The following is a 54,135-nucleotide window of genomic DNA, read 5'->3' on the forward strand; positions in this document are numbered from 1 at the left end:
CGGGGCGGCCCTCGCACAAGCGCGCGGCGTGAACCGGCGCCTCCATGTCGCCGCCCTGATCTCTCTCGCCCTGGCCGCCTGCGCCGGGGCGGCGGCGACCTCCCATCCCTGGACGCCCGGGGCGACAGCCGACGGCTGGTCGCCCGCAGGCGGTTCGACCCGGCAGGTCGGTCTGGGTTGGCCGGGCGGCGCCAGGCTGGCCAAGGGCGTGCGCTATGCGGGCGGGGTGCAGTTGATCGCAGCGCCCGCCTCCACCCTGCACGGCCTGTCGGACCTGAAGCTGACGGGCGACGGCGGTTTCGTCGCCGTGTCCGACACCGGCGACCTGGTGCGCGGGCGGCTGGAGCTAGATGCAGACGGCAAGCTGGCCGGGCTGCATGACCTGCGAGTGCGGCGCCTGACGCTGACCGACGGCGAGCAGATCGCCGAAAAGCGCATGGGCGACGCCGAAGGGCTGGCCCTGACCGACGACGGCGAGGTGCTGGTCAGCTTCGAACGCGAACACCGCATCTGGAGCTACGGCCCTCTGGACGCCCTGCACGCCCGACCGCAGGCGCAGCCGCACCCGGCAGCGGACTTTTCCCTGAACGAAGGCATGGAGGGGCTGGCGGCCGCCCCCGGCGGCTGGCGCGTCGGGGGCGAAGGCGGCGGCGTGTGGGACTGCTCGACGCAAGGCTGTCGCGTCGTGACCCGGCCGAGCCCGCCCGCCGATAGCTGGCGGTTGACGGGACTGGATCGCGATCCGGGCGGAGACGGCTGGTTCACGGTCCAGCGGTCGTGGCGGCCGCCCTTCGACGTACGCGCCCGCGTGCGCCGTATGGATGCGGACGGGACGCTGGGGCCGGTGCTGATCGAGCTGAAGCTGCCGGGGCTGACGGACAATTTCGAGGGCGTCGCCGCCGAGGCGAGGGGCGAAAACGTGCGCCTCTACATCCTGTCCGACGACAACGCCAACCCGGCGCAGAAGACGCTGCTGCTGGCCTTCGACGTCGACTGAAGCTCAGGCGTCGGAGATCCATTCGCTTCTGACGTCATCGTCGGTCTCGTTCGCTAGGCGCGCCGCGTGCTCGATCGCGAACCGCTCGGGCGCGAGTTGCGACAGCGCCCAGATCGCCGCGCCGCGCACCACGGGGGCGGGATCGTCCAGCAGGGCCTCGACCGGCGCGATCAGCAGGGCGTCCCCGGAATTGCCCGCCGCATAGAGGGCGTTGCGGATGAAGCGGTCGCGGCCGATGCGCTTGACCGGGCTCTTGGTGAACAGGGCGCGGAACGCGGGGTCGTCCAGCGCCAGCAGGTCCGTCAGCGGCGGCGACTTCAGCGCATCGCGCGCCTGAAGCCGGGCCTCCGACGCGCTTTGAGCAAACTTGTTCCACGGACAGGCGGCCAGACAGTCGTCGCAGCCGTAGATGCGGTTGCCCGTGGCGATGCGGAACTCGCGCGGCCAGGCGCCCGCATACTCAATAGTCAGATAGGAGATGCAGCGTCGGGCGTCGATCTGGAACGGCGCCGGAAAAGCCTTGGTCGGACAGGCGTCCAGACAGGCGGTGCAGCGGCCGCAGTGCTCGGTCTCGGTCTCGTCCGGCTCGATTTCGGCGGCGGTCAGGATCGTGCCCAGAAACAGCCAGTTTCCGTGGGTGCGGCTGAGCAGGTTGGTGTGCTTGCCCTGCCAGCCCAGGCCTGCGCGCTGGGCCAGCGGCTTCTCCATCAGGGGGGCTGTGTCGACGAAGACCTTGACCTCCTGCTTGAGCCGCGCGGCGATCTGACCGGCCAGGATCTTCAGCCGCCCCTTGATCACCTCATGATAGTCGTCGCCGCGCGCATAGACGGAGATATAGCCCGCTGACGCCTGCTCCAGCTCAGGCCGGGGGTCTGCGTCGGGGCCGTAGTTCATGCCCAGAACGATGGCCGTTTTCGCTCCGTCCCACATGGCGGTGGGGTGGGCGCGGCGCTCCAGCGTCGTCTCCATCCAGCCCATGTCGCCGTGGCGGCCGGCATCGACGAAATAGGCCAGCCGCTCGCCGGCGCTCCACGGATCGCTGGCCGAGGCGAAGCGGCACACGCCGAAGCCCAGTTCGGCGGCGCGCTGTCGGATGAAGATGCGAGGATCGGCCGCCATGACGCGGCTTTAGCCTTGCGCGCCCTCAGAAGTCGAGGTCGGCGTACCAGGGCGCCGGATGCACGCCGGGGAAGCGGTCGCCCAGCAGGGGGCGGAAACAGGGGCGCGACTTCAGCTTGGAGTACCACAGCTTCAGCGAGGGCCAGGACGCCCAGGCGATCTCGCCGAAATAGTCCAGCACCGACAGATGGCCCGCCGCGATCAGGTCGGCCTGACTGAGACGGCGACCCGCCAGCCATTCGCGACCGGCCGCCAGCGGCTCCAGAACCGTCAGGTGGCCCTTCAGGAATTCGCGGCCCTCGCGCAGCATCCGGGCGTCGGGCGGCCCCATGCGCAGCAGCGGCTTCTCCATCCGCTCATGCAGCAGGACGGCGTCGACCTCATCAGTGAAACGGCGGCTGAACCAGGTCGCCAGACGGCGCGCCTCGGCCCGCTCAGCCATGTCGGACGGCAGCAGGAAATCGCCCTTGGCGCGGTCTTCCAGCCAGCCGAGGATGGCGTCCTGTTCGCACAGGGTCAGGCCCCTGCCCTTCTCGGTCACGCTCAGGACCGGCGGCATGCCCGACGGATTCAGCTCGAACAGCGGGCAGTCGCCCTCCCACGGCCGGACCGGCTCCTCGGCGTACTCGACCTTGGCCTCGCCCAGCGCCAGCCGCGCCGTGCGCGAAGCCGGATGAAAGGCGAAATGATACAGGACGGCGGGCGTGGACATCGTCCGCCTTCAATGCGCCCGCGCCCGTTAAGGCTCCGTTTACCGCGCGCGATTGCCGCAGGGCCTCAGGACCAGGGACCGACCCGGTTAGAGGGTGCGTCCGGGGCGTCGCGCTGATCCGGTTGGGGGGCGTTGGGTTCAGCCTTGACCGGCCCAGGTCCCGTCGGCCGCGCCGAGGCCAAGGGGCCGCCGTGCGGTTCGGCGGCGCCGCGCGGATCGGCGTGGATCATGATGTCGGCGTGAGGAAACGCCTTCAGCACCCGTTTCTCCGCGTCCAGGGTGATATCGTGCGCGGCCTTCAGGCTGAGATCAGGGTCCAGGTCGACGTGCATCTGCACCATCAATGCCTGTCCGGTCATGCGGGTGCGCAGTTGGTGGACGTTGGCGATGCGGGCGTCCTCGGTCACCGCCGCGACGATGGCGGCGCGGTCCTCGTCCGAAGCGGCGCGGTCCAGCAGGTGATCGGCTGCGCCCCTCAACAGATTCAGCGCCCCCCACGCCAGCCAGACCGCGACCACCAGACCCGCCGCCGCGTCCAGTCCGGGCGCCTTGAGCAGGGAGCCGGAGACGACGCCGATCAGCACCACGACGTTGGAGGCCAGGTCGGCGGCGTAATGGGCGCGATCGCCCGCCACCGCCAGGGAGCCGGTCTTCTTCACCGCCTGCGTCTGCATCCACACCAGGGCGGACGTTATGGCGATGGACAGGACGACCACGCCGATCGCCCAGCCGCCCGAGGTGACGGGGCGCGGGTCGAAGATGCGCTGCACCGCCTCCCAGCCGATGAAGACGCTGGACGCCAGCACCATGCCCGCCTGCACCAGAGAGGCCAGCCCCTCCGCCTTGCCGTGGCCATAGCGGTGCGCGTCGTCCGGCGGCAGGGCCGCCCAGCGCACGGCGAAGAAGGTCGCCAGCGACGCGATCAGGTCCAGCGTCGAATCCGCCAGACTGGCCAGGATGGAGACCGAGCCGGACGCCCCCAGGGCGAAGGCCTTCATGACGATCAGCAGAACCGCCGTCGCCACCGACAAGGTGGTGATCCGGCGGGTGGTCTCATTTGCGGCGTCGAGGGGGGAGACGGTCATTTCCTCGCCCTTGTCGCCCAAAACCGCGCCCGCGCCAATGGCGGCGAGCAGGCCGGGGCGCTATGGAAGGGCGGACGCGACGCCGCAGGGCGCGGCGCGCCTGACCCCCGGACCTGAAAACCGAGACGGAGCATTCATGGCGGACTGGCTGACGGCGATCCTTCTGGGTCTGGTCGAAGGATTGACCGAGTTCATTCCGGTGTCTTCCACCGGTCATCTGCTGCTGCTGGGGCATTTCCTCGGCTTTGAAAGCACGGGCAAGACGTTTGAAATCGTCATCCAGCTGGGCGCCCTGCTGGCCATCATCAGCATCTATTTCAAACGGCTGTGGACGCTGGCGACGCGCTGGCCGTTCGATGCCGAGGCGCGACGCTTTCTGATCGGCCTGCTGGTCGCCTTCCTTCCCGCCGTGGTGATCGGCTTTCTGGCCTATGGCTTCATCAAGACGGTGCTGTTCGAGACGCCGCTGATCATCTGCATCGCCCTGATCGTCGGCGGGGTGCTGCTGCTGTGGCTGGACCGGATGAACAAGATCCCGGCCTATCTGGACGCGGATCGCTATCCGTTCCGGGTCTATTTCCTGATCGGCCTGTTCCAGTGTCTGGCCATGATCCCCGGCGTCTCGCGCTCGGGCGCCACCATCGCCGGGGGGCTGTTGCTGGGGACGGACAAGCGGTCGGCGGCCGAGTTCAGCTTCTTCCTGGCCCTGCCGACGATGGGGGCGGCGGTGGCCTATGACCTGTTCAAGAACCGCGACGTTCTGGACTTCAGCGATCTGGGCCTGATCGCCATCGGCTTCGTCGCCGCCTTCATCTCGGCCCTGGCCGTGGTGCGTTTCCTGCTCGACTTCGTGTCCAAGCGCGGCTTCGGCCCCTTCGCCTGGTGGCGGATCGCGGTCGGCGTGGTCGGCATCATCGGCCTGGCGGCGACGGGGGCGCTGTAAGGCCATCGCCCAGCGCACAGCAAAAACCCCTCGGGACGCCGGTCCCGAGGGGTTTTTCTTGAGCCGTCCCTGAGATCAGGCGGCGGGATTTTCAGCGTATTGGCCGCCAGCGCGATAGCGCCACAGATAGGCCGGGGCGATGGCCTCGAGGCCCGAAGCCTCGACGCCCAGGTCGGCCAGACCCTTGGCGCCCGCCGCCACGACGTTGTCGCTCTCCAGCAGCACGACCTGATCCTTGGTCAGGGCCGGCGCCAGGCCGATCATGGCCGGGATCTGGGCCAGCGAGCCGATCAGGCGCGCGACCGGGAAGGGCAGCGGCAGCAGGATGTTCTGGCGGTTGGTCTCGCGCAGGATGAACTTCAGGATGTCCTCGAAGGTCCAGACCGACGGACCGCCCAGCTCATAGGTCTCGCCTTCAGCCTCGGGGGCAACGGTGGCGCGGGCGATGGCCTCGGCGGCGTCGGCGACATAGACCGGCTGGAACTTGGTCTGGCCGCCGCCGATCAGCGGCAGGACCGGCGACCAGCTGGCCATGGCGGCGAAGCGGTTCAGGAACTGGTCGCCCGAGCCGAAGACGATCGACGGGCGCACGATCACAGCGCCGGGGAAGGCGGCGCGCACGGCGACCTCGGCCTCGCCCTTGGTGCGGGCGTAGTCAGCCTTGCCGTGCCCATCGGCGCCGAGGGCCGAGATATGGGTCAGGCGCTGGACGCCCGCCGCCGCCGCAGCCTCGGCGACGTTGGTCGCGCCCTCGACGTGCAGGGTCTGGAACTTGCGGCCGCCGGTCTCGAACAGGATGCCCACCAGATTGATGACGGCGTCGGCGCCGCGCACGGCCTCGGCGACGGCCGCCTTGTCGGTGATGTCGCAGCGGACGACCTGAACCTGGCCGACGTCGCCGGCCATGTGCAGCACGGGCGCGCTCTTGGCGTTGCGCGCCGCGACGCGCACGCGCCAGCCGCGACGGGCCAGGGCGCGCACGACCTGGGTCCCGATGAAGCCCGAGCCTCCGAATACAGTGACCAGACCGGGGGCGAAATCAGCCATCTCAGACGCTCCAACGCCAAGCCCCGGCCGCAACCGACGGCCGGAGACGAAATCCTATGCGCGGGGCTTAACCGAAGCGGCCCCCGCCCGCAACGAGAAGGGGCGGGATTCCGTCTGATCCGTCCGCCTCTCAGTCAGCGCCCTCAGTCGGCCCGGTGGACGATCTGTCCGTCGACCACCGTCAGCACGGCTCGGCCCTTGGGAATGTCGGCGGCGGGGACGGTCATCAGGTCGATGTCGAAGGCGGTGAAGTCGCCGCGCTTGCCGACCTCGATGGTGCCCAGCTCATTCTCGCGGAAGCTGGCCCAGGCGGGCCACAGGGTGAACATCTTCAGCGCCGTCGCCCGGTCCACCGCTTCGTCCGGCCGCCAGTCCGGCCCCTGAAAGCCGTTCAGGTCGCGCCGCGCCACGGCGGCGTAGAACTCGATCAGCGGGTCGCCGCGCTCGACCGGCGCGTCCGAGCCGCCGACCACGATCACGCCGCGTTCCACCAGCGTATGCCAGGCGTAGGCCCCGTCCAGCCGCGCGTCGCCCAGACGCTCGGCGGCGAAATGCAGGTCGCCGATGGCATGGCTGGGCTGCATGGAGGCGATGATCGGCAGGTCGTTGAAATAGTGATAGTCGCGCGGCCGGATGATCTGGGCGTGCTCGATGCGCCAGCGCGGGTCGGCAAGCTTCCACTCGGCCTTGGGCGTCGAGCGCAGGGCCTCTTCATACCAGGCGGCGACGTCGTGATTGCCCTGATCGCCGATGGCGTGGGTGGCGATCTGGATGCCGGTCCGCAGCGCCTCCTGATACAGCGGCATGACCTCTTCGCGCGAAGCCAGCATCAGGCCGGACGTATCGGGCCGGTCTGAATAGGGCTCGAACAGCTTGGCCCCGCGCGAGCCCAGGGCGCCGTCGGCGTAGAATTTGATCGCCCGGGTGATGATGCGCCCGTCGCCCGCGTCGCGCGGCCCGCCCGCCATCAGGGCGCGCGCGTCGCCCATGTCGATGCTGTTGTAGACCCGCAGGGGCGCCTCGCCCGCCTCGGCCATCGCCTCCAGCAGCGGCACGTCCTTCCACGGCGCGCTCATGAAGTGGACGCCCGTCCAGCCGTAGCGGGCGTAGACGTTGAACCCGGCGCGATAGGCTTCGCGCGTCGCCGTTGCATCGGCCTCGGGAGCCAGACCTTCGAGCAGGGCCATCGCGCCGTCGACCAGCAGGCCGGTCGGCTGTCCATCCGCGCCTTTAAGGATTTCACCGCCCGAGGGGGTCGGCGTCGTCGCATCGATCCCGGCCGCGGCCAGGGCCGCGCTGGACACCGCCCGCGCATGGCCGTCAGCCCGGCTCAGCACCACCACCCGCCCCGGCGCGGCGGCGTCCAGATCGGCGGCGGTCAGGAAACGCTTCTCGGGCCAGTGGGTCTCGATCCAGCCGCGCCCGACGATCACGCCCTCGGGGTGGGCCTCGGACCAGGCGCTGAGTCTCTGCATGGCCTCGACGACCGAGGCCGAGCCTTCCAGGTTCAGCGTCATCTCGCGCCAGCCGATGCCGTCCAGATGGGCGTGGCCGTCGGTGAAACCGGGGAACAGCGTCGCGCCCTTCAGGTCCACAACCTCCAGCCCCCCGGCCGACGGCGCGCCGTCCGCTGGACCGACATAGGCGATGCGCCCGTCGCGCACGACCACGACCTCGGCGGTCGGCTGAGCCTCAACGCCGGTATGGATGGTCCCGCCCCGGATCAACAGGTTCTGGGCATAGGCTGCGGGCGCTGCGGCCAGCAACAGCACAACCGCCAGCGGCAGGGTCGTCTTCAGGGTTCGGATCATCAGCGCCTCCAGTCGCGGCGCAGGGGAGCCTCAGCCGAGCTTGGCGTCAAGCGATCCAGTGTTGCCTCCGTCATCCTGCGGCGGAGCGAAGCGACGACCGGAGGATGACGAAAGCAGGAGGCCTCTTACGGCCGCCCCACCACCTGATCGACGGAGTTGCTCGTCACCGGGTGATACAGCGGTCGCGCTTCGGCGTAGATGCGCGTGGCGATGGGGCGGCCCCAGTCGCCTTCGGCCCACAGGGTCTGGAACAGCGGCAGGACGAATTTGCGCCGCCCCTGACTGGTCAGGAAGCGCTCGGCCGTCGCCACCGCGGGCTCATAACGGTTGGCCAGCGCCGCCTGCAGCCAGGCGAAGGTCAGTTCGGCGTTGCCTTCGCTGTCCAGCTTCAGCGTGCTTTCCAGATCGGCCAACTGCGCCGGGGTCAGCCAGTCGGCGCCCGCCGCCAGCCCCTGCGGACGCCATGACAGGAAGCGCAGGCGCTGCTGGGTGTTCCAGTCCTTCCACGGCGCGGCCGAGGCCGGGCCCTTGGCGACGTAGAAGGCCTCTGCGGCCGCATCCACGGCTTCGAAGGCGTGCGACACCGGCGCCTGGGCGTTGGACGGCAGGCCCGGCTGATAGATCCAGTTCTCCAGCTGAAGCTCGGCTTCCAGCGCTGCGTCGCCCTTGACCAGATTCTCGCGGATGTCCTTCAGGAAGCCCACATCGGTCATGGGCTGGAAGGCGTGGCGGTCGAAATAGCCGCGCAACCAGGCGTCGAACGTCTCGCGCCCGACAATGCGTTCGATGGTGCGCAGGAAGGCCGCGCCCTTGTCATAGGGAATGCCTGACAGGCCGTCGTCCGGGTCGCGCCCGGTCAGGTCCAGATGCAGGCGAGTGTCTGCCGGATCGGTGGCGGCGATCTCGGCGACCAGATCGTTCCAGGCCAGGGCCTGTTCCTGCAGGGCGCGTTCGCGGCCGTACAGCGCCTCCATGATGCGGTTCTCGAAATAGGTGGTCGTACCCTCGTTCAGCCAGATGTCGGCCCAGGTGGCGTTCGTCACCAGATTGCCGGACCAGGAGTGCGCCAGTTCGTGCGCCACCAGCGACACCAGCGACCGATCGCCGGCGATGATGGTCGGGGTGGCGAAGGTCAGGCGCGGGTTCTCCATCCCGCCGAAGGGGAAGCTGGGCGGCAGGACCAGCAGGTCATACCGGCCCCAGCGATAGGGGCCGTACAGGGCCTCGGCCGCATCGACCATCTTGGCCGTCGGCTCCAGCTCCCATTGCGCGGCCTGCAATCGGCTCGGCTCGGTCCAGACGCCGGTGCGTCCGTCGAAGGGGGCGAAGGCGAGGTCGCCTGCGCCGATGGCGATCAGATAGGGCGGGATGGGCTGATCCAGCTTGAAGCGCCAGGCCTTTAGCCTTTCGCCCGCCGCCTCGCCGTTCGGGGTCAGATGCTCGGCGGACATGACCACGGTCAGGTCTGACGGCGCCACGATGCGCGCGCTGTAGGTCTGACGGATGCCGGGGCTGTCCTGGGTCGGGATCCAGGTGCGGGTCAGGATCGCCTGCCCCTGGCTGAACAGATAGGGTTTCTGGCCGCCCGCCGTCTGCTGCGGGCTGAGCCATTGCAGGGCCGAGGCGTCGGGGCGGGTGGCATAGGCGACGACGATCTTCTGCCCCTCATCGCCCTGGAAGGCGGGGAGGCGCACGCTGAGAGGCTGTCCCTTGATCGGGTCCGCGGCGCCCAGGCTCCATTCCAGCGGACGGCCTTGAGCGTCGGTCACGCCCTTGATGTCCAGCATCTTGGCGTCCAGCACCACCTCGGTCGCGCCGTGGCGGCCGCTCACGTCCAGCGTCGCCTTGCCCGACAGGGTCTTGGCGGCGAAATCGGCGGTCAGGTCCAGGTCGACGTGCGTCACCCGCGCCTCGGTCGGGCGGGCCCAGGAGTGCGGGTCGTTGACGTAAGCGGTCGCCGGGACCGCTGCAGAGACGGGGGCGGCGGGAACCAGAGGCGTCATCGGCACGGCGTCTCCGGTCGTGGCGCAGGCGCCCAGGGATGTGGCGAGGGCGGCGGCTATAGCGAGGGCGGAAACCCGCCCGACCAGCTTCAGGGTCATCGAACGCTCCGTATTCAGATGCGCCCGAAGAGGCTCCCTCGCGCTCGAAAGATCAAGTCTCGGCTGCAACCGGCGGCAGATGGCGGGCCTTGAACAGCCGCCCCTGCTCGGCCGCCAGAACCAGCGCCAGAGCCGCCACGCCCAGCAGGGCGAAGCCGACCGTCATCGGCACCGTCGTGCCATCGAACTGCTGACCGATGGCGAAGCCCAGCAGGGCGCCGCCGATGGAGGAGATGAAGCCCTGGGCCGAGGAGGCCGTGCCGGCGATATGGCCCATCGGCTCCATCGCCATCGCGCCGAAATTGCCGGCGATGAAGCCGAAGCAGAACATCTTGCAGGCCTGCATGACGGCGAACATCCACAGGCTGTCATAGCCCAGCCAGGCGATGAGGGCGTGCAGGGCGCTGAAGCCGATGAAGCCGAACAGGGCGGCGTGGGCGATCAGGCGCGAGCCCAGCTTCTCGACCAGACGCGCGTTCAGGATCGAGGCCACGGCGATGCCCGCCGCCACCAGGGCGAAGACCACCGGGAACAGGCCGGGCGCCTTGAACACGTCGAAGAAGATCTGCTGCGAGGAGTTGATGAAGCCGAACAGCGCCCCGCTGATGACCGTCATGGCCAGGGTGTAACCCATGCCCTGACGGCTGGTGAAAGCGAAGCGGAAGGCGGCGGCGATCCGGCTGACGTCGATCGGCATCCGGTCTTCGGCGTGCAGGGTCTCGGGCAGACGCAGGGCCGCCCAGACCAGGAAGGCCCCGCCCGACAGGGCGAAGACGCCGAAGATCCACGGCCAGGGCGCCACCAGCATGACGAGTTGCCCCATCGCGGGCGCAATGATCGGCACGCCCAGAAAGACCAGAAAGCTGAGCGACATGACGCGCGCCATCGTCCGTCCGACATAGCGGTCGCGCACGATGGAAACCGCCAGCACCCGCGTCGCCGCCGCGCCGATCCCCATGCCGATCCGCGACAGGATCAGCATGTCGAACGTATGGGCGAAGGCCGCCAGAATGCTGAAGACGACATAGATGCCGATGCCCGCAAACAGGACCGGGCGCCGCCCATAGCGGTCCGACAGCGGCCCATAGAACAGCTGAGCCACGCCGAAGCCGAGCAGATAGGCGGTGATCACCCATTGACGGCTGTTTTCATTGGTCACGCCCAGATCCTCGCCGATGTGGGGCAAGGCCGGCAGCATGGCGTCGATCGCCAGGGCGTTCAGCGCCATCATCACAGCGATCAGGCAGACGAATTCAGCGAAGCCCGGCCCCTTGAAGGGCGCCGGCTGGGCCTCGATCACGGAGGACGGGGTCGGGGCTCTGTTCATCAGGTCCAGATGCGGCCTGCGTCAGGCTGACGCAAGCCCGAAGCGATGAAGTTTTTGCACCGCAGCAAATACGGCGAGACGTACTCCCCACTTTTCGTCGCTCATTCCACGCACGCCGGGATGAGTGGGATTAGAATCGAAACCTACGCCTTCACCTTGATCCGCGCCGTCACCGACATGCCGGGCGACAGCCGCTCCACCCCCTCCTGCCCCGGATCAACGGCGATGCGGACAGGGATGCGCTGGGCCACCTTGGTGAAGTTGCCGGTGGCGTTGTCGGGGCGGATGACGCTGAACTCGGAGCCGGTCGCGGGCGAGATGCGCTCGACCTTGCCCGTCAGGACGCGTCCGCCCAGGGCGTCGACGGTGATCTCGACCGGCTGGCCGACGCGCACGTCGCGCATCTGCGTCTCCTTCATATTGGCCGTGACCCAGACCACGTCGGGGACCAGCGCCATGAACTGCGTGCCGACCGCCGCCTGCTGGCCCTGGCGCACCGTCACCTCGCCCAGCCGTCCGTCGCGCGGAGCCTCGATGCGGGTATTGTCGAGATCGATCTGCGCCAGACGCACCTGGGCGCGGGCGTTTTCGACGGCGGCCTCCAGCGAGCCCTTGCTGACCACGGCCGAGGTGACGCCGGTCTGGGCCACGTCCTCGGCGGCGCGGGCCTGCGCCAACTGGGCCTCGGCGGCGCGCAGGGCGTTCTGGGCTGTGTCGACCTGAGCCTGGGCGACCCAGCCGCCCTCGAACAGGGCGCCAACCCGCGTGGCGTCGGCGCGGGCCTTGGTCACAGCCGACTGGGCGGCGGCGATCGAGGCGCGGGTCTGGGCCACCGATCCGCGCGCCGAAGCCTGGCTCTGGGCCGAGTTGGCCAGCGCGGCCTCGGCCGAATGCAGGGAGGCCTGCGCCTGCTCCAGCCGCTGGCGATAGATGCGGTCATCGATGGTCGCCAGAAGCTGGCCCTGCTTCACTGTCTGGAAGTCCTGCACCTCGACCGAGGTGACATAGCCGCTGACCTGGGGGCTGATGATCGTCACCTGACCGCGGACATAGGCGTTGTCCGTCGTCTGCGGCCCGCCCGAGAAGGGCGGCAGGCCCCAGGCGTGCAGGATCAGGCCGATCCCCACCAGCGCCATGGCGATCAAGGCCACGCTCCACATCACGCGGCGGCCGCTGGACGGCGCCGGGACGGCAGGGGGCGGCCCAGACGGAGGGGGCGCAGGAGGCTCGGCGGGAGCGGACGGCGGAGGGGCGGCGTCAGTCATGATCTGGTCCGGTTCAATCGACAGCCGTCGCGACGGAGGCGGCGGCGTCGGAGGCTTGCGTCTGGGCCCGGCGGGCGGCGCGGCGCGCCTCCAGCTTGGGCCGATAGTGGTTCAGGGCGACCCAGGCGGCGCCGATCGCGGCAGCCCCCGAGATCAGCAGGAAGACATCGTTGTAGGCCAGCACCTGGGCCTGCTGGCTGACCTGCTGCTGCAGCAGGCCCAGGGCCGCGCCCTGACGCTGGGCCGCGTCGCCGATGACGTGGGCGTAGGCGCCGCCCAGTTGCTGCAAGCGCAGCACGGTCTCGGGATCGCCCAGGCCGATGCTCTCAGACAGTTGGCTGGAGTGAAACTTCTCGCGCAGGGTCTGGATCGTGCCGACCAGGGCGGAGCCCATCAGTCCGCCGACGTTCTGGCCGATCGAAAACAGCACGATGAAGCTGACCATGTTCTTGCCCCCGCCCTGCAGCACCTTGCCGAAGCCCAGGATCATCGTCGGGCCGATGAAGAAGGCGGCGGCGAAGGCCAGAAGCGCCTGGCTGAAATAGAGCTGGGTCGGGCGCGTCAGCACGGTGGCGTGGCTGTCGATGAAGGCGCCGACGGCGATCATGACCAGGGCGATCGAGATCGGCTTCCACAGCTTCATCGGATTGAGGGTGAAGGCGCTGACCAGGGTCCCCGCCGCCGTGGCGACCAGCATGACCAGGAACAGGCCCTGCATCTGCTGCGGGACCAGTCCCATCTGCTGCAGAAAGCCTACCGCGCCGGTCGTCTGTTCCGACAGGACGATCCGCACCAGCAGGATGGCCAGCAGCAGCCGCACCAGGTCCCGGCCCGCCAGCCACTTAAGGTCGATCAGCGGATTGGTCCGGTTGTATTCAATCAGCACGGCGGCGGTCAGCAGCACGATCGCCCCTGCCAGAGCCCAGCCGATCCACGCCGCCTCGGTCCACCAGACGATGCGGCCCAGCCCCAGAACGGCCGTCAGCAGGGCCACGCCCGGCGCGAACAGGGCGAAGGTGACGAAGTCCAGCGTCTCGAACACCCGCACCCGCTGCGACGGCGGCATCTTCAGGGCGAAGACGGCGGGCAGGGCGACCAGCACCAGCCCCAGTTCGAACATGTAGAAGGCCCGCCATTGATCAAGGTCCAGCAGGCGCGTCACCCCCAGCCGCGCCAGGGGAATGGCCAGGCTGGACAGGCCGACGCCGATGATGATGCCCTTCAGCCGGTGCTGCGCGGGAAAGGCCTGGATGATGTAGAGGATGCCCAGGGTCGACATCCCCGCCGCCGCCATCCCGGCCACGCCGCGCACGACCAGGGTCGAGCCGTAGTCTTCCAGAAACAGATGCGCCGCCGCCGTGGCCAGGAAGACGACCAGGATGATCTCGGTGAACAGGCGCAGGCCGTACTGCATCCGGAACTTGACCAGCAGCAGGTTCATGCAGGCGTTGGTCATGACGAAGACCACGGGCAGCCAGGCCGCCTCCGTCGTGGTCACGCCCAGCGCCCCGGCCAGTTGCGGCAGGTCGGCCGTCACGGCGGCGTTGCCCAGACTGCCGGTCAGGGCCACCAGCACCCCGACGAAGGCGTAGGCCAGCCGCCAGGGCGTCGTATGATCCGGCGTCGCGGGCGAGCCGGGCAGGACCGGCCGCTCGTGCGGCTTCAGGGTGGCGAGGTAATCCTCCCACGGCAGGTCCCAGTGACGGCGGCTCATGCGGCCTCGCAGCGCGGCCGCACCGCGTCCAGCACCAGGGCCAGGGACCGCAGGCTGAGCGCCTCGCGCGCCTTCGGCGGCGCCGTCCGCGACGGGGCGCCCAGCATCAGGGCCAGGACTCGGATATCCTCGACGCTCAGGTCCGGCCGCACCCGCCCAGACGCCTGGGACACGGCCAGAGCCTCGGCGCCGGCCGCCTTCAACCCCTGCCGGATCGGGGCCAGGGCCTCGTCCTTCAAATCGCGGATCGCGCTGGACAGACCCGCGCTGTCCAACATCAGCCCAGTCATCTGCTCCAGGAACCAGATGAAGACGTCGGGGTCATCCAGCCGCGCGCGGGTGCGTCTCGCCAGACCGTCGATCTGCTTCAGGAAGACCGCCAGGGCCAGTTCGGAGCGGTCGGCGAAGTTTCGATACAGGGTCGCCCGCCCGACCCCCGCCTGCTCGGCGATCAGGTGCAGCGGCGCATCCAGTCCATCGCGCGCAAAGGCGGCCTCCGCCGCCAGAAGCAGCTTCTCACGACGTTCTGCGGCGTCTTGTCGCAACGGACGGGTCATGGCGCGCTAAGTGGACACTTGTGTCCGGTTATTCAAGAGGCAATCCCCCCTGAATGCGCAAGTCGCGCGCAAGCTGCGCCGCGAGAGAATGCGTCCAAGCAAATGTTTATAGCGCCAGCTAGTACGGCACATTGGTCTTACCAGCGCTAGGCAGGGCGAAAAGACCATCTCTCGGCGCGTGCATACTCACGTCGATGCGGTCTCCGGTCGGCAGCCCATCATCTTCAACGAAGTCGCCGCGCAACTCCGATAACACCATTTTGTGAGTTGAGATCGAGAATAAAGCCGACACCGTAGCGATGGGAGATTAATCCCCTAAGGAGGAAAACATGACTGTTCGTCTTACTGTCGCTCGACTGAGCGCAGGCGCTATTATGGCCGCTTCCATAGTCGCAATTCCTGCCGCCGCGAATCCATCTGACCCGCTTTGCATAATGGGACCTGACGCCTACTGCGCTGAGTACGCCACCATCCTATTCGGGACCGGCCCAGGAGCTCAGGGGAAATGTATGGTCTGGGCTTGGAATCTCTACAATGGAGAATTCTGTAATGGCCCGCTGGTCGACGGCTCTCTGAAAGCCATCAAAGAGTAGATATATTCATTTACCCTCACCACGAGGGCAAAGAAACGGCGATCCGAATAAGACCGCCGTTTCTATTATTCACATAGAAGATTCATTGTCAGGAATAGACTCAATGAGAAAGCGAGAGCCCCGCAAATCGGCCCTTACGGCCCCAAAAAGGGGCTAAGTCATTGAAAAGTCAGCTGGTGCCGGTGGTCGGACTCGAACCGACACTCCTTGCGGAACCGGATTTTGAGTCCGGCGCGTCTACCAATTCCACCACACCGGCACGGCCTGGCTCAAGGCGGCGCAATCTAGCGACGGCGAAGGCTCCGTCAATCGAAGATCGCACCGCGCCGCATCATTCGTCTTTGCGGCGGATGCGGCTGCCTGTCGAAAACTCGCCGCCGGACATGGTGTAAGAGACCCGATAGGCAATCAGGCGCGTCGGAACCGGCTCGCCGCCGCCCCCGCGATTCTCCAGTCGACCTTTTCTCGCTCCTCGTATGGCGGCCTCGCCGAAGCCGCCGTTGGTCGGAAATTCGGTCTCTACCACGCAGTCTCCAACCCGCCCGTCGGACTGGCTGAGACAGGTGATGACCGCGAAGCCCGCAGTATAGGTCCGACCCTCGGGGTATTCAGGCAGGGGAATACGCTTCCAGGCCAGGTTGACCGGCAAACCGTCGACTTCCAGCTCTTCCAATTGCTGATCGCGCGAGTCGACGAGAGGCCGCCCACACGCCGCCAAAGACTGATCAATCGCAGCATTGGACGCGGGCAAGTTCACCAGATAGCGCAGGTTTCGTTCACCTTCGGCGCCGCCGGGCACGGTGATCGTCATCGTCCCGCCTTCGCGCATCTGGCGCGCCAGGGGCGCCGGCAATTCCGAGAAGGCGACGCTGGGATCAGCGCCCAGCATAAAGCGTTGTTCGGCCGCGTCATTGTCGCCGATGCCGATGACCAGGACCCGATTGGATTTATGGAAATCCTTGACCGCACTCGCCGCCGGCAAGCCGCCAACCATGACCTGATAGACGCCGCGTTGACAACGTGCGGCCAGCAGAAGTCCGTTATCGAACTGCGTATAGGCCACCGTCAGCTGTTCTTCGGGCTGAACCAACAGGTCCCAGTCTTCAGCGTCCTGAGCCGTCGCTGCTGCCGCGACGGCCAACCCCATCACGGCCGCCGCTAACCCGCGCACCACCCATGTCCTCATCGGCCCTCTCCGCTCCCTGCCTCAAGAGGGTAGCCGCTCCACGGCTCGCCGCAAGCCCAACCGGATCAGCGTTCGCTCAGGCCGGCTCCACGGTCTGCTCGATGGCGCCGAACAGGGTGCGGTTCTTGTCGTCCAGCATTTCGATGCGAACGGTGTCGCCGTGTTTTAGGAAAGGGGTCTTGGCCGCGCCGGTCTGGATGGTCTCGACGGTGCGGATTTCGGCGATGCAGCTGTAGCCAAGGCCGCCTTCGGACACCGGCTTGCCGGGCCCGCCGTCGGCGTCCTTGTTCGACACCGTGCCCGAGCCGATGACCGTCCCGGCGCCTAAGGAGCGCGTCTTGGCCAGGTGGGCGATCAGGGTCCCGAAGTCGAAGGTCATGTCGACGCCCGCGTCGGCGCGGCCGAAATCCTGACCGTTGATCTGAACCAGCAGGGCGCCCGACAGCTTGCCGTCGTTCCAATGCTCGCCCAGGGCGTCCGGGGTGACGAAGACCGGCGACAGGGCGCTGGCGGGCTTGGACTGGACAAAGCCGAAGCCCTTGGCCAGTTCGCCGGGGATCAGATTGCGGAGCGAGACGTCGTTGACCAGGCCGACAAGGCGGATCGAGGCCAGAGCTTCGTCGCGACCGGCGCCAAGCGGCACGTCGCCGGTGACGACCACGATCTCGGCCTCCAGGTCGCAGCCCCAGGCCTCGTCCTTCAGCGGGATGGCGTCGCGCGGCGACAGGAAGCCGTCGGAGCCGCCCTGATACATCAGCGGATCGGTCCAGAAGCTCTCGGGCATCTCGGCCCCGCGCGCTTTGCGCACCAGTTCGACGTGGTTCACATAGGCCGAGCCGTCGGCCCACTGATAGGCGCGCGGCAGGGGGGCGGCGGCCTCGTGCTCGCGGAAACGGCCGCGCGGCACGGCTTCGTGCTCAAGGCTTTCGGCCAGGGCGCGCAGCAGCGGCTCGCACCGCTCCCAGTCGTCCAGCGCCGCCTGCAGCGTCGGGGCGATCAGGAAGGCGTCCGTGAACCAGTTCAGGTCGTTGGAGACGACGACGAGGCGGCCGTCACGGCCGTGCTTGAGCGAGGCGAGTTTCATGAGCTGAAGCTAATCCGAAGCAGGGGCGGAGGGAAGTCTGCGCGAGGGCGGCAGGCGCCTCACACGGTCTGAGCGCCCGGCGGGCTGATGACGGCGCGCGCCTCGGCGCCGGTGCGTTTGGCCGGGTCGCGGACCTCGACCTCGATGATGATGGCGCCGACGGGGTCATGCGCCCACAGATAGCGACGCTCGACCTCGACCTCGCGGCCCGACGGGGCCATGCCCTCATAGGTGTCGCCCCAGGGGGTGATCGCCTTCATCTCGACCCAGCGCAGGGCGCAGGCGGCGTCCAGTTCCTCAAGCGCCATTTCCGACAGTTCGTCGGCGTGGGGTTCGGGCGTTTCAGGGCTTACAGCCATCGACGGACCTTCTGGCGATAGGCGGCGTACTCGGGGCCGAAACGGGCGGACAGATAGCGCTCCTCGCGGGCGATGACGAAGCGGTCGACCACGATCAGGCAGGGGATCAGCAGGCCAAGGGCAATCGGGCTGTCCATCGCGATCGCCAGTCCCAGATAGGTGATGGCGAACCCCAGATAGATGGGGTTGCGGCTGAAGCGGTAAAGGCCGCCGGTGGCCAGAACCGTCGTCGGCTTCCACGGTTCGGGCGGGGTGCCCAGGCGGCAGAAATAGCCCGCCGCCGCCCCGTCCAGCAGCAGGCCGCCCAGGATCAGCACGAGGGCGAGGCCACGCCGAACCTCAGTCGCAAGGCCAAGCGACGGCTCGCCCAGCCACTGGCCCAACCCCCAGCCGCCGAGCAGGAAGGCGAAATAGATCGCGGGCGGCGGCACGACGACGCCCGAATGATCGCCCCTGCCCGGCTTCATGGGCGTCAACGCGCGGCTTCTTCGTCGCCGTAGATGGCGACGCGCGCGGGCGAGGTCGAGGACACCGCGCCGCGATACATGCCCGAGGTGTTCATCGAGAAGGCGTGGACGCCGTCCTTGCCCATGACGATGACGCCGCCGTCGCCGCCGATGGAGCCGACCTCGGCGATCTCGGCGTCGGCCGCCTGTTGTACGGAGGCGCCAGTCGCGGTGCGGCTGCAGATGTCGCGGGCCACGGTGGCGCGGATGAAGTATTCGCCCGAGCCCGTCGCCGAGACGGCGCAGCCGTCGGCGTTGGAGGCGTAGGTCCCGGCGCCGATAACCGGCACGTCGCCGACCCGGCCCCAACGCTTGGCCGTCATGCCGCCGGTCGAGGTGGCGGCGGCCAGGCGGCCCTGGCTGTCCATCGCCACGGCGCCGACGGTGCCGAACTTGCGCTCGTCCAGCGGGGCTTCATGCAGGTTGAAGGCCAGGGGCGCGGCCGGACCCAGACGGGCCGGTTCGGCCGGAGCGCCTTCGGGGCGCGGCGGCAGCGGCTGGCCAGCGTCGCGCAAGGCCTTCAGCAGGGCCTGCCAGCGGCTTTCGGTGAAGAAGAAGCCGGGACCAACCTCTTCCAGACCCGCCGAGCGGGCGAAGGTCTCGGCGCCCTCGCCGATCAGCATGACGTGGGGCGACTTCTCCATCACCGCGCGGGCGGCGGCGATGGGGTGGCGGGTGCGGGTCAGGCCTGCGACGGCGCCCGCGTTCAGGTCCGTCCCGTCCATGACGGCGGCGTCCAGTTCGTTCTTGCCCGCCGAGGTGAAGACGGCGCCGCGCCCGGCGTTGAACAGGGGATTGTCCTCCATCGCCTCGACGGCGGCCTGAACCGCGTCCAGCGAGGAGCCGCCGCGCGCCAGCACGGCCGAACCGGCGTCCAGCGCCGCCTGCAGCCCGGCGCGATAGGCCGCGTCGCGCTCGGGGCTCAGTTGGGCGCGCTCGATCACGCCCGCGCCGCCGTGGATGGCCAGCGACCAAGTCGGCGCCTCCTGAGCGAAGGCAGGCGCGGCCAGGACGGCGGCGGCCGCAGCAGCGGCGAAGGCGATGGACTTCATTTCAGGCTCCCCAATGTACTGTCTGATCCCCATGCAATGGGGAGGCGGGCAAAGCTAGGCCTTGTGGTGCAGGCGACGCCAGAGCCGGTGGGCCAGGATCGGGGCGAAGCCGCAGACGAGGGCGGCGATCAGGACCATCCAGAACCCGCCCCCCAGCCAGTATTCGCCCGCGAGCGCCCCGGCCCCGGCCGCCAGAAGCGGGCCGAGCCAGGGCAGCCAGTGCGGCGGTCGGAACCGCATTCAGGCGTCGACCTTGATGACGCCGCGACGGATCTGGTCCAGCTCGATCGAATCGAACAGGGCCTGGAAGTTGCCGTTGCCGAAGCCTTCATTGCCCTTGCGCTGGATGATCTCGAAGAAGATCGGGCCGAAGGTGTCCTGGGTGAAGATCTGCAGCAGCAGGCCTTCCTCGTCCGAACCGTCGATCAGGATGCGGTTCTTGCGCATCCGCTCCACGTCCTCGCCGTGGCCCGGCAGGCGTTTGTCGATCAGTTCGAAATAGGTCTCGATAGTGTCCTGGAAGTCGACGCCGCGCGCGCGCATGGCTTCGACCGTCTCGAAGATGTTCTCGGTCGTCAGGGCGATGTGCTGGATGCCTTCGCCGTTGTAGCGGCGGATGAATTCCTCGATCTGGGAATTCTCGTCCTGGCTCTCGTTCAACGGGATGCGGATGGCGCGGTCGGGCGCGATCATGGCCTGGGAGAACAGGCCCGTCGCCTTGCCCTTGATGTCGAAATACTTCTGCTCCTCGAAGTTGAACACCGAGTTGTAGAAGCCCGACCAGGTGCGCATCTCGCCGCGACGGACGTTGTGGGTCAGGTGGTCCAGGATCTCCAGACCGACGCTGTTTCTGCGCTCGGCCTCTTCCCAGCCCTCGATCTCGTCCCAGGCGTCATAGAGGGAGCCGGCCTCGCCATACTGGTCGATGACGTAGAGCAGGCTGCCGCCGATGCCCTGCAGCACATAGGGGTAGTCGTTGGCCAGCGCCCCGCCATGCACGCCCTCGGCGGCGCGTGCGCCACGCGCCAGCGCGCCTTCATAGGCGGCCTTGGCGTCGGCGACGCGGAAAGCCATGCCGTTGGCCGACGGGCCGTGGTCGCGGGCGAAGTCCGCCGCCTGCGCTTTCGGCGTTCGATGGACCAGCATGGTGATGTCGCCCTGTTTCAGGCGCACCACGTCATTGGCCGGGTTCACATGGGTGGGGGTGAAGCCCATCAGCTCCAGACGCGAAATCATCGCCTCGGGCTCGGGGCCGGTGAATTCGACGAACTCGAAGCCGTCGACGCCGAGGGGGTTTTCCTGGTCGAGTTTGGCGGCGTCCTGCATGACGCGTCTCCTCTCTCTTATGGTTTGGCGCGGCCGGGGCCGTCATGGCGCGGCCGCTGATTGGGGCGGAACCTACTGGCGGGGCGGCATGGGGCGCAAGGCGGGTTTCAGCGGAAAGGGCGCACGTTCCAGTGTCGCAGCCGCGGCCTGACCTCTCGCCTGCATCGGCGCAGCCTGCTATCGGGCAGAACGACAAGAGGCGGGGGCCTCGATCAGGACGCCTGAATGCTGCGCAAGCTCTACGACTGGGTCTTCTCTCTGGCCCGCCATCGTCACGCCACCCGGTCGCTGGCCGTCGTCTCCTTCGCCGAAAGCTCCTTCTTCCCGATTCCGCCGGATGTGATGCTGGCGCCGATGGTGCTGGCCAAGCCCGAGCGCGCCTATTTCTACGCGGCGGTCTGCACCGTGGCCTCGGTGCTGGGCGGCCTTTTGGGTTACGCCATCGGCTATTTCCTGGAGCCGGTCGGCCTGCAGATGCTGGCCTGGCTGGGCAAGGCCGATACGTTCGAGGCGTCCAAGGCCCTGTTCCAGCAGCACGGCGCCTGGGTCATCCTGATCAAGGGCCTGACGCCCATCCCCTTCAAGCTGATCACCATCGCCTCGGGCATCTTCCAGTTTAATCTGGCGCTGTTCATCGCCCTGTGCGTCGTCACGCGCGGCGCCCGCTTCTTCCTGGTCGCCTTCGTGCTCAAGCGCTGGGGGCCGCCGATGCTGGCGATCGTCGAAAAGCGGCTGGCCCTGTTCACCGTGCTGTTTCTTGTGCTGCTGGTCGGCGCCTTCTTTATGGTCAAGCTTATCGGACACTGATCGACGCCGCCCCCGGCACGGTTTATGAGAGGCGCCCGGTTCCTGTGAGGCGCACATGAGCGCGATCTACAAATTGCTGACCCGCTGGTGGACGGCCTTCGCCCTGGCCGCCGCCCTGGCCATGCTGGGCGCCGCCCATGCGTTCGAGCGGTTCGGCGGAATGCCGCCGTGCAGCCTGTGCCTGAAGCAGCGCGAGGTCTATTGGGCCGCCGTCGCCATCGCCGGAGCCGCGACCTTCTGGGCCCTGTTCAGCCGGGCCAGCCGGGGCACGCCGCGCATCGCCTCCTTCCTGCTGGCCGTCGTCTTTCTGACGGGGGCGGTCACGGCGGGTTATCATGCCGGAGGCGAGCTGAAGTGGTGGAACCTGCCCGCCACCTGCATGGCCGCGCCTTCGACCTCGATCGACCTGTCGGCGCTGACGGCGCTGCTCGACGGCACGGGCGGCAGCACGGCCTTCGTCTCCTGCGGCGACGTGCCGTGGAGTTTTGCGGGCCTGTCGATGGCGGGCTGGAACTTTGTCATCTCCCTGGCGCTGGCTATCATCAGCCTGCTGGCGGCGAAACGTCCCAAGGACGCGCGCGCGCCCAAGAGCTAAGAAGGGGCGTCATGACCCAATCCGCTGAAGACATCGCCGCCGCCCGCCGCATTCCTCTGCCGCGCCCCGGCGTCGGTCAGGACAAGGCGCGGCTGGCTGAAATGCTGCGCGTCGACCATGCGGGCGAGTTCGCCGCCGTCCACATCTACCGCGCCCAGCGCGCCGTGCTGGAAGGCCGCAAGGGCAAGGACGCCATCGCCGCCGACCTGACCGAGATGGAAGGGCATGAAGCCGTCCACCTGGCCCGCTTCGAGGCGCTCCTGAACGAGAACCGGGTGCGCCCGACGGCCATGATCCCGCTGTGGAAGCTGGCGGCCACGGCCCTGGGCGCCGGCACGGCCCTGATTTCGGAAAAGGCCGCCCACGCCTGCACCGAGGCGGTTGAGAGCGTCATCGAGAAACACTATGCCGCCCAGATCGAGGAAATCCGCGACCGCGACCCCGAACTGGCCGCCGAACTGACCAAGTTCCGCGAAGAGGAACTGGCCCACCACGACCACGCCATCGAGCACGGCAGCCGCGAAGCGCCCGCCTATCGCCTGCTCAGCAGCGTCATCAAGGTCGGTTGCAAGGCCGCCATCAAGATCAGCGAACGCATCTAGAGCGCTCCTCCCTCCCCTTTATGGCGAGGGTGGTCGCGTAGCGACCGGGTGGGGAGGGCTTGGTGATCCCGGCCTCGGCGCCTGCACAGCCTTGCCGCCCCCACCCGGTTTCGCCCTGCGGGCTCAACCACCCTCCCCATGAAGGGGAGGGAGAGACGTCGGCGCTTGGCTTACCCCATCGCCGAGCCGACGCCGCGCCCGCCGCCGGGGACCGGCGCGACGTCCAGCAGCTTGAGGCGGAACACCAGCACGGCGTTGCCGGGGATCATCGGCGGGCCGCCCATCTCGCCGTAGCCCAGCTCGGGCGGCAGGAAGAGAATCCACTCGTCGCCCGGCTTCATCAACTGCAGGGCCTCGGTCCAGCCGGGCACCACCCCCTCGGGCGAGAAGACAGCCGGTGCGCCGCGCTTGAACGAGCTGTCGAACACCGTGCCGTCGGTCAGCGTGCCTTCATAGTCGACCTTGACCAGATCGTTGCGGTCGGGGCTGACGCCGCCCGCCGGGCCTGAGGCCACGACCTTGTACTGCAGGCCGGACGGAAGGGTCTGGACGCCTTCTTCGGAGGCGTTCTGTTTCATGAAGGCGGCGGATTCGGCGGCGTTCCTGGCCAGATCCTCGGGCGCGGCGGCCGGGCGGCCGCAGGCGGCCAGGGCCAGCAGGGCGGTCGCGGCGAGGGCGGCGGCGGGACGTTTAGCCCATGCGGAGTTCATAACCCTGGTCCTTCAAGGCTGCGCCGATTTCCTCGGCGTGACGGGCGTCGCGGGTCTCGACCATGATGTCGAACTCGGCGCCCTTGGCGGGCACGTCCAGCGCCAGCCGGTTGTGCACGACGTCGATGATATTGCCGCCCAGCCCGCCGATCACGGCGGCCATGGCCGACAGCATGCCGGGGCGGTCGTCGCCCAGGATGCGATAGACGATCAGCCGCTTCTCGCGGACCATTTCGCGGTTCAGCACCACGGCCAGCATGCGGGCGTCGATGTTGCCGCCGGTCAGTTCGACGCCGATCTTCATGCCCTTGAAGCGTTCGGGGTTGGCCAGGATGGCGGCCAGGCCGCCCGCCCCGGCGCCCTCGGCCACCGTCTTCTCCAGCGTCGCCAGCAGGGCCACGCCCTTTTCGAAATCAGCCTCATCGCAGACGAAGACCTCGTCGATCAGGCTGTCGGCCAAGGCGAAGGGGATCTCGCCCACGGCCTTGATGGCGATGCCCTCGGCGATCGTCTGGCCGCTGCATTTGGCGGGCTCGCCGCGACGGCGCGCGGTGAAGGACGGATAGCGGGCGGCCTCGACGCCGAAGATCTTGATGTCCGGCTTGACCGCCTTGGCGGCGATGGCGCTGCCCGCGATCAGACCGCCGCCGCCGATGGGGATGATCAGGGCGTCCAGGTCCGGCGCGTCCTCGACGAACTCCAGGCCGCAGACTCCCTGCCCCGCCACAATGCCCTCATCGTCGAAGGCCGAGACGAAGACATAGCCGTGCTCGGCCTTCAGCCGTTTGGCTTCCTCGGTCGAGGCCGAGAAGTCGAGTCCGTGGATGACCACATTGGCGCCGTGGGCGCGGGTGCCGTCCACCTTCACGAAGGGGGTGCCCTCGGGCATGACGATGGTTACGGGCACGCCCAGACGGCCGCCGTGATAGGCCAGGGCCTGGGCGTGGTTGCCGGCCGAGGCGGCGACGACGCCGCGTTTCTTCTCGTCCGGGGTCAGTTGCAGCAGCCGGTTCAGGGCGCCGCGCTCCTTGAAGCTGCCGGTGAAGTGCAGATTGTCGAACTTGATCCAGATCTCGGCGCCGGTCAGCTGCGACAGGCGGCGCGAGTAACGGACGGGCGTGCGGTCGACCTGGCCGGCGATACGCTGCTGCGCCGCCCGGATGTCGTCGGTGGTGACGGTCATGAAGTCCCTAAATTCAGTGTGGCCGGCCTCTGTCGTCCGGTCTCCGGCGTCTCTTGTGGAACAGGCTGCGGCGGCGGGCAACCTTGACTCACCCCTGCGACGGGGCTCATGCCGGAACACGCCTGATCGAGTAAAGCCGGAGCCGACCTACGATGACCGACCGTCCCTCGAACGCGCGCCGCTCGCGCCGGATCGCCCTCGCCGCCGTGGCGGTCGCCGGACTGACGCTGGCCGCCTGCGCCACCACGCCGATGGGCGGAGGGACCACCGGCCCGGCCGTCTTCAGCGCCGACGACTTCGCCTGGTCGGCGCGCGCCGGTCAGGGATCGATCAACGGCCGTGTCGAATTCATTCAGGACGGCCGCGCCTTCCAGTGCGTCGGCAATGTCGGCCTGATCCCCGACACCCCCTACACCCGCGCCCGGATGCAGCGCCTGTACGGCTCGACTGAACGCGCCGCCGTGCCCGCCGCCGTGGTGCGCGCCCGCTCGGCCGGGGAACAGGGCGCCGACTATCGCTCGTTCGAGCGGGCCGAAGCCTGTACGGATAACGGCTTCCGCTTCACCGGCCTGCCCGACGGCGGCTGGTTCCTGATCTCGCCGGTCAAGGCGGGAGACGAGATCGTGGTGGTTATGCGCCGGGTTCAGACGCGCGGCGGGCGCGCCATCAGCTTCAACCTTGGCCATTGACAATACTGACGAATTACGAAAGCTGATCGCTGTTCGCCATCCTTTGGCCGTATGAGGCCGCTCTCTGAACCGTCCGCTACAGGACAGTCGGGAGCGTATTCTTGTCCCAGCATAACATCGTGGGGTCCGAGGCCTTCAGCAATCGACAGTATGTGCTGATCACGCACGTCAGATCGAGCGGCTCCCGCCGTCGGCGCGCGCGCGCCATGACCGCCTATGTTGTCGTGGCCGTGCTGGCCCTGTCGGCGGGCGCGGCGGCGGCGGCCTTCGCCCTGGGGCCTTTCCTGGTGCGGGCGCCGCAGACAGAGGCGCTCGCCGCCGCTCCGGCATCGGACCAGCCGACGCCCAGCCTGCCGACGCCGCCCGCCGCCTGATCCCCCCGTCTTCTCATCCGCCTGTTGCGTCAGCGTGTCCCATCAGCACGCTTGCAAGTGCGAGTGATTATTACTATTCGCCATTCCTCTTGATTGAGGCATGGAATGACGAGCTTGAAGACCGGCGCCGCGAGCACACTGGCCCTGCTGACCGTGATCGGCGGCTGGGCGACGACGGCGCAGGCGCAGGACTCCAACGTCGCCACGGTTGACGATGTCGTCGTCACGGCCTCGACCCGCGCCCAACGCATTGAACAGGCGCCCGCCACCATTACCGTCGTCTCGGCCCAGCAGCTGGAAAGCCGCGCCTATGTCGATCTGTTCGACGCCGTGCGCGATGTCGAGGGCGTGTCGGTCAGCGGCGGCTCGAACTTTCAGGACATCTTCATCCGCGGCCTGCCGGGCGCCTATACGCTGACGCTGGTGGACGGACGGCGCCAGTCGACGCGCGACGCCCGGGTCAACGGCAACGGCGGTCTGGAGCAGAGCTTCACCCCGCCCGTCTCGGCCATCGAACGGATCGAGGTGGTGCGCGGGCCGATGTCGTCGCTGTACGGCTCGGACGCCATCGGCGGCGTCATCAACATCATCACCCGCAAGGTGCCGGACCGCTGGGGCGGGACGATCTCGGCGGACTATGTGGCGCAAGAAGGCGGCGACAGCGGCGACTGGAGCCAGGGTCAGTTCTACCTGGCCGGGCCGATCGTCGGCGGCAAGCTGGGCGCCCAGATCTGGGGCCGGGTCTACGACCGCGCCGAGGACGACATCTTCAACGCTCCCAGCAGCACCGGCGTCATGGGGTCCGAGGAACACAGCCTGACCGGCCGTCTGGCCTGGACGCCCACGCCCGATCACGAAGTCCTGCTGCAGGCCGATACGACGCGGATCGAACGGTCCAGCACGGCGGGCAAGACCCTGGCCGCCAACGGCCGCAGCACCCGGAACGACCACAGCCGCGACAGCGCCTCCCTGTCGTGGAACGGGAACTGGAGTTGGGGAACCAGCGCCCTGTCGCTGATGCGCGAAGAGTCGTCGCGTGAGATTTTCACCGCCGACGCTGCGGGTGCGATGGTGCGCAATCCACGCGCGCCGGAACTGACCAATACGGTGCTGGACGCCCTGTTCAACCTGCCGCTGCAGAGCTCGCGTCTGGGGGATCACAACCTGGTCTTCGGCGGCCAGTGGATCGAGAACAGCCTGAAGGACATCAATCCCGGCGCCCGCGACAATGTGGCCAGGACCTTCGAGGTCTGGCAGCGCGCCCTGTTCATCGAGGATGAATGGACGCTGACGCCGGAACTGGCGCTGACGCTGGGCCTGCGGGTCGACGACCACAAACGATACGGCGATCACTGGAGCCCGCGCGCCTACGCCGTCTGGACGCCCAGCGAGACGCTGACGATCAAGGGCGGCGTCTCGACCGGCTTCCGTGCGCCGGAAATCCGCGCCGTGGCCGACGGCTACGCCTATGAGACGGGCGGCGCCAACTGCAACTATGGGGCGGGCCTGTGCGGCGTCATCATCGGCGACCCGAACCTGAAGCCGGAAAGCAGCGTCAACTACGAGGTCAGCGCCCTATGGCGGCCGATCCCGACGCTGGCGCTGAACGCCACCGTCTTCCGCACCGACTTCAAGGACAAGATCGCCGACGACCGCGTGTGCGGCCCGGACGTCAACAACAACGGCGTCTGCGACGTGCCGGATGAAGTCATGCGCTGGGACGAGGACCCGCTGTATCAGCTCTATTACTGGTACAATATCAACGACGCCCGCATTCAGGGCGTCGAGCTGGGCGGGCGCTGGCAGGCGACCGATCAGCTGACGCTGAAGGCGGGCTATACCTATACGGACTCGGCCCAGAAGGGCGGGCTGTACGACGGCCTGCCGCTGTCGCGCACGCCTGAGCACATGGCCAATCTGCGCGCCGACTACGCCGCGACGGACCGGCTGAACCTGTGGGCGGCGGCCTCCTATCACGGCGAAGAGATCAATGCGGGGCTGCGCGTCGGCATCAATGGCGAGCCGGTGCTGGATGGGCCGCGTCAGGTCGGCCGCCGCTATCCCGACTACGCCCTGGCCGACATCGGCGCCAACTGGCGGGTGCGCGACGACGTGACGCTGAAGTTCGGCGTCTACAATCTGACGGACAAGGTGCTGAATGTCGCCGATTACGACTTCCAGGGCGAAGGTCGTCGCTATTGGATGGGCGTCAGCTGGGACTTCTGAGGATGGGGCCGATGGCCGAATTCAAACCGGGCCGTCGCGCCCTTCTGCTGGGCGCCGCCGCCCTGATGGCCGCCGGCGCCGGGGCCTGCACGCGACGTGAAGAGACGGGGGCCTCGTCCCTGCTGACCGATCTGCGCGACCGGCCCGTCGCCATCACCCCGCCGGTGACGAAGCTTTCGATCGACGACAGCCGCTTCCTGATCGCCCTGTCGCTGATCCATCCCGATCCGGTCAGTCTGCTGGCGGCCTGGGCGGGCGACGTGAACCGTCTCAGCCCGGAAATCTACGCCGCCTATCTGGAGAAGTCCCCGGCGCTGGCCAGCCTGCCCAAAACGCCCAGTTCGGCCGCCGCCTTCAACGTCGAGGCGGTGCTGGGCGCCCAGCCTCAGGTCGCCCTGGTGTCGCTGGATTCCGGCCCGACCGACGCCCAGACGGCGCAGCTGGAGCAGGCGGGCGTGCGCGTCGCCTATATCGACTTCTTTCAGCACCCGTTCGAGAATCAGCCCCGCAGCCTGAGCCTGCTGGGGTCCATGATCGGCCGCGAGGAGCAGGCGCAGGCCTATAACGCCTTCCGCGCCGCCAAGCTGAAAACCATCTCCGAGCGCGTCGCCGGGCTGACGGACGCACAGAAGCCGACCGTCTTCCTTGAGGCCCACGCGGGCAACGGACCGGACTGCTGCAACTCGGTCGGCGCCGGGAATATCGGCGACTATCTGACCTTCGTCGGCGCCCGCAACATCGGGGCCGAGGTGCTGAAACAGCCGTCCGGCAAGCTGAACCTGGAGTTCGTGGTCGAGCGCGATCCCGACATCTATATCGCCACCGGCGGCCCGCACCTGGAGAAGACCGGCGGCTTTGTCGTCGGCCCGAAATACGACGCAGAGACCTCGCGCGCCTCGCTGCGCCGCGTAGCCGGGCGGCGCGGCCTGTCGACCCTGAAGGCGGTGCGCGAGGGCAAGGTGCACGGCCTGTCGCACCAGCTGATCAACTCGCCCATCGACATCGTCGCCACCGAGGTTCTGGCCAAGTGGATACAGCCCGAACTGTTCGCCGATCTGGACCCGCGCGCGACGCTGGACACGATCAACAAGGACTTCCTGGCCGTGCCCTATCGCGGGGACTACTGGACCGATCTGGTCCCGGCCGCCTGACGTTCTGCCCCCTGATTTCACCCCGGAGAACCGCCATGACCATCCTGCGCAACGGCCTTGTCACCGCCGCCGCCTTCGCCGCCCTGGCGATGGCCTCGACCGCCTCGGCCCAGACGATCGAGAAGACCGTCAAGGTCGCCCCCGGCGGCCTGTATGAGATCGTCTTCAACCCAGCCGACAACGACCTCTATGTCGCCGCCGTCGGCCCGCGCGGCGCCAATCAGGCCCAGATCGTTCGCCTGCAGGGCCAGAGCCTGGCGCCGGAGTCCTCGGTCGATGTCTCGGCCAATCCGCTCTACGGCCTGAACCTGAACACCCGCACCCAGGTCCTGTACGGCACCGACACCCGCGCGGGCGCCGTCACGGCCATCAACGCCCGCACGGGCGAAGTCATCTCCACCATCCGCAACGGCGACGAAGAAGGCGCTCACGTCCGCCAGGTCGTCGTCGATGAGGCGAACAACAAGGTCTATGTCAGCGTCGTCGGCGGCGAGGCGGACGACGACGCCAAGCCGAACCTGGTCTGGGTCATCGACGGCGCGACCAATACGGTCGAGCGGGCCATTCCCGTCGCGATCGGCGCCCTGACCGGGGCGGCCTTAGATCCGGCGACCAACCGCCTCTACGTCACGGGCATGAGCAGCAATGAAGTCGCCGCCATCGACCTAGCCACCGGCGAGACGGTCGGCAAATGGCCGTCGCACGGCGATTCCGCCATCAACGTCGCCGTCGATTCCGAAGGCCGCCGCCTGTTCGTCGCCAACCAGAAGTCGGGCGAACTGACGGTGCTGAACGCCGACACCGGCGCCCTGATCCACAAAGCCGCCACCGGCGCGGGCGCCCTGAGCGTCGCCTACAACGGCGCGGTCAAGCAGATCTACGTCGCCAACCGTCAGGCGGGCACGGTGACGGTGCTGGATTCGGACACCTATGAAGTGAAGGCCAACCTGGAGACCGGGACCTTCCCCCAGACCATCGCCATCGATCGCGCGACCAACGCCGTCTACGTCTCGAACAAGGCGCGCGGCCTGCCGCGCAACGCCCCGGCCGGCACGCCGGTCCCGGTCGACCCGACCGGCGACGTGGTGACGCTGATCCGTCCGTAGTCCCGATCAGGACCGAATAAGAAAAGGCCCGGCCGCCGATGCAGCCGGGCCTTTTTCATGGGTTGGATAGAAGCGACGATCAGTGCGCCAGCACGTCATCGATCATGACCTGCAGCACGCCGCGATCGCAGCGCTGGACGCGGGCCGAGACGCGATAGACCTCGGCCAGGATGGCGGGTGTGACGGCTTCGTCGGGCGTCCCGAAGGCGACCAGCCGCCCCTTGGCCATGACGGCGATCCGGTCCGAGACGCGCGCCGCCGCCTGAAGATCGTGCAGCACGATCATCACCGTCATGCCCCGCTCGGCCGCCGCTTCACGCGCCAGGTCCAGCACGCGCAATTGATAGTGCAGGTCGAGCGCGCTGGTCGGTTCGTCCAGCAGCAGCAGGCGCGGCTCGCGCGCCAGGGCCTGGGCCAGGCCCGCCAACTGCTTCTGGCCGCCAGACAGCCGGTCCAGACGCTGCCCGGCCAGAGCCTCGGCCCCGATGCGTTGCAGCACCTCATAGGCGCGCTCGACCGCCTGCTGGTCGGTGAAGCTGGCGCCGCCCAGCGGCGTGGCGCGGATCGAGGCGACCACCGTCTCCAGCACCGTCAGGGCCACGCCCTGCGGCAGGGTCTGGGGCATGTAGGTGACGCGCTTGGCCCGGTCGGCCAGCGACAGGCCGGTCAGTTCAGCGTCATCCAGCCGGATCGCCCCCTTGGCCGGAATCAGACCAGCGAGAGCCCGCAGGAAGGTGCTTTTGCCCGCGCCGTTCGGGCCGACCACGGACACCACCTCGCCGGGGCTGAGCGGCGGCAGGCTGAGGCCCTCGACGATGGGGCGGCCGCCATAGCCGGCGCTGAGGTTCTGGATGTCCAGCCCGGTCATGCGCGTCCCCCGTTGCGGAAGATCAGCACCAGGAAAACCGGCACCCCGATCACGGCGGTGACGATGCCGACCGGCATCAGCACGCCAGGCACGATGATCTTGGACGCCGCCGAGGCCAGCGACATGATGACCGCCCCGGACAGGATGCTGGCGGGCAGGAAGAAGCGGTGATCCTCGCCGACCAGCAGGCGGGCGATGTGCGGCCCGACCAGACCGATGAAGCCGATGGCGCCGACGAAGGCCACGGCCGTCGCCGACAGCAGGCTGACCCGCAGCAGGGACAGGAAACGCAGACGCTTCACGTCGACGCCGAAGCTCATGGCCCGGTCCTCGCCGAGGCGAAGCGCCGTCAGGCCGCGCGAGGACAACAGGGAAAAGGGCGCGACCACCGCCAGCACCAGGCCCAGCGCCCCGACATTGCCCCAGGTGGCGCGCGACAGCGATCCCATCGTCCAGAACACCAGTTGCTGCAGCGCCTCGGCCGAGGACAGGAACTGCACCAACGCCGTCAGGGCGTTGAAGGCGAAGACCAGGGCGATGCCGAACAGGACGATGTTCTCGACGCCCGAGCCCTTCATCCGCGCCAGCGCCTGAAGCGCCAGCACCGAGCCGAAGGCGAAGACGAAGGCGTTCAGCGGCACCAGCCAGTCGGCGCCGATGAAGCTGGCCCCTACCCCCAGCACGATAGCCAGCGAAGCGCCGAAGGAGGCGGCCGAGGACACGCCCAGCGTAAAGGGACTGGCCAGCGGATTGTTCAGCACCGTCTGCATCTCGGCGCCCGCCAGGGCCAGGGCGGCGCCGACCATCATCGCCATCAGGGCGTAGGGCAGGCGCACCTGCCAGACGATGGCCTGCTGGGCCGTGGTCAGGCTGGACGGGTCGAACACGCCCTGAAGCACGGTCAGGGGAGACATGGAGGACGGCCCCGTCACCACGTCCAGCAACAGACTGCACAGGGCCAGAACCGCAAGCCCGCCGATGGCGACGAACCGCAAGCGCACGTCGCGCCCATAGGCCGCAATCGCGTCGGGCGTTCGGCTGGGCGTCGCGCTAGACGCCGCTTTCGACGCGGCAGGTTCAAGACTCGCCAACAGCACACTCCATTCAGCGACTGCGTCGCAATACATCTCAGGGCCGAGATGGGCTAGGGTGAAGCCATGGATTCCGCCCCTTGCGTCTTTTCGCCGTCCGCCCCGCCCCTGTCCGGCGGGTGCCGCGCCTTGAGCCTGGCCGCCGAGAGCGACGCGCCCGGCCTGACCCTGTGGCTGAGCGCGCCCGAGGGCGAGCCCCCGGCCGAGGGCTGGCCCCTGCTGATCGTGCTGGAGGGTGAGGCCTATTTCACCGCCGCCGCCGAGTGCGCGCGCCGCCTGGCCCGCCGCCCGCAGAAGACGCGCGTGGGGCCGATGATGGTGATCGGCGTCGCCCTGGCGCCCAGCGCCGAACGGCTGGGCGCCTTCGCCTTCGTTCCCCGCGCCGACAAGGGCGGGCGGACAGTCGCGCCGCACGGCCCCGACCTGCTGCGCCGTCTGATCGAAGACATCCTGCCGCTGGCGGTCCGGCACGGCGCCGACCCAGCGCGCGCCGCCCTGATGGGCCATTCCATGTCGGGTCAGTTCGTATTGGAAGCCCGCACGCGCTCGGCCCCCTTCGCCCGCTTCGTCGCCATCAGCCCGTCGATCTGGTGGAATCCGGCCGTCATCAAGGCCCAACCGCCGCAGACCCGAAGCGACCTGTTCCTGGCCGTCGGCGCCGAAGAAGAGGCCCCTGCCCTGCCCGGCCCGCATCTGGCGCGGCGCATGGTCTCCAACCTGCGCGATCTGGCGACAGCCAACGGGGCGACCCTGTCGATCCTGGCCGGCGAGGACCACGGCTCTGCGCCCTTCGCCAGCCTGCCTGCAGTTCTGCGTTTCGTCGCCCGTTCCTGAAATCGCCGCAACGAACTTGCGCCCTCAAGGCCAAAAGCGCATGAAATCCGCCCTCTCCCTCGCCCTATCGAGAAATCGCCGTGTCCGACGAAAAGCCTATCGCCACCCTGCCTGAAGGCCAGCCCGTCGGCCGCGTCATCGCCATGCCCGCCGACACCAATCCCGAGGGCGACATCTTCGGCGGCTGGCTTCTGGCCCAGATGGACCTGGCCGGGGCGACCCCGGCGTTCGAGCGCGCGGGCGGCCGGTGCGCCACCGTGGCGCTGGACGGCATGGTGTTTCACCAGCCGGTGTCGGTCGGCGACGAGGTGTCCACCTACGCCAAGATCATCCGCGTCGGCCGCACCTCGATCCGCGTTCATGTCGAGGCATGGAAGCGGGCGCGCGGCCAGGCTGAAGCTCTGTCGGTCCGCGTGACCGAGGGCGTCTTCACCTATGTGGCCATCGACCAGGACCGCAAGCCGCGGGAAGTGCCGCTCGACACCCTCCAGAAATAACGCCAGTATCCCGATCTTCACTTTAAGGGAGGGCGTCAAGATGTGGATTCTGGCCGGGATCGGCGCCGTACTGGCGGGCTTGTTCCTCATGCTGCGTGAACTGTTGCCTGCCTTCGAGGCTGGGCGCGCGGGCGTCATCCGCAGCAAGGGCGCCGCCGCAACCCGCATTGAGCGCGCCGCCGAACCCGAGCGTTTTGAAGCGATGCGGCGCGGCCGTTTCCGAGCCGCGCGGTTCGGTATCGGCCTCGCCGCGGCTGGCATGCTCTGGACCATCCTGCAGATCGTAGGGATCGCCCTGAACCAGGCCGGATGAAACCCGAGTCCAGGAGTCGGAAATTCTTGACCTTCGGGGGTTGCGGCCCTACCTCCCCCGCATGGCCATTCGTCGTATCCTGACTATCGATAACGCCGCCGACCTGGCGATCCTGAAGACCGTCGCCGCACCCGTCGAGGGCGGCGTCAGCGACGCCGTGCGCGCCCTGATGGATGACATGCTGGAAACGATGTACGACGCACCGGGCATCGGTCTGGCCGCACCGCAGATCGGCGAGCTGACCCGCGTGGTCGTCATGGACCTGGGCGACAAGCCGGTCGAGGGCGCCGCTGACGAGCCGCAGACCGAGGAAGAGGCGCTGGAGCGCCGCAATCCGCGCTTCTTCGTCAATCCGGAAATCCTGTGGGCGTCGGAGGAGATGTTCTCCTACGAAGAGGGCTGCCTGTCGGTGCCGACCTATTACGACGCGGTCGAGCGTCCGGCCCGCGTGCGCGTCCGCTACATGAACTATCAGGGCGAGACGATCGAAGAAGAGATCGAGGGCCTCTACGCCGTCTGCTTCCAGCACGAACTGGATCACCTGAACGGCGTCCTGTTCATCGACCACCTGTCGCGCCTGCGTCGCGACCGCGCGGTCGCCAAGGTCAAGAAACACGCGAGGATGGCCGCCTGATGTCCCGCAAGACCCGCATCATAGACCAGCGCGGCCGTCGCCGCCTGACGCGCAATGAAAAGGTCGGCGTCGCCAGCGTCGCGACCCTGCTAGCCGTCGCCGCCGTCGGCGTGGTGGCGGGCCTCATCGTCGACCGCCTGCTCGATTTCGACGACGCGCTGGACGCGGGCGGCGAGTGGGACGAGGGCGGCGGCGTCTATACCCGCTGGATGTAATCGGCCTCACGGTCTAAAGGCCTGCCCATGCGCCTAGCCTTCATGGGAACCCCCGACTTCGCCGTGCCGTCCTTGGCCGAGCTGATCGCCTCGGGGCACGAGATCGTCGCCGTCTATTCGCAACCGCCGCGCCCCAAGGGCCGGGGCCAGAAGCTGACGCCGTCGCCGGTTCACGCCTTCGCCGAGGCCATGGGCCTGCCGGTCTTCACGCCCGAGAGCATGAAGTCGGCCGAGGCCATCGAAGTCTTCAAGAGCCTGGATCTCGACGCCGCCTGCGTCGTCGCCTACGGCCAGATCCTCAAGCCCGAGGTGCTGGAGGCGCCGCGCCTGGGCTGCTTCAACCTGCACGGGTCGCTGCTGCCGCGCTGGCGCGGGGCCGCCCCGATCCAGCGCGCCATCATGGCGGGCGATCGCCAGACCGGCGCCCAGATCATGCGGATGAGCGAAGGACTGGACGAAGGCGCCATCATCCTGTCGGAACTGATGGACATCCACGCCGACGATACGGCCGCCAGCCTCAGCGACCGCATGGCCCATGTCGGCGCCGCCCTGTGGCCGCGCGCCCTGGCGGCCATCGAGCGCGGCGGTTTCACCGAGACGGAGCAGGCCGGCGAGGCGACCTATGCCAAGAAGATCACCACGGCCGAGGCCCGCATCGACTGGAGCCGCCCGGCCCCCGAGGTGGACGCCCACATCCGCGGCCTGTCGCCCTTCCCCGGCGCCTGGTTCGAGGTCGAGGCCGACGGCGAGCCGGTGCGCGTCAAGGCGCTGATGTCGGTTCTGGCCGACGGGCAAGGCCCGGCCGGTCAGGTGCTGAACGACGCCCTGACGATCGCCTGCGGAACCGGCGCCGTGCGCCTGACCCGCGTGCAGCGCCCCGGCAAGGCGGCGCAATCGGCCGAGGAGATGCTGCGCGGCTACCCCATCCCCGCTGGAGTGGTTCTGGCCGGGCCGCGCCGGGTCGAGAAGGCGGAGCCTTCTGATCGCGGCACCCTAGGATAATGCCCCGGTATCGGTTCACGGTTGAGTACGACGGCTCGGCTTACAACGGCTTTCAGGCCCAGACCGACCAGCCGACCGTGCAGGGGGCCATTGAGACGGCCATCGCCGCCTTCAGCGGACAGAGCGTCCGCATCGCCGCCGCCGGGCGCACCGACACGGGCGTCCACGCCACGGGCCAGACCTGCCATGTCGATCTGGAACGCGACTGGCCCGCGCAGACGGTGATGAACGCCCTGAACGCCCATCTGGTGAGGGATGCGGTCGCGGTTCTGGACTGCACGCCAGTCAGCGACGACTGGCACGCCCGCTTCACCGCGACGGGGCGCAAATACCTGTATCGCATCTTGAACCGGCCCGGCCGCCCGGCGCTGGACCGGGGCCGGGTCTGGCACGTCAGGAAGCCGTTGGACGCCGAAGCCATGCACGCGGCGGCGCAAGCCCTGATCGGCCTGCACGACTTCACCACCTTCCGCGACGCCGCCTGTCAGGCGGCCAGTCCGATGAAGACGCTGGACGTAGCCCGCGTCGCCCGCGTCGGTGAAGAGGTGCATCTGGTGTTCGAGGCGCGCAGCTTCCTGCATCGTCAGGTGCGCTCAATGGCGGGCAGCATCGCCGAAGTGGGTCTGGGCCGCTGGATTCCCGCCGATCTGGCCGAGGCGCTGGCGGCGAAAGACCGCGCCCGCTGCGGCCCGGTGGCGCCGTCAGACGGCCTGTATCTGACGGGCGTCACCTATGAGGCTGAAGCCTAGCGCTTGAACAGGCCGCCCAGGGCGCCGCCGAGGCCGCCCGGCAGGTTGTTCAGAAGACCGCCCAGCATGTCGTCAGCGCCGGCGGCCGTGCCGTTCGGCGTCAGGCGGTCGATGACCTGCGGCAACAGGGTCGCCAGAGTCGCGCTGGCCTGTTCCGGCGACACGCCCAGCTTTTTGGCGAAATCGGCGATAGGGCCGGAACCGAGCACGGCGGCGATCTGCTCGGCGCTGATCGCGGCGTTGCCGCCCTTGCCGATCCATGAGGCCGCCACATCGCCCAGACCGTTCTGACCGAACTTTTCCGTCAGGCCCGCCACGCCGCCCTGGCTTTTCAGCAGATCGGCCACGCCCCCGGCCGCGCCGTCGCCCAGACCGCCGAGAATATTGTCCAGAAGTCCCATGCTCATTCCTCCGATTGGAGCGTCAGCGTAGCGGAAAGGCCGGACACCGGGGCGACATAAACGTAAAACAAGGCGACCGGCCGTGTGTCGCAATCAGCTCTTGGCGCGCTCCGAGCCAGAGGTCACGGCCTGACCGGCGGCCGACAGGTCGCGACCGATGCCCGACACCGTATTGCAGGCGGCGGTGGTCAGGGCCGCGGCGATGACGCCCAGAACGATGAGCTTGCGCATGATGAAATCCCCGTGGATCGATAGAGCGCTTCAACGTGAAGCTTGGCCATAAGGTTGCATGGCCAATTCATCCTGCAATCTGCTAACGGCGAACGTATGACGCAAGCTCCTGACACCGCCGCCCGCCGTCTGGTCGACACCCTGGTGATGAACGGGGTCGACAAGGTCTTCTGCGTGCCGGGCGAGAGCTATCTGGCCGTGCTCGACGCCCTGGCCGACGTGCGCGACAGGATCGAGGTCATCGTCTGCCGTCATGAGGCGGGCGCCGCCAACATGGCCGAGGCCTATGGCAAGCTGACGGGCCGTCCCGGCGTCTGCATGGTCACGCGCGGGCCGGGCGCGACCCACGCCTCGATCGGCGTGCACACGGCGCATCAGGATTCGACGCCGATGATCCTGTTCGTCGGCCAGATCGCCCTGACCGACCGGGGCCGCGGCGCCTTCCAGGAGGTCGACTATCGCGAGGTCTTCAGCGGCCTGGCCAAATGGGCGACCGAGATCGAAAGCCCGCAGCGCACCGTCGAAGTGGTCGAGCGCGCCTTCACAACGGCCCAGCAGGGCCGCATGGGGCCGGTCGTCGTCGCCCTGCCCGAGGACATCCTGCACGAGAACGGCGGCCCCGCCCCGGTCCGTCCGGTCGTCCCGGCAAAAGCCGCGCTGGATCCGGCCTTCGTCGAACAGGTGCGCGAACGCCTGAGCCGCGCCGAGCGTCCCATGCTGATCTTGGGCGGTTCAGGCTGGACCGATGAAGCGACCGACGCGATTTCCGGCTGGGCCGAGCGTCTGGGCCTGCCGGTCGCCCTGTCCTTCCGCCGCAAGGATCTGATCCGCAACGACCACCCCGGCTATGCGGGCGACCTCGGCCTCGGGCCGAACCCCAAGCTGGTCGCACGGGTCAAGGAGGCCGACCTGCTGCTGGTCATCGGCGCGCGCATGGGCGAGAATCCGACGCAGGGCTACACCCTGCTGGACCGGACGAAGACGGCGCAGACCCTGATCCACATCCATCCGGGACCGGAAGAACTGGGCCGCGTCTGGGCGCCCGCCCTGTCGGCGGCGGCGGACAATTCTCTGGCGGCGCTGGCCCTGTCGGCCATCGAGCCGGGCCGCGCCTGGACCGAACAGAGCGCGACGGCCCATGCCGACTTCCTGAGCTTCTCCTCGCCCATCGAGGTCGAGAGCGCGGTCAATATGAGCGAGGTCATCGCCCACCTGGCCGACGCCCTGCCCGAGGACGCCATCATCACCAACGGCGCAGGCAATTTCGCCGCCTGGCTGCACCGCTTCCACCGCCATCAGGCGCGCCGCACCCAGTTGGCCCCGACCTCAGGCGCCATGGGCTATGGCTATCCGGCGGCGCTGGGGGCCAAGGCGGTCCATCCGTCGCGCGAGGTCGTCTGCATCGCCGGCGACGGCGATTTCATGATGAGCGCCAATGAGATGGCCACCGCCGCCCAGTACGGCCTCGGCGTCGTCGTGGTGGTCGTGGACAATGGGACCTTCGGCACCATCCGCATGCACCAGGAGCGGGAATACCCGGCCCGCGTCATCGCCACCGAGCTGAAGAACCCCGACTTCGTCAAATACGCCGAGGCCTTCGGCGCCTTCGCCGTGCGCTGCGAGACGACCGGCGACTTCCCGGCGGCCCTGGCGGCGGCGCGCGAGGCGGCGGCAGGCGGCCGTCCGGCGCTGGTCCACCTGATCACCGACGCCGAACAGATCGCGCCGGGGCGGACGATTACGCAGTTGCGCGCGAGCTGACCCTCTCCCGGCGGGAGAGGGCGATGCCTTAGCCGCTTGCGTCCCGCCACGCTTCGCGAAAGAGTGCGCCCCTTATTGTACCGAGGGGGTCTTTCTCATGCGTCGTCTTCTGATTTCATCCGCCGCCGTGCTGGCGCTCTGCGCCGCCGCGCCCGCCGCCATGGCCGAAGGAGCGGCGCCCGCCGCTGCCGCCGCCCAGGCCCAAAGCGAGGACGCGCGGCTCAACGCCTTCTTCGAACAGGCCTTCGAGGCGCGCGTGGCGCTGAGCCCCCAGCGCATGACCTCGCTGGGCCGCAAGACGGACTACGACAAGCTGGACGACGTCTCCGACGCCGCCGCCGAACGCTCGCTGGCGCTTCAGGAAGCCCAGCTGGCCCAGATGAAGGCCCAGTTCGATCCGACCAAGCTGAGCGAGCAGAGCCGCCTGTCCTGGCGCCTGTTCGAGCACGGCGTGCAGCAGGCGCGCCTGTCGAACCAGTGGCGCGACTGGGGCTTCCAGTTCGCCGCCAACGGCAACCCGACCACCAGCCTGCCGGTCTTCCTGATCAACAACCACCGCATCGCAAGCGTGTCTGACGCCGAGGCCTATGTCGCCCGCCTGAACGCCGCCGAACGCTACATGGGCCAGGTCGCCGACACCCTGAGCGCACGCGCCGGCAAGGGCGTGGTCTCGCCCCGCTTCGTCTTCGAGCCCTCGATCGACAACACCCGCGCGGTGATCGCCGGAGCGCCGTTCGACGGCGGCGACGACAACCCGGTCTGGGCCGACTTCCAGAAGAAGATCGCCGCCCTCGACGCCGATCAGGCGACCAAGGACCGCCTGCTGGCCTCGGCCCGCGAAGCCCTGACCGGCCCCTACAAGCGCGGCTTCGACACGGTGCTGACGGCGCTCGGCCAGGTGCAGACGAAGGCCGACAGCGACGCGGGCGTGTGGCGCCTGCCCAACGGCGAGGCCTATTACAACGCGCGCCTGCAGCTCTCGACCACCACCGACCTGACCGCCGACCAGATCCACCAGATCGGCCTGGACGAGGTCGCCCGCATCCAGCGCGACATGGAGACGATCAAGACCCAGGTCGGCTTCACCGGCACGCTGCAGGACTTCTTCGCCTTCCTGAAGACGGACCCGCAGTTCCAGTATCCGAACACGCCCGAGGGCAAGGAAGCCTATCTGACCGACGCCCGCGCCTTCGTGGCCCAGGTCATGGCCGTGGCGCCGCAGTGGTTCTCCAACCTGCCCAAGGCCCCTCTGGAGGTCCGTGCGGTCGAACCGTTCCGTGAGGCGACGGCGTCGATCGCCTTCTACAACTCGCCCGCGCCGGACGGCTCGCGCCCGGGCATCTACTACGTCAACCTGTCGGACATGACCCAGGTGCTGAAGCCCCAGATCGAGGGCATCAGCTATCACGAGGGCGCGCCGGGCCACCACTTCCAGATCGCCTATGCGCAGGAGATGGAGCACCTGCCCAGCTTCCGCCGCTTCGGGGGCTACGGCGCCTATTCCGAAGGCTGGGGCCTGTATGCCGAGCGCCTGGGCAAGGAGATGGGCTTCTATCAGGACCCCTATTCCGACTTCGGCCGCCTCTCGACCGAGCTGTGGCGCGCGGTGCGTCTGGTGACCGACACCGGCCTGCACGCCAAGCGCTGGAGCCGTGAACAGGCGATGGACTATTTCCGTCACAACTCCCTGCTGTCGGAGCGCGACATCCAGAAGGAGGTCGAGCGCTACATCACCAACCCGGGCCAGGCGACCAGCTACAAGATCGGCGAGTTGAAGATCGAGGAACTGCGCGCAAAAGCCGAGGCGGCGCTGGGCGACCGCTTCGACATCAAGGACTTCCACACCGTCGTCCTGGGTTCGGGCGCCGTGCCGCTGGACGTGCTGGGCGACCTGGTCGACGCCTGGATCGCCAAGGGCGGCGGCCACCCGGCCTAAGTCTTCCTTCTCCCCGCCGGGGGAGAAGGTGGGCGCCGGAGGAGTTCGGATGAGGGGGAGGTTTCAGCGCACGGACGGCTGACGTCTCGCCTTCATCCGCCCGCCCCCTCATCCGTCATGCTGACGCATGACACCTTCTCCCTCGGGGGGAGAAGGGCTAGGAGGCTGCCCATGCCCTTTACCGCCACCGTCCTGACCATGTTCCCCGAGGCCTTTCCCGGACCGCTGGGGGTGTCGCTGATCGGCACCGCCTGGCGCGAGAAGGGGCTGTGGGACCTGCAGACGCTGGACATTCGCGCGTTTTCCGAAGATAAGCGCGGCTTCCTGGACGACACCCCTGCGGGTGGCGGTCCCGGTCAGGTGCTTAAAGCGGACGTGGTGGCCAGGGCTCTCGACAGCCTGGAAGGCCCATCTCGGCCGCTTTTGTACATGAGCGCACGCGGCAGGCCCCTGACGCAGGCGCGGGTTACGGAATGGGCCAAGGCCGACGGCATCGTCGTCCTGTGCGGCCGTTTCGAGGGGGTGGACCAGCGGGTGCTCGACGCCCGGGGGTTCGAGGAGGTCTCCGTCGGGGACGCGGTGCTCGCCGGCGGCGAGGCGGCGGCCATGGTGGCGATCGAGGCGTGCGTCCGGTTGGTTCCGGGGGTTCTGGGTGCGGCGGAAAGCCTGTCCACCGAGAGCTTCGAGGACGACCTGCTTGAGCATCCGCAGTACACGCGACCGCGGACGTTCGAGGGCCACGACATCCCGGAAGTCCTGTTGTCAGGCGATCACAAGAAGATCGCCCAATGGCGTCAGGAACAAAGGGAAAGAACGACGCGGGAGCGGCGCCCGGATCTCTGGGAGCGGCATCTCGCCAACTTACAGGTAAAGAGCAAACAAGCTCCGGAGAAATAACATGAACATCGTCCAGCAACTTGCTGCCGAAGAAAAAGCCCGCCTGCTCGAAGGCAAGACCATCCCCGAATTCCAGCCGGGCGACACCCTGCGCGTCAACGTGCGCATCAAGGAAGGCGAGCGCGAACGCATCCAGGCGTTCGAAGGCGTCTGCATCGCCCGTGACGGCGGCGGCGTGAACGAGACCTTCACGGTCCGCAAGATTTCGTTCGGTGAAGGCGTGGAGCGCCGCTTCCCGATCCTGTCGCCGAACGTCGACTCCATCGAAGTGAAGCGTCGCGGCGTCGTCCGTCGCGCCAAGCTGTATTACCTGCGCGACCGTCGCGGCAAGTCGGCCCGGATCGCCGAGCGCCAGACGGCCCGCAAGGTCGCCGTCCCGGCCGCCGGCACGACCGAGAAGGCCGGCGACGAGGCCTGATTTCAGGCTTCGACTTCGCGCTGAAGATCAAAAGCCCCGGTGGAAACGCCGGGGCTTTTTAGTGCGCTACCGCTCGCCGCGCGGCGGCTCGCTGCTTGAGCGGGTTGAGTGCGCTACCGCTCGCCGCGCGGCGGCTCGCTGCTTGAGCGCGCTCTGTCGCCCGCGAGACTGTGTTTCAGCGCGCTGAGTTGATCATATCCTGCGCAGACTTCGCCATAGGCGCGGCGGATGCTCTCCTTGGTCGTAGCCGACAGGGCCTCGTCCGCCAGCGCCCGCTCGAACCGGCTTTTCAACTGATCCTCGCCGTTTTCGACCGTATCGATCATGGAGACCTCGCTGCGCAGCAGGGCGTGGCTGATATCGCTGAAGGCGCGCTGGGCCTTGGCCAGGATGGAGCCGTCCTCATCGGACGAACCGCCGCGCTCTCGCACCGCCGCCTTGAGCTCTTCGGCCAGACGGCGACGCTCGGACGCCCGCGCCTCGAACCAGTGGCGATAGGCGCCGTCAGCTGTTTCGACCGCAGCTTCATGATAGCCGTCGGCGCTGTCGATCAGCCCCTCGATCAGACTGTTGAGGACCTTGATGTCGTGACTGTTGCCGCTCATCGGAAACCTCCTTGGCCGTTTCACAGGTTCAATCCCTGCCAGCAGCGAAGGTTGCCGATCTGCCCGCGCTCTACAGCTTGGTGCGCAGCGACCAGAGTTCAGGGAAGCAGCGGCGCTTCAGCGTCTCGACCAGATAGCCCACGCCATCGGTGCCCCCCGTGCCCTGACGACGGCCGATGATGCGCTCGACCGTGACCACATGCTTGTGCCGCCAGGTCAGCAGGGCGTCGTCCAGATCGACCAGCTTCTCGGCCAGTTGGTACAGGGGCCACCAGCGCTCGGTGTCGCGATACACCTCCAGCCAGGCGGCCTCGACGCCCTCGTCGGCCTCATAGGACTGGCTGACGTCGCGGTTCAGCACGGCGTCGGGCACCGGCAGGCCCGCGCGGGCCAGCTGACGCAGGGCGTCGTCATAGAGGCTGGGCGATTCCAGCGCCGCCTTCAGCGTCGCATGGGCGTCGGGGCGTTCGACGTGGAAGCGCAGGAACCGAGGGTCCTTCAGACCCAGCATGGTCTCCAGACGGCGGAACTGATCGCTCTGGAAGCCCGAGCTGGCGCCCAGGTCGCCGCGGAACTTCAGGTAATCGGCGGGCGTCATGGTGGCCAGGATGTCCCAGCTCTGGGTCATCACCGACTGGATGCGGCTGACGCGGGCCAGACTCTTGTAGGCGGGCACCAGATCGCCGGCGCGCACCAGCGTCTGCGCCAGCGCCACCTCGTGCAGGATCTGCTTGAGCCACAGTTCCTTGGTCTGGTGGATGATGACGAAGAGCATCTCGTCATGCTGGTCGGAGCGCGGCTTCTGGGCGGACAGGATGTCGTCAAGCGCCAGATAGCCGGCGTAGGTCACACCCTGCGGCTCGTGCTTGGCCGTGTCGATGGCCCGATCCCGAATATTGGGTCCGCGAATGTCGTTTGCGTCGGTCATGAACCAGCTATCGCCCGATCAGCCGGGCGGGGCCAGACCCTTTTTCGACGCGGCCGCGACCTGGGCTTAGTTGGCCGCGCGGTCGTCGGCGATGGCGTTGGCGGCCATCTGGCGGCCGTTGGCGAAGGCGTCGCGGGCGCCATTATAGATGAAGCCGTAGGTCGGATAGACGGTGCTGCCCAGATCGTTGATCGGGTTGTACCAGACCTTCACCCGGCTCCAGTCGCCAGAGGAGGAGACGTCGACGACGGTGACGTTTTCCTCAACCTTGCCGCGGCTGCCGCCCCAGTTGGCGTGGGTGACGCGGATCACCCGGTCGGTCAGGACGTCGGAGACGACGGCGACGTGGCCGGCGCTCATCCGGCCGTGGGGCTGGAACACCAGGACCGAGCCGGTCTCAGGGGCATTGCCGGTGCGGAACTTGCTGACGGCCTGACGCCACCAGGTCCAGGCGTCGCCGAAAATCTGAATCCCCGAGAACATGCGCGCGAAGGTCACGCACTGCCAGTAGGGGTCGCCGGCCTGGGCCGGGGTGGTGCTGAAGGCGAAGAAGCCAAGGGTCGCCGCAAGGGCGGCGGCTGTGAGCCGTTTCATCATCTGGCGTGCTCCCGACTGAACGCGGACAAGCCTTAGACGATAGGGTCAGAATGTTGAAGAACTGTTTCCGACTGTTTCCCCCGTCGATCCACAGATGATCGACGCCGTTTCGCCCATCCGCGCAGGAAACTGCGGGCCGGGCGCTCGATCAGCCGATGAACAATCGCAGCGGCGACGATCAGTCCGGCGATGATCGCCAGCCACAACACCAAGGGAAGCTGCTTGTCTTCAGCGCCGGTCAGACGGGCGACGACATTGACCGCCAGTATCTGCCACGGGGCGCACAACATATAGACGGCGTAACTGATCTCGCCGAGATAGACGGCAGGCGCCGATCCCAGCAGGCCCGCCTTGTCTGCGGGAATGCTGGCCAGGGCGAGGATCAGCAGACCGCCCGACAGGACGGTGATCCCGTCCCAGCTCAACAGGGCGGCGCTGAGCGCCATCACGACCGCAGCCGCCGCAGCCAGCAGGCCCGCGCGCGGCAGGGGCGCCCGACGATAGACCAGATAAAGGGCGCAGCCATAGGCGAAGCAGGGCACGATCCGAAGCGCCCCCCATTTGAACGTCGCCTCGGTCAGGCGATAACCCGCGACGCGCTCGAAGCCGACATAGAGCGCCGCCAGAAACAGGGCGGCCGCCCCCGTCGCCACCCACGGCCGGTCACGCAGCTTCCATGCGGCGGCGGCGAAGAGGGGGAAGGTCAGATAGGCGAACCACTCGGCCGAAATCGACCAGGACGGATGGTTCCAGCCCGCCTCGCCGGCGAAGCCCCAGGCGTGGAGCATCAACAGATTGGGCAGAAGGGTCTTCCAGCTGAGGATGCCGGAATCGATCGCCATCCCCGCCGCCGTCGCCGCCAGCCCCAGGGCCATGACGCCGAACAGGGTGAACAGGTGCAGCGGATAGATCCGCGCGATGCGCGCCCACAGGAAGCCCCTGTAGCCGAACCGCTTCTCACCGAAGGCCTGCAGGTAGACGTGGCTGAGGATGAAGCCCGACAGGACGAAGAAGAGTTCGACCCCCAGATAACCCTTGGCCGCCAGGGCGGGCATGCCGCCGACCGCCAGATTGGGCCACATCAGATAGACCACGACCCACAGGGCCGCGAGAAACCTGAGCGAAGTCAGGGGACGGATGTCGATCGGCGTCGCTAAGGGCGTCATGGGACCATCCTGGCCGGTGAACCGACCGGGGACAGCCCGGCCGCGCTGAGGGGATCAGTGCAAGCCCGGCGCCAGCTTGACCTTACTCGACGCGGCCGCTTTCACCCGCTCGCTCGATCGCGGCCGTGGCGGCGGCGCAGCCGGTCAGGGTCTCGCCTCCGATCTCGACCTTGGCGGTCAGGGGATAGGTCCGGTCGCTCATGCCGTCCGAACAGTCGGTCGCCGTCAGGGTGACAGTCAGATCGGCGCCCGCTTCAGTCTTCGTCGTCCAGCTGACGAGGTTGCCCTGAAGCGTCGGGCCGGGGTTGGCGGCCTTCTGCTCCGGCCGGTCGACGCCGGAATAGATCAGGCCCTGCGGCGTGATCTCCACGGCCCAGAAGGGCTCGGTTCCCAGCACGCGCACCGGCTGGTCCAGATCGACGCCTGCCAGGGCGCGGGGCTCGGCCTTGGCGGCTTCCGGCGCCTTTTGGGCAGGCTGGGAGCAGGCGGCGAGGACCAGCGACAGGGCGGCGGCGGAGAAGGCGGCAGGCAGGAATGCGGCGCGCATGGGCGATCCTTTCTGAGGTTCGCCCGCCAAGGTCAGGGTTTGGCGCCGCCCCGTCAAGACAGGCGCCAAAGCGGCGCGCCTGGGTTAATGTGGCGTCATGCCGATTCGTCCCGCACCAGCCACAGATGCAGGCGCCGCCCTCACGGCCTGCGAGTTCTTTGCGGGCGGCGGGCTGGCGGGGCTGGGGCTGCATCTGGGCGGCGTCGGTTTCCGCACTGTTCTGGCCAATGACATCGACGCAGCCAAGGCTCGCGCTTTTCGCGCCAACCACCCGGACACGCCGCTGATCCACGACGATATCTGGACGGTGACGCCCGATCAGGTTCCCGGCGCGCCGGACCTGTACTGGGCCTCCTCGCCGTGTCAGGACGTCAGCCTGGCGGGCGCCCGCGGCGGGCTGAAGGCGCAGCGGTCGGGCGCCTTCTGGGGCTTCTGGAAGCTGATGCAGGGGCTGGACGCCGAGGGTCGGGCGCCGCGCCTCATCGTGCTGGAAAACGTGGTCGGCCTGCTGACCTCGGGCGAGGGACAGGACTTCGCCGCCGTATGCGGGGCGATGGTCGAGGCCGGTTACACGGTCGGGGCGCTGGAGTTGGACGCGGAACTGTGGCTGCCCCAGTCGCGGCCGCGCCTGTTCATCATCGCCATGCGGGCGGTCGAGGGGCCGCGCCTGAAAGGCCCCGCCCTGCCCTTCCACTCGCCGCGCCTGACCGCCGCCTGGGCGCGGCTGCCGGCGCCCCTGAAGGCGAACTGGGCCTGGTGGCGGCTGGACACGCCGCCGCGCCGCAACCTCGATCTGGCGGCGGTGCTTGAGCCTGACGTTCCCTGTTTCGACGACGCGGAGGCGCAGTCCCTGCTGTCCATGCTGTCGCCGCTGCACCGGGCGCGGCTGGAGGCGATCCAGGCCTCGGGCGAGCGGCGCGTGGGCGCCGCCTTCCGCCGGGTGCGGACCAAGGACGGGCAGAAGCTGCAAAGGCTGGAGCTGCGCTTCGACGGGCTGGCGGGCTGTCTGCGCACGCCGTCGGGCGGATCGTCGCGACAGTATGTGGTCATCGTGGAAGACGGCCAGGTCGCCCTGCGCCGCCTGACCGGGCGCGAGGCGGCGCGGCTGATGGGGGTGGACGAGGCCTATCGCCTGCCCGCCAGCGAAAGCGCGGCGCTGAAGCTGATGGGCGACGCCGTGGCCGTGCCCGTCGTCGCGGCCCTGACGCGCGGCCTGTTCCTGCCCGCCCTGACCGACAGCGCCGAAGCCGCAGCCTGAACCGTCAGTAATAGAGGTCTTCGTCCTTGCGGTCCTCGGAGCCTTCGATGCCGGGGTCCAGATGGTTGTCGACCCGATCGTCCCAGCCGTCGCGATCCGAGCGGAAGGCCAGGGCCATCAACCCCCAGGCCAGGCCGACCGTGCCCAGCACGCCCAACCCCATGGCGATCCAGCCGTGCAGGCTCATCTCCCCGCCGCCGATCAGACGCCAATAGGCCGCCAGCCCAAGCGTGCTGACGGCCGAGATGGCGACGGCGAGAACCAGCGACCGCAGAAGCCGGAACAGCCGCCCGCCTCTGGAGGTCTTTGTCATGGCTCAGCTCAGCGCTGGACCCACTGGCCCTGGGCGTTCTTGTACCATTGGCCCGAGCTGATGCGCGGCAGCAACTGGGTCTCGAACATCCGGGCCCCGGCCACTTCGGCCGTGGTGCCGGCGTCGGCGGCGCTGCGGGCGTAGGCCTGGCGACGACCGGCGTTGGTGGCGCTGATGGCGGCCTGGGTGTCGCCGTCGACCGAGGTGCGCACGCCGACATAGCCGTCGGCCTGCTCGCCCGCCGAGCCTGCGGCCTTGGCCTGATCGACCAGAGCCTTCTGCGAGGCGGTCTGGGCCACGGCGGCGCCGGCGGCGACGCCCAGGGCGGCCACAGCGGCCACGGCGACGAAGAGTTTGCGATTAGTCATGTCAAAGCCCCCTTTCGTATCAGAACAGGTTGGGGTTTTCGCGGAGCAGGTTCTGCAGTTCCTGGTCCAGCTTGATGCGGATATCGGCGTCGAGCTTGGCGTAGATTTGCAGCGGCTCGCTGAACTTGATGTTCACCGTAGGCGCGCATGCGGCCAGGCTGACGGCGCTGAGGCCGAGCGCAGCGACGATCTGACGCTTGCTGATCATGAGGCCGATCTCCGAAGGCGGCGTTGGAAGTCACCGCCATATAACGCTGCGGCGAGTGAACGGGTTCTGAACAAAGCGGAGCCGCCGATCAAGGCTGCTCATCCGTCGTCAGCACGGGCGTTTCGCCGCGCCGGGCGTATTCAAGCAGGTCCGAGACGATCTGATTGGCGTTCCACGTCGTGTCCAGCGCCAGGTCGATCGGCGTATCGGACGGCAGATTCAGCTTCTTGTTCATGAAGTCGCGGCGGATCAGCTCCATGAAGGTCAGGCGAAGTTGTTCGCGCTCGGGCGGATCGTGGCGGCCGTTGATGCGGAAGCGGACGCCCAGACGCCCCTCGTCCAGACTGTTGACCTCGGCGGTCAGGTCGCTGATCGCCAGGTCCTGCATGGCCTGATAGGCCAGATCCTGCATGGTGTTGGGCGGCAGATCGGCAGAGTTCGCGCCTCCACCCGCGCCGAGATCGTCGAACACCTCCGGCTGGATCGATAGGCGGCCGGGCCGCACCCCGTTCAGCACGCCGCCGACGATGCGCCAGCCCGCCTTGGGGTCATAGGTGAAGGGCAGACGGCCGGACACCACGGCGTCCAGTTCCGCCTTGTCCTGAAGATTGGCGCTCTTCAGCAGCTCGTTCAGTTGCACGCCCTCGACCACGATCACCCCGCCCCAGCCCTCGCCGGGCGTCAGCGGCAGGGACAGGGGCTCGACGCTGATGCGCCCGCCCGCCGCCTGAATCCGCCCGCCGCCGATGGTCAGGGCCTTTTCGTCCAGACCGAACGTCAGCTGGAAATCGGTCAGCGGCGTCACCGTCTGCACGCGGTCGACGGTCAGCTTCTGATCCGGCGCGGTGATCAGGGGCGTCAGACTGGTGAACTCCACCCGCCCTTTCAGACCCTGAACCTTGCCCGCCGGGCTGGTGAAATCCAGATCCGGCACGGTCAGAACGCCCGAACTGGTCGCCCCCTCGGCAGTCCAGTCGAACCGCCCCTCAAACCCGGCCGAGCCCTCGACCGGCGACTTCACATAGTCGGCGACCAGCGGGCTGAGGTCGTCGGGCTGAAGCCCATGCTCGGTGAAGATCAGATTGGGCGCGGAAATCGCCGCCCCGCCCGCCTGCAGGCGCCCGTCGTGGCGCAGGTCGATGCGGCCGACTTCATGGTCCAGTCGACTGAGATCGAAGCCGGCGGTCCAAACCTCATCGGCGAGCAGCGCCTCGCCCTTGGCCTGAAGCGGAAGGAAGCGGGCCGGATCGGCGATGTCCGACGCCTGGGCCTTGGAGATCGCGGCCCGCATCGACAGCCCCCTGGCGGCGCCGTCGACGGCCAGAGAGCCTTCCGCTTCGGAAAACCGCATCTCAAGAAACGGCGCCGTCGCCGCTACATCGGCCAGACGCGCCCGCGCGCGCCAGGCGCCGCCCTGGGCCGTGATCAGCGGCTCGTCGGCAGGGCATACCCGGCCCGAGATCGCCTCGACCGAGTTCTCGCCCAAATCCAGCTTGCCGACCGTCAATGGGATGCAGTCGTCGGCCGTATAGGTCAGCCGCCCGCCCGACGAAGCCAGTTCGCCCTGGGTGCTGAAGGCGATGTCGCGCGCCGGGCCGAAGTCCAGTCCCGCCTGCCCCTTGAGGCGCGCCTCAAAGCCGCCGCGCGTCAGACGCCACTCGATCCCTTCAAAGCGGGCTTCCGGCAGGCCGCCGCCGCGCGTGGAGGTCAGGCTCAGCGCCCCGCCCCCATTTGCCCCCTCGCCCGAGGCGAACAGGGGCTTGCGGTGGGCCTCCAGCCGCACCTCGCCGCCGTTGGCCGGGCGCGCCGTGATCGGCTGCGGCAGGCTCAGCTCCAGTCCGGCGTTGTCGCTGGCCAGGCGGATGCGCGGAGCGTTCAGGGCGAAGTCGCCCAGGGCGCGCTTCAACTCGGCCATTTCCGGCAGGTCGTCCGCCGTCGGCGCGCCCATAGAGGTCACGGCGGCATGATCGACCTTGAGCGCGCCCTGAACATCGATGCGGGTCACGGCGTCGCGCACGATATCCACATCCAGCGCGCCGTTGGCGCTACGCAGGTTGAAGTCCTTGGCGCGCACGGAGCGCGCCTGAAGCGTCACTGGGCCCTGCACCTCCAGCGCATCGCCGTGGCCGCCCGCGCGCAGGCTGGCCGAGGTCAGGTCCAGCCCCTCCAGCCGCGTGTCGCCCGCCCGGCCCGAACCGGCGCTGAGGCGCGCAGGCGTCGTCAGCCGCCACTGCGCTTGCCCCGCATCGACGCCGCCGGACACCGACAGATCGGCGTCCGTCAGACGAAGGTCCAACGCGTTCGCCTGTAGCCCCTCGCCGGCGACAGCGGCCGCCGTGGCCGTCGCCTGCCCCTTGCCCGTCAGCTCGTATTTGTTGAGCCAGCCCGCGACCTGACCGTCGAAACTGACGTCAGCGCCAAGCGCGCGCGCCCGGATCCCGGCCCCGCTCGCCGCATCGGCCGAGAACCGGCCGGTCAGGGCGATGCGCCCGTCGCCGCGCCGCGTCTTCATGTCCGGATAAGGCAGGTCGCCTTTCAGATGCAGGACCGCGCCCTCGCCGCTAGCCTGATCCCCAGTTGCAAACCGTTCCGCCTGAAGATCAAGCGCGATCGCCAGCCGATCGCCGGTCGTCGTCGCCTCAACCACGCCGCCCAGACCGCGCGCCTCGATCCCGCCGCTCTTGAGCGAGGCCGCAGGCATACGGCCCGACAGACGCATCAGCTTGCCGTTGTCGATGCGCGCGTCGGCCAGCAGATTAACCGGCCCGTATTCCGTGTCGATGCGCGCCTGACCGCTTTCGACGATGACGAGGGGCGCGCGCGAATCCGGCTTGGGCGGCTTGCCGGTAAACTCTTCGACCAGAGGGTCCAGACTGCCCAGAGACAGCTTGCCGTCCTTCCACGCCGCGCGGACGATCGGCCGCACCAGCCGCACCCGGCTGGGGGTCACGCCCAGCCCGGCTTTCGACCAGGGCAGGCCCACGGCGTAATCGACCTCGACCCGCTCGACCTTGAAATCTGGATTATTGGGATCGCCGATGGAGATCCTGCCGACGAAGCCGTTGACCTCCAACCGCTCGACCTCGACGTCGGCGTCGATGCCCTTGCGCTCCAGCCAGCCGACCAGCAGTTCGCGCGCCGCCGCCCGGCGGTTCAGATAAAGCGCCGCCGCCAGCACCAGAATCACCATCAGGGCGACCCCGGTGCCCTTCATCAGGGCCCGCATAGGGGAAGGCTTGCGAGGTCGCTCGCGCGGCGAGGAAGGATCGGCGTCTTCGGTCAAGGTCGCGGGACGATCATCATCTAACGGTTGAAGGCGACAACGCCACAAAATGCGCCACGATGACAGTCGTTGCCTTGCGACAACTATACCGTGTCATCATCGCCACTACACGACGATCAGACCCTAAAAATGGCGAAGATTCACGACAAGACCGCAGCGAACGTCGAAATACTTCATCAATCCCCCGCCAAGTTAACCGAATGTAACCTGACCGCTTCCCAACATGGATCAGGCGGGCTATACGGCTCGCTTCACTGTCGGTCGGGGACGTCCGGCGTGACCTAATTTCGACTGGTCTGGCGCAGCACGCGTCGTCGATTCGCCGGGGACCCATGGCTCAGTTCGATCCTCGCCGCCAGCCTGTTCGGCTCGCGCCGCACCTGCTGACCACCTGCGCCGCCGTCGGCATCGCCCTGCTTGCGGGTCGAGGGTTTGAACAGGTGAAGGCCGAGGAGGTTCCCCCTCTGACGGCGGAACAGATCGAATTCCTGGAAGCCCAGGCCTACGCCGCCGCCGCCGCTCCGGCCGGCATGACCACCCCCGAAGCCATTCCCGTGCAGATTCGTCGCGGCGAGACGTTCGAACAGGCCGTGCGCCGCACCGGCGTCGGCGCCGAAGAAGCCCGCGCCGTGGCCGACACCGTCGCCAGCGCCTTCGACCTCAAGGACCTGCGCGCCGGCCTGCGTTTTGAAACCGCCGTGTCCAAGCCGCGCGGCGGCATGGGCGACGCCCGCCTGATCGGCCTGACCATGCGCACCGGCCCGGCCAGCCAGCTGACCGTGTCGCGCAGCTTCGACGGCGCGCTTCGCCTGCGCTCGCTCGACGAGAAGGTGACCGAGGAAACCGTCGTCGCCAACGACAAGGTTCAGCGCTCCCTGTCCGCCAGCGCCCGCGAACTGGGCGCCACCTCGGCCGTGGTGCGCCGCGCCAGCCAGCTGTTCGCCCACAAGTTCGACATGCAGCGCGACGTGCGCGCCGCCGATGAATTCACCCTCGTCTTCGACCGCAAGGTCACCGAATCGGGCCGCACCGTCGAGACCGGCGAACTCCTCTATGCCGAGCTGAAGGGCCACGCCTTCTATCGCTTCCAGCCCGCCGGCTCGAAGACGGCTCAGTATTTCGACGCCACCGGCAAGAATACGCGCACCGCCATGATGCGCACGCCGCTGCAGAACTTCCGCCGTGTCAGCTCCAACTTCGGCGTCCGCACCCACCCGATCTCGGGCTATCGCAAGATGCACCAGGGGATGGACTTCGCCGCATCGACCGGCACCCCGGTCGTGGCCCCCGCCGACGGCGTGGTGGTCGAGGCTCGGCGCTGGGGCGGCTACGGCAACTGGCTGCGCATCCGCCACGCCAACGGTCTGGAAAGCGGCTACGGCCACCTGTCGCGCTACGCCTCGGGCATGCGCGCGGGCCAGCGCGTGACCCAGGGCCAGGTCGTCGCCTATGTCGGCTCGACCGGCGCCTCGACCGGACCGCACCTGCACTATGAAATCTGGCGCAACGGCCAGCGGATCAATCCCTCGGGCATCAAGACCCAGGAAGGCACCGTCCTGGCGGGCGCCGATCTGAACGCCTTCCGCGCCGAGAAGGCCCGCATCGACCGCATCATCGCCGCCGGCGGCCAGCGCCGCCCCGCCGCCGTGCAACAGGCCGCCACCGGCCTGCGTCCCGCCGAAGGCTGATCGCAGGGCGACAGTCGCGCCTCAACCGACCAGTTGCGGCGCGCCTTCCTGATTCGGACACCGCACGCCGTGGACCCACAGGTCCGCCTCGCCCAGACGCACGCCCAGAAGCTCCAACAGGGGCTGAACCACCCCGTCCAGAACGGGGCCTAGCGGCGTCAACAGCCCCCGGACGGTCCCCAACAGTTCGCTGACCGGCAAACTGATCAGTCCTCCCAGCAACTCGACCTTCAGGTCCAGTTTCGTCAGCAGGCTCACGATCACCCCCTGGCCGAACTGTTTCGAGCCCACCGTCCTGGGTTCGCCCGCGCCGATATCGGCAGCGGTGAAGCGGACCTGGCGCCAATCAGGGTCGGCCGCCTCTATGTCCGCCCGGCCGGTCACATTCGCCACCTTGATGCCGAGCAGCCCCAGGACCGACACCAGAGGCGCAGGCGTGACGTTCAGTTTCGACTTGAACTCCCGCAGTTTGGTCTTGTCGACGGCGCCGATCGCCGCCCGCGCCACGCCCGGCTTGACCTCCAGCGTTACGCCGGGCCCGGGGCCGCAGTCGATCTGCTTCAGCCGCGCCTCCGCGCTCGCCGCTTCGATCAGGACAGGAAGTTTGATCGCGGTGAGATCCGACAGGGCCTTGGCGGTCGTCGCCTCAAGATAAAGCCGCGTCTGCACCGTGCGGATGATCGGCTCGCCCTTGCTGGTCACCGTCAGCCAAGGCGACCGGTTCGGTCGCTCGCCGATGGCCAGCATGACATCCAGGTCGGCGATGCCGAGCCGCGCGCCCACATCCAGCGCCAACTGGCGTTCCTTGTTCGCCGTTTGCAGGGTCGCCATCAGCAGGTCAAAGACAGACAGCTGGGCGTTCAACCGCTCACGCAATCCCTGACGGGCGTCGGCCTCCACGCCGATCAGGTCGCCGAGCTTCAAACGGGCGTCCGCGGGTGCGCCCGTCAACTTGCTCAGCGCGCTGCTGGGCCCCGAGCCTGCAATCCGCTCCAGCACGCGCAGGACACGCCCCGTCTCGACCTCTTGCTTCAGCAGGGCGTCATAGTCCCCCGCCGTCACCCCCAGGTCCGCCGCCAGCGCGTCCGAGAACTGCAAC

The 54,135-nt window shown here is 68.3% G+C and carries 57 protein-coding genes and 1 tRNA gene (2 of these 58 running past the window's edge); 24 read left to right on the top strand and 34 right to left on the bottom strand.

The window, feature by feature from the left end:
• Together cobT and H556_RS0107040 are read left to right on the top strand one after the other, a co-directional pair.
• Window positions 1–32, top strand: partial view of a cobaltochelatase subunit CobT gene (gene cobT, locus H556_RS0107035; protein ID WP_024353769.1) — the 3' end only. Its footprint begins 1,849 nt before the window's first position; only the last 32 of its 1,881 coding nucleotides appear in the window; the start codon falls outside the window, past its left edge; it ends in the stop codon at window positions 30–32.
• A complete protein-coding gene (locus H556_RS0107040; protein ID WP_024353770.1) occupies window positions 29–997 on the top strand; it encodes an esterase-like activity of phytase family protein in 969 nt (322 codons plus the stop codon). The genes cobT and H556_RS0107040 overlap by 4 nt, the downstream gene beginning before the upstream one ends.
• Before the next feature lie 3 nt (window positions 998–1,000).
• On the opposite strand, the gene queG is transcribed toward H556_RS0107040, so the two are convergent.
• From queG to H556_RS0107055, 3 genes are all read right to left on the bottom strand, one after another.
• Window positions 1,001–2,116 carry a tRNA epoxyqueuosine(34) reductase QueG gene (gene queG, locus H556_RS0107045; RefSeq protein WP_024353771.1) on the bottom strand — a complete coding sequence of 372 codons (1,116 nt, stop codon included), beginning with the start codon at window positions 2,114–2,116 and terminating at the stop codon, window positions 1,001–1,003.
• Window positions 2,117–2,141: 25 nt separating this feature from the next.
• Complete coding sequence (gene fzlA, locus H556_RS0107050) at window positions 2,142–2,828, bottom strand: FtsZ-binding protein FzlA (RefSeq protein ID WP_024353772.1); 687 nt, start codon at window positions 2,826–2,828, stop codon at window positions 2,142–2,144.
• Window positions 2,829–2,893: 65 nt separating this feature from the next.
• Complete coding sequence (locus tag H556_RS0107055) at window positions 2,894–3,913, bottom strand: cation diffusion facilitator family transporter (RefSeq protein ID WP_024353773.1); 1,020 nt, start codon at window positions 3,911–3,913, stop codon at window positions 2,894–2,896.
• A 136-nt stretch (window positions 3,914–4,049) separates the two neighbouring features.
• Between H556_RS0107055 and H556_RS0107060 the strand changes: the two genes are divergently transcribed.
• A complete protein-coding gene (locus tag H556_RS0107060; RefSeq protein WP_024353774.1) occupies window positions 4,050–4,856 on the top strand; it encodes an undecaprenyl-diphosphate phosphatase in 807 nt (268 codons plus the stop codon).
• Window positions 4,857–4,931: 75 nt separating this feature from the next.
• On the opposite strand, the gene H556_RS0107065 is transcribed toward H556_RS0107060, so the two are convergent.
• From H556_RS0107065 to hppD, 15 genes are all read right to left on the bottom strand, one after another.
• The gene (locus H556_RS0107065) at window positions 4,932–5,903 is read right to left on the bottom strand and encodes a complex I NDUFA9 subunit family protein (protein ID WP_024353775.1); all 972 of its coding nucleotides are present in this window, start codon (window positions 5,901–5,903) and stop codon (window positions 4,932–4,934) included.
• Between the two features lie 143 nt (window positions 5,904–6,046).
• Window positions 6,047–7,714, bottom strand: coding sequence for an amidohydrolase (locus H556_RS0107070; RefSeq protein WP_024353776.1), 1,668 nt, complete (start codon window positions 7,712–7,714; stop codon window positions 6,047–6,049).
• Window positions 7,715–7,839: 125 nt separating this feature from the next.
• Window positions 7,840–9,816: a M1 family metallopeptidase gene (locus H556_RS0107075; protein ID WP_024353777.1), complete on the bottom strand. Its 1,977-nt coding sequence runs from the start codon at window positions 9,814–9,816 to the stop codon at window positions 7,840–7,842.
• A 52-nt stretch (window positions 9,817–9,868) separates the two neighbouring features.
• Window positions 9,869–11,143, bottom strand: coding sequence for a multidrug effflux MFS transporter (locus tag H556_RS0107080; RefSeq protein ID WP_024353778.1), 1,275 nt, complete (start codon window positions 11,141–11,143; stop codon window positions 9,869–9,871).
• A 143-nt stretch (window positions 11,144–11,286) separates the two neighbouring features.
• Window positions 11,287–12,408, bottom strand: a complete 1,122-nt coding sequence (locus tag H556_RS0107085; protein WP_024353779.1) for an HlyD family secretion protein — start codon at window positions 12,406–12,408, stop codon at window positions 11,287–11,289.
• A 13-nt stretch (window positions 12,409–12,421) separates the two neighbouring features.
• Window positions 12,422–14,122 carry an efflux MFS transporter permease gene (locus H556_RS0107090; protein ID WP_024353780.1) on the bottom strand — a complete coding sequence of 567 codons (1,701 nt, stop codon included), beginning with the start codon at window positions 14,120–14,122 and terminating at the stop codon, window positions 12,422–12,424.
• Window positions 14,119–14,679: a TetR family transcriptional regulator gene (locus tag H556_RS0107095; protein ID WP_024353781.1), complete on the bottom strand. Its 561-nt coding sequence runs from the start codon at window positions 14,677–14,679 to the stop codon at window positions 14,119–14,121. Before H556_RS0107095 ends, H556_RS0107090 begins: the two co-directional genes overlap by 4 nt.
• 767 nt (window positions 14,680–15,446) lie before the next feature.
• Window positions 15,447–15,531: transfer RNA gene (locus tag H556_RS0107100), tRNA-Leu, on the bottom strand.
• A gap of 72 nt (window positions 15,532–15,603) precedes the next feature.
• Window positions 15,604–16,335: a hypothetical protein gene (locus H556_RS0107105; RefSeq protein WP_155802419.1), complete on the bottom strand. Its 732-nt coding sequence runs from the start codon at window positions 16,333–16,335 to the stop codon at window positions 15,604–15,606.
• Between the two features lie 199 nt (window positions 16,336–16,534).
• Window positions 16,535–17,542 carry a fumarylacetoacetate hydrolase family protein gene (locus tag H556_RS0107110; RefSeq protein WP_024353783.1) on the bottom strand — a complete coding sequence of 336 codons (1,008 nt, stop codon included), beginning with the start codon at window positions 17,540–17,542 and terminating at the stop codon, window positions 16,535–16,537.
• 59 nt (window positions 17,543–17,601) lie between these two features.
• A complete protein-coding gene (locus H556_RS0107115; protein WP_024353784.1) occupies window positions 17,602–17,901 on the bottom strand; it encodes a hypothetical protein in 300 nt (99 codons plus the stop codon).
• A complete protein-coding gene (locus H556_RS0107120) occupies window positions 17,892–18,368 on the bottom strand; it encodes a methyltransferase family protein (RefSeq protein WP_024353785.1) in 477 nt (158 codons plus the stop codon). The genes H556_RS0107115 and H556_RS0107120 overlap by 10 nt, the downstream gene beginning before the upstream one ends.
• 5 nt (window positions 18,369–18,373) lie before the next feature.
• The gene (locus H556_RS0107125) at window positions 18,374–19,459 is read right to left on the bottom strand and encodes an isoaspartyl peptidase/L-asparaginase family protein (protein WP_024353786.1); all 1,086 of its coding nucleotides are present in this window, start codon (window positions 19,457–19,459) and stop codon (window positions 18,374–18,376) included.
• A 54-nt stretch (window positions 19,460–19,513) separates the two neighbouring features.
• Window positions 19,514–19,699: a hypothetical protein gene (locus H556_RS0107130; protein WP_024353787.1), complete on the bottom strand. Its 186-nt coding sequence runs from the start codon at window positions 19,697–19,699 to the stop codon at window positions 19,514–19,516.
• Window positions 19,700–20,785 (bottom strand): 4-hydroxyphenylpyruvate dioxygenase, encoded by a 1,086-nt coding sequence (gene hppD / locus H556_RS0107135; RefSeq protein WP_024353788.1) that lies wholly within the window; start codon window positions 20,783–20,785, stop codon window positions 19,700–19,702.
• 225 nt (window positions 20,786–21,010) lie between these two features.
• On the opposite strand from hppD, the gene H556_RS0107140 reads away from it, so the two are divergent.
• Genes H556_RS0107140 through H556_RS0107150 form a run of 3 tightly spaced genes read left to right on the top strand, consistent with a single transcriptional unit; the run spans window position 21,011 to window position 22,789 of the window.
• Entirely contained in the window at window positions 21,011–21,592 is a 582-nt protein-coding gene (locus H556_RS0107140; protein WP_024353789.1) for a YqaA family protein, read from the top strand.
• Window positions 21,593–21,647: 55 nt separating this feature from the next.
• Entirely contained in the window at window positions 21,648–22,187 is a 540-nt protein-coding gene (locus H556_RS0107145; RefSeq protein ID WP_024353790.1) for a disulfide bond formation protein B, read from the top strand.
• An 11-nt stretch (window positions 22,188–22,198) separates the two neighbouring features.
• Window positions 22,199–22,789 (top strand): demethoxyubiquinone hydroxylase family protein, encoded by a 591-nt coding sequence (locus H556_RS0107150; RefSeq protein ID WP_024353791.1) that lies wholly within the window; start codon window positions 22,199–22,201, stop codon window positions 22,787–22,789.
• 170 nt (window positions 22,790–22,959) lie between these two features.
• Here H556_RS0107150 and H556_RS0107155 read toward each other — a convergent pair whose 3' ends face one another.
• Both H556_RS0107155 and H556_RS0107160 read right to left on the bottom strand, forming a co-directional pair.
• Window positions 22,960–23,499 carry an FKBP-type peptidyl-prolyl cis-trans isomerase gene (locus H556_RS0107155; protein WP_024353792.1) on the bottom strand — a complete coding sequence of 180 codons (540 nt, stop codon included), beginning with the start codon at window positions 23,497–23,499 and terminating at the stop codon, window positions 22,960–22,962.
• Window positions 23,480–24,682: a threonine ammonia-lyase gene (locus tag H556_RS0107160; protein ID WP_024353793.1), complete on the bottom strand. Its 1,203-nt coding sequence runs from the start codon at window positions 24,680–24,682 to the stop codon at window positions 23,480–23,482. Before H556_RS0107160 ends, H556_RS0107155 begins: the two co-directional genes overlap by 20 nt.
• Window positions 24,683–24,834: 152 nt before the next feature.
• Between H556_RS0107160 and H556_RS0107165 the strand changes: the two genes are divergently transcribed.
• From H556_RS0107165 to H556_RS0107185, 5 genes are all read left to right on the top strand, one after another.
• Window positions 24,835–25,371: a hypothetical protein gene (locus H556_RS0107165; RefSeq protein ID WP_024353794.1), complete on the top strand. Its 537-nt coding sequence runs from the start codon at window positions 24,835–24,837 to the stop codon at window positions 25,369–25,371.
• Between the two features lie 101 nt (window positions 25,372–25,472).
• Window positions 25,473–25,745: a hypothetical protein gene (locus H556_RS0107170; RefSeq protein ID WP_024353795.1), complete on the top strand. Its 273-nt coding sequence runs from the start codon at window positions 25,473–25,475 to the stop codon at window positions 25,743–25,745.
• Window positions 25,746–25,850: 105 nt separating this feature from the next.
• A complete protein-coding gene (locus H556_RS0107175; RefSeq protein WP_024353796.1) occupies window positions 25,851–27,971 on the top strand; it encodes a TonB-dependent receptor domain-containing protein in 2,121 nt (706 codons plus the stop codon).
• An 11-nt stretch (window positions 27,972–27,982) separates the two neighbouring features.
• Window positions 27,983–29,122, top strand: coding sequence for an ABC transporter substrate-binding protein (locus tag H556_RS0107180; protein ID WP_245559433.1), 1,140 nt, complete (start codon window positions 27,983–27,985; stop codon window positions 29,120–29,122).
• A 35-nt stretch (window positions 29,123–29,157) separates the two neighbouring features.
• The gene (locus H556_RS0107185) at window positions 29,158–30,228 is read left to right on the top strand and encodes a YncE family protein (RefSeq protein WP_024353798.1); all 1,071 of its coding nucleotides are present in this window, start codon (window positions 29,158–29,160) and stop codon (window positions 30,226–30,228) included.
• 79 nt (window positions 30,229–30,307) lie between these two features.
• Here H556_RS0107185 and H556_RS0107190 read toward each other — a convergent pair whose 3' ends face one another.
• A complete protein-coding gene (locus tag H556_RS0107190) occupies window positions 30,308–31,096 on the bottom strand; it encodes an ABC transporter ATP-binding protein (RefSeq protein WP_024353799.1) in 789 nt (262 codons plus the stop codon).
• Window positions 31,093–32,193, bottom strand: coding sequence for a FecCD family ABC transporter permease (locus tag H556_RS0107195; protein ID WP_245559434.1), 1,101 nt, complete (start codon window positions 32,191–32,193; stop codon window positions 31,093–31,095). The genes H556_RS0107190 and H556_RS0107195 overlap by 4 nt, the downstream gene beginning before the upstream one ends.
• Before the next feature lie 60 nt (window positions 32,194–32,253).
• Between H556_RS0107195 and H556_RS0107200 the strand changes: the two genes are divergently transcribed.
• The 7 genes from H556_RS0107200 to truA all read left to right on the top strand — a co-directional run bounded on the left by H556_RS0107200 (window position 32,254) and on the right by truA (window position 36,431).
• Window positions 32,254–33,021, top strand: a complete 768-nt coding sequence (locus tag H556_RS0107200) for an alpha/beta hydrolase (RefSeq protein WP_024353801.1) — start codon at window positions 32,254–32,256, stop codon at window positions 33,019–33,021.
• 80 nt (window positions 33,022–33,101) lie between these two features.
• Complete coding sequence (locus H556_RS0107205; protein ID WP_024353802.1) at window positions 33,102–33,518, top strand: acyl-CoA thioesterase; 417 nt, start codon at window positions 33,102–33,104, stop codon at window positions 33,516–33,518.
• Between the two features lie 40 nt (window positions 33,519–33,558).
• The gene (locus tag H556_RS0107210) at window positions 33,559–33,831 is read left to right on the top strand and encodes a hypothetical protein (RefSeq protein WP_024353803.1); all 273 of its coding nucleotides are present in this window, start codon (window positions 33,559–33,561) and stop codon (window positions 33,829–33,831) included.
• A gap of 61 nt (window positions 33,832–33,892) precedes the next feature.
• Window positions 33,893–34,465: a peptide deformylase gene (def, locus tag H556_RS0107215; RefSeq protein WP_024353804.1), complete on the top strand. Its 573-nt coding sequence runs from the start codon at window positions 33,893–33,895 to the stop codon at window positions 34,463–34,465.
• A complete protein-coding gene (locus H556_RS0107220) occupies window positions 34,465–34,680 on the top strand; it encodes a hypothetical protein (RefSeq protein WP_024353805.1) in 216 nt (71 codons plus the stop codon). Before def ends, H556_RS0107220 begins: the two co-directional genes overlap by 1 nt.
• A gap of 27 nt (window positions 34,681–34,707) precedes the next feature.
• The gene (gene fmt / locus H556_RS0107225) at window positions 34,708–35,682 is read left to right on the top strand and encodes a methionyl-tRNA formyltransferase (RefSeq protein WP_024353806.1); all 975 of its coding nucleotides are present in this window, start codon (window positions 34,708–34,710) and stop codon (window positions 35,680–35,682) included.
• Entirely contained in the window at window positions 35,682–36,431 is a 750-nt protein-coding gene (truA, locus tag H556_RS0107230; RefSeq protein ID WP_024353807.1) for a tRNA pseudouridine(38-40) synthase TruA, read from the top strand. The genes fmt and truA overlap by 1 nt, the downstream gene beginning before the upstream one ends.
• On the opposite strand, the gene H556_RS0107235 is transcribed toward truA, so the two are convergent.
• Window positions 36,428–36,832 carry a YidB family protein gene (locus tag H556_RS0107235; protein ID WP_024353808.1) on the bottom strand — a complete coding sequence of 135 codons (405 nt, stop codon included), beginning with the start codon at window positions 36,830–36,832 and terminating at the stop codon, window positions 36,428–36,430. The genes truA and H556_RS0107235 overlap by 4 nt on opposite strands.
• Window positions 36,833–36,925: 93 nt before the next feature.
• On the bottom strand, window positions 36,926–37,063 hold the full coding sequence (locus H556_RS0107240; protein WP_003166208.1) for an entericidin A/B family lipoprotein: 138 nt from the start codon (window positions 37,061–37,063) through the stop codon (window positions 36,926–36,928).
• 96 nt (window positions 37,064–37,159) lie between these two features.
• Between H556_RS0107240 and H556_RS0107245 the strand changes: the two genes are divergently transcribed.
• The 4 genes from H556_RS0107245 to rplS all read left to right on the top strand — a co-directional run bounded on the left by H556_RS0107245 (window position 37,160) and on the right by rplS (window position 42,075).
• The gene (locus H556_RS0107245; protein ID WP_024353809.1) at window positions 37,160–38,824 is read left to right on the top strand and encodes a thiamine pyrophosphate-binding protein; all 1,665 of its coding nucleotides are present in this window, start codon (window positions 37,160–37,162) and stop codon (window positions 38,822–38,824) included.
• 97 nt (window positions 38,825–38,921) lie between these two features.
• A complete protein-coding gene (locus tag H556_RS0107250; RefSeq protein WP_024353810.1) occupies window positions 38,922–40,760 on the top strand; it encodes a DUF885 domain-containing protein in 1,839 nt (612 codons plus the stop codon).
• A gap of 171 nt (window positions 40,761–40,931) precedes the next feature.
• On the top strand, window positions 40,932–41,657 hold the full coding sequence (gene trmD, locus H556_RS0107255) for a tRNA (guanosine(37)-N1)-methyltransferase TrmD (protein WP_024353811.1): 726 nt from the start codon (window positions 40,932–40,934) through the stop codon (window positions 41,655–41,657).
• Window position 41,658: 1 nt separating this feature from the next.
• Window positions 41,659–42,075 (top strand): 50S ribosomal protein L19, encoded by a 417-nt coding sequence (rplS, locus tag H556_RS0107260; protein WP_024353812.1) that lies wholly within the window; start codon window positions 41,659–41,661, stop codon window positions 42,073–42,075.
• A gap of 113 nt (window positions 42,076–42,188) precedes the next feature.
• On the opposite strand, the gene H556_RS0107265 is transcribed toward rplS, so the two are convergent.
• The 5 genes from H556_RS0107265 to H556_RS0107285 all read right to left on the bottom strand — a co-directional run bounded on the left by H556_RS0107265 (window position 42,189) and on the right by H556_RS0107285 (window position 45,918).
• Window positions 42,189–42,680: a PA2169 family four-helix-bundle protein gene (locus tag H556_RS0107265; protein ID WP_024353813.1), complete on the bottom strand. Its 492-nt coding sequence runs from the start codon at window positions 42,678–42,680 to the stop codon at window positions 42,189–42,191.
• 70 nt (window positions 42,681–42,750) lie between these two features.
• Complete coding sequence (locus H556_RS0107270; protein ID WP_024353814.1) at window positions 42,751–43,608, bottom strand: tryptophan 2,3-dioxygenase; 858 nt, start codon at window positions 43,606–43,608, stop codon at window positions 42,751–42,753.
• Between the two features lie 66 nt (window positions 43,609–43,674).
• The gene (locus H556_RS0107275) at window positions 43,675–44,205 is read right to left on the bottom strand and encodes a CHAP domain-containing protein (protein WP_024353815.1); all 531 of its coding nucleotides are present in this window, start codon (window positions 44,203–44,205) and stop codon (window positions 43,675–43,677) included.
• A 32-nt stretch (window positions 44,206–44,237) separates the two neighbouring features.
• Window positions 44,238–45,371: an acyltransferase family protein gene (locus H556_RS0107280; RefSeq protein WP_024353816.1), complete on the bottom strand. Its 1,134-nt coding sequence runs from the start codon at window positions 45,369–45,371 to the stop codon at window positions 44,238–44,240.
• A gap of 82 nt (window positions 45,372–45,453) precedes the next feature.
• Window positions 45,454–45,918, bottom strand: a complete 465-nt coding sequence (locus H556_RS0107285; RefSeq protein WP_029673314.1) for a COG3650 family protein — start codon at window positions 45,916–45,918, stop codon at window positions 45,454–45,456.
• Between the two features lie 97 nt (window positions 45,919–46,015).
• Here H556_RS0107285 and H556_RS0107290 point away from each other — a divergent pair, with 97 nt between their 5' ends.
• Entirely contained in the window at window positions 46,016–47,176 is a 1,161-nt protein-coding gene (locus tag H556_RS0107290; RefSeq protein WP_024353818.1) for a DNA cytosine methyltransferase, read from the top strand.
• Window positions 47,177–47,180: 4 nt separating this feature from the next.
• Here H556_RS0107290 and H556_RS0107295 read toward each other — a convergent pair whose 3' ends face one another.
• The 4 genes from H556_RS0107295 to H556_RS0107310 form a co-directional block, all read right to left on the bottom strand.
• Window positions 47,181–47,489: a hypothetical protein gene (locus H556_RS0107295; RefSeq protein WP_024353819.1), complete on the bottom strand. Its 309-nt coding sequence runs from the start codon at window positions 47,487–47,489 to the stop codon at window positions 47,181–47,183.
• A gap of 8 nt (window positions 47,490–47,497) precedes the next feature.
• Window positions 47,498–47,857, bottom strand: a complete 360-nt coding sequence (locus H556_RS0107300; RefSeq protein WP_024353820.1) for a YdbL family probable chaperone protein — start codon at window positions 47,855–47,857, stop codon at window positions 47,498–47,500.
• A gap of 19 nt (window positions 47,858–47,876) precedes the next feature.
• Window positions 47,877–48,065 carry a YnbE family lipoprotein gene (locus H556_RS0107305; RefSeq protein WP_003166838.1) on the bottom strand — a complete coding sequence of 63 codons (189 nt, stop codon included), beginning with the start codon at window positions 48,063–48,065 and terminating at the stop codon, window positions 47,877–47,879.
• A gap of 88 nt (window positions 48,066–48,153) precedes the next feature.
• Window positions 48,154–51,279: an intermembrane phospholipid transport protein YdbH family protein gene (locus H556_RS0107310; protein WP_029673317.1), complete on the bottom strand. Its 3,126-nt coding sequence runs from the start codon at window positions 51,277–51,279 to the stop codon at window positions 48,154–48,156.
• Window positions 51,280–51,680: 401 nt separating this feature from the next.
• Here H556_RS0107310 and H556_RS0107315 point away from each other — a divergent pair, with 401 nt between their 5' ends.
• On the top strand, window positions 51,681–53,036 hold the full coding sequence (locus H556_RS0107315; protein WP_024353822.1) for a M23 family metallopeptidase: 1,356 nt from the start codon (window positions 51,681–51,683) through the stop codon (window positions 53,034–53,036).
• A 21-nt stretch (window positions 53,037–53,057) separates the two neighbouring features.
• Here H556_RS0107315 and H556_RS0107320 read toward each other — a convergent pair whose 3' ends face one another.
• Window positions 53,058–54,135: the 3' portion of a TadG family pilus assembly protein gene (locus H556_RS0107320; RefSeq protein ID WP_024353823.1), read on the bottom strand. The gene runs 605 nt beyond the window's last position; only the last 1,078 of its 1,683 coding nucleotides appear in the window; its start codon lies off the right edge, out of view; the stop codon is at window positions 53,058–53,060.

Source organism: Brevundimonas naejangsanensis DSM 23858 (genome assembly GCF_000421705.1).
Classification (GTDB): domain Bacteria; phylum Pseudomonadota; class Alphaproteobacteria; order Caulobacterales; family Caulobacteraceae; genus Brevundimonas; species Brevundimonas naejangsanensis.

Coding starts and splice junctions, on each gene's coding strand:
- fmt (WP_024353806.1), top strand. CDS start 34,708: ATGCGCCTAGCCTTCATGGGAACCCCCGACTTCGCCGTGCCGTCCTTG.
- H556_RS0107245 (WP_024353809.1), top strand. CDS start 37,160: ATGACGCAAGCTCCTGACACCGCCGCCCGCCGTCTGGTCGACACCCTG.
- H556_RS0107175 (WP_024353796.1), top strand. CDS start 25,851: ATGACGAGCTTGAAGACCGGCGCCGCGAGCACACTGGCCCTGCTGACC.
- H556_RS0107310 (WP_029673317.1), bottom strand. CDS start 51,279: ATGAAGGGCACCGGGGTCGCCCTGATGGTGATTCTGGTGCTGGCGGCG.
- H556_RS0107285 (WP_029673314.1), bottom strand. CDS start 45,918: ATGCGCGCCGCATTCCTGCCTGCCGCCTTCTCCGCCGCCGCCCTGTCG.
- H556_RS0107270 (WP_024353814.1), bottom strand. CDS start 43,608: ATGACCGACGCAAACGACATTCGCGGACCCAATATTCGGGATCGGGCC.
- H556_RS0107155 (WP_024353792.1), bottom strand. CDS start 23,499: ATGAACTCCGCATGGGCTAAACGTCCCGCCGCCGCCCTCGCCGCGACC.
- H556_RS0107165 (WP_024353794.1), top strand. CDS start 24,835: ATGACCGACCGTCCCTCGAACGCGCGCCGCTCGCGCCGGATCGCCCTC.
- H556_RS0107180 (WP_245559433.1), top strand. CDS start 27,983: ATGGCCGAATTCAAACCGGGCCGTCGCGCCCTTCTGCTGGGCGCCGCC.
- H556_RS0107090 (WP_024353780.1), bottom strand. CDS start 14,122: ATGAGCCGCCGTCACTGGGACCTGCCGTGGGAGGATTACCTCGCCACC.
- H556_RS0107220 (WP_024353805.1), top strand. CDS start 34,465: ATGTCCCGCAAGACCCGCATCATAGACCAGCGCGGCCGTCGCCGCCTG.
- H556_RS0107315 (WP_024353822.1), top strand. CDS start 51,681: ATGGCTCAGTTCGATCCTCGCCGCCAGCCTGTTCGGCTCGCGCCGCAC.
- H556_RS0107065 (WP_024353775.1), bottom strand. CDS start 5,903: ATGGCTGATTTCGCCCCCGGTCTGGTCACTGTATTCGGAGGCTCGGGC.
- H556_RS0107275 (WP_024353815.1), bottom strand. CDS start 44,205: ATGATGAAACGGCTCACAGCCGCCGCCCTTGCGGCGACCCTTGGCTTC.
- H556_RS0107305 (WP_003166838.1), bottom strand. CDS start 48,065: ATGATCAGCAAGCGTCAGATCGTCGCTGCGCTCGGCCTCAGCGCCGTC.
- H556_RS0107140 (WP_024353789.1), top strand. CDS start 21,011: ATGCTGCGCAAGCTCTACGACTGGGTCTTCTCTCTGGCCCGCCATCGT.
- rplS (WP_024353812.1), top strand. CDS start 41,659: ATGAACATCGTCCAGCAACTTGCTGCCGAAGAAAAAGCCCGCCTGCTC.
- hppD (WP_024353788.1), bottom strand. CDS start 20,785: ATGCAGGACGCCGCCAAACTCGACCAGGAAAACCCCCTCGGCGTCGAC.
- H556_RS0107130 (WP_024353787.1), bottom strand. CDS start 19,699: ATGCGGTTCCGACCGCCGCACTGGCTGCCCTGGCTCGGCCCGCTTCTG.
- H556_RS0107280 (WP_024353816.1), bottom strand. CDS start 45,371: ATGACGCCCTTAGCGACGCCGATCGACATCCGTCCCCTGACTTCGCTC.
- H556_RS0107210 (WP_024353803.1), top strand. CDS start 33,559: ATGTGGATTCTGGCCGGGATCGGCGCCGTACTGGCGGGCTTGTTCCTC.
- H556_RS0107095 (WP_024353781.1), bottom strand. CDS start 14,679: ATGACCCGTCCGTTGCGACAAGACGCCGCAGAACGTCGTGAGAAGCTG.
- H556_RS0107070 (WP_024353776.1), bottom strand. CDS start 7,714: ATGATCCGAACCCTGAAGACGACCCTGCCGCTGGCGGTTGTGCTGTTG.
- H556_RS0107115 (WP_024353784.1), bottom strand. CDS start 17,901: ATGGCTGTAAGCCCTGAAACGCCCGAACCCCACGCCGACGAACTGTCG.
- H556_RS0107160 (WP_024353793.1), bottom strand. CDS start 24,682: ATGACCGTCACCACCGACGACATCCGGGCGGCGCAGCAGCGTATCGCC.
- H556_RS0107185 (WP_024353798.1), top strand. CDS start 29,158: ATGACCATCCTGCGCAACGGCCTTGTCACCGCCGCCGCCTTCGCCGCC.
- def (WP_024353804.1), top strand. CDS start 33,893: ATGGCCATTCGTCGTATCCTGACTATCGATAACGCCGCCGACCTGGCG.
- H556_RS0107060 (WP_024353774.1), top strand. CDS start 4,050: ATGGCGGACTGGCTGACGGCGATCCTTCTGGGTCTGGTCGAAGGATTG.
- H556_RS0107125 (WP_024353786.1), bottom strand. CDS start 19,459: ATGAAGTCCATCGCCTTCGCCGCTGCTGCGGCCGCCGCCGTCCTGGCC.
- H556_RS0107145 (WP_024353790.1), top strand. CDS start 21,648: ATGAGCGCGATCTACAAATTGCTGACCCGCTGGTGGACGGCCTTCGCC.
- fzlA (WP_024353772.1), bottom strand. CDS start 2,828: ATGTCCACGCCCGCCGTCCTGTATCATTTCGCCTTTCATCCGGCTTCG.
- H556_RS0107235 (WP_024353808.1), bottom strand. CDS start 36,832: ATGGGACTTCTGGACAATATTCTCGGCGGTCTGGGCGACGGCGCGGCC.
- truA (WP_024353807.1), top strand. CDS start 35,682: ATGCCCCGGTATCGGTTCACGGTTGAGTACGACGGCTCGGCTTACAAC.
- H556_RS0107300 (WP_024353820.1), bottom strand. CDS start 47,857: ATGACTAATCGCAAACTCTTCGTCGCCGTGGCCGCTGTGGCCGCCCTG.
- H556_RS0107200 (WP_024353801.1), top strand. CDS start 32,254: ATGGATTCCGCCCCTTGCGTCTTTTCGCCGTCCGCCCCGCCCCTGTCC.
- H556_RS0107295 (WP_024353819.1), bottom strand. CDS start 47,489: ATGACAAAGACCTCCAGAGGCGGGCGGCTGTTCCGGCTTCTGCGGTCG.
- H556_RS0107055 (WP_024353773.1), bottom strand. CDS start 3,913: ATGACCGTCTCCCCCCTCGACGCCGCAAATGAGACCACCCGCCGGATC.
- H556_RS0107190 (WP_024353799.1), bottom strand. CDS start 31,096: ATGACCGGGCTGGACATCCAGAACCTCAGCGCCGGCTATGGCGGCCGC.
- H556_RS0107265 (WP_024353813.1), bottom strand. CDS start 42,680: ATGAGCGGCAACAGTCACGACATCAAGGTCCTCAACAGTCTGATCGAG.
- queG (WP_024353771.1), bottom strand. CDS start 2,116: ATGGCGGCCGATCCTCGCATCTTCATCCGACAGCGCGCCGCCGAACTG.
- trmD (WP_024353811.1), top strand. CDS start 40,932: ATGCCCTTTACCGCCACCGTCCTGACCATGTTCCCCGAGGCCTTTCCC.
- H556_RS0107240 (WP_003166208.1), bottom strand. CDS start 37,063: ATGCGCAAGCTCATCGTTCTGGGCGTCATCGCCGCGGCCCTGACCACC.
- H556_RS0107085 (WP_024353779.1), bottom strand. CDS start 12,408: ATGACTGACGCCGCCCCTCCGCCGTCCGCTCCCGCCGAGCCTCCTGCG.
- H556_RS0107080 (WP_024353778.1), bottom strand. CDS start 11,143: ATGAACAGAGCCCCGACCCCGTCCTCCGTGATCGAGGCCCAGCCGGCG.
- H556_RS0107250 (WP_024353810.1), top strand. CDS start 38,922: ATGCGTCGTCTTCTGATTTCATCCGCCGCCGTGCTGGCGCTCTGCGCC.
- H556_RS0107110 (WP_024353783.1), bottom strand. CDS start 17,542: ATGAAACTCGCCTCGCTCAAGCACGGCCGTGACGGCCGCCTCGTCGTC.
- H556_RS0107150 (WP_024353791.1), top strand. CDS start 22,199: ATGACCCAATCCGCTGAAGACATCGCCGCCGCCCGCCGCATTCCTCTG.
- H556_RS0107120 (WP_024353785.1), bottom strand. CDS start 18,368: ATGAAGCCGGGCAGGGGCGATCATTCGGGCGTCGTCGTGCCGCCGCCC.
- H556_RS0107290 (WP_024353818.1), top strand. CDS start 46,016: ATGCCGATTCGTCCCGCACCAGCCACAGATGCAGGCGCCGCCCTCACG.
- H556_RS0107075 (WP_024353777.1), bottom strand. CDS start 9,816: ATGACCCTGAAGCTGGTCGGGCGGGTTTCCGCCCTCGCTATAGCCGCC.